Below are 55962 nucleotides of genomic sequence, written 5' to 3'. Positions count from 1 at the left end.
GCGCTTACTGTTCTTCTTTTTACTCAGCGTCTCGTCGCTTATTGCGTGGGCGCAGGAATGTCCCGACTGGGAGGCCGATCACGCCCAGGCTCAGATCGCCACCCTGGCGCAGCAAGTCCACCTCTGGGATGACAGCTATCACCGACTCGGCCAGTCATTGATCAGTGATGAACTCTATGACCAGGCCCGCCAGCGCCTTGCCCAATGGCGCAGTTGTTTCGCCCCCTCCGCGCCGGCCAAGGACAATCCGCTGGCCAGCGCGCGAGGCACCATCGCTCACCCGACGCCACACACCGGCCTGGAAAAACTGCTGGACGACAATGCCGTTCAAACCTGGCTGAGCTCTCGCCAGGACGTGTGGATTCAGCCCAAGGTCGATGGCGTCGCCGTCACCCTGGTTTACCGCAAAGGCCGACTGAGCCGGGTCATCAGTCGTGGCGATGGCCGGCTGGGGCAGGATTGGTCAGCCTCCGCCCGCAGGATTCCCGGGATCGTCCAGCAACTGCCCGAACCCGTAGACCTGTTGTTGCAAGGCGAACTCTATTGGCGACTGAATGACCACGTTCAGGCCGCCAAAGGTGGCCTCGGCGCCCGCAGCAAAGTGGCTGGGCTGATGAACCGCCGTCAGTTGAGCGAAGCCGAAGCCGCCGGAATCGGCCTGTTTGTATGGGCCTGGCCCCACGGTCCCGAGGATTTTCCCAAACGACTGAGCCAGCTTGCGCAATGGGGCTTCACCGACAGTAGGCGCTACAGCCACCCGATCAAGGACTTTACCGAAGCGGCGCACTGGCGCAGCTACTGGCAAAGCCACCCACTGCCCTTTGCCAGCGACGGCGTGGTGTTGCATCAAAGCCAGCGGGCGCCGGCCGAGCGCTGGCGGGTCAGTTCGCCCTATTGGGCGGTTGCCTGGAAATACCCGGTCGTCAAGGCGCTGGCCCATGTGCGCAAGGTACATTTCAAGATTGGTCGCACCGGGCGCATTACCTCCATCCTGGAGTTGGAGCCGGTACTGCTGGATGACCGGAAAATCAGCAGGGTCAGTGTTGGCTCCCTGAAACGCTGGCGGGAACTGGATATTCGCCCGGGCGACCAGGTGTCCATCAGCCTTGCCGGCCAGGTCATTCCGCGTCTTGACCACGTCGTGCTGCGCAGCCAGCCACGGGTCGAGCTGCAGATCCCCCAGGCCAACAACTTTCATCCGCTGAGTTGCTGGAAACTGGCCCCAGGCTGTGAGGAACAATTGCTCGCGCGCCTGACCTGGTTGAGCGGCGCCCAGGGGCTGGCCCTGCCACATATCGGCCGTGAAACCTGGAACACTTTGATTCAGGCCGGTCTAATCGGCGGGCTGCTCGATTGGTTAACCCTGGATGAGGCAGAGCTTGCTAACATTGATGGCTTAGGTGAACGCAGCAGCGCACGTTTACTCGACAGCTTGCGCAGCGCCCGGCAGCGACCGTTCGCGCAATGGCTGATGGCCCTGGGAGTACCGCCCACGGCCCGCAACAATCTACAAGGCGGCTGGCAAACCCTGGCCGCCAAAGACACTCAAGCCTGGCTGGCCGAAGACGGCATAGGCCCGGGCCGCGCGGCGCAACTGAGCGCTTTTTTTCGCGACCCGCAGGTGCTGGCCTTGGGTGAAACATTACGGGCTGCCGGGATAGATGGTTTTTGACCTCTGCCCCACAGCATTAACCGGTGCCGGCAGAATTCATCCTGCCCACCTGATTGCGACCTTGTTTGCCTTGGAGTCTTTATGAAGTTTCTCGCACCTTTTGCCCTGTTGACCGTCGCAACCTTTATGGCCACACCACTACTGGCGGCCGACGAAGTCCCGCAACTCACCGGCTGCGCCGCCAAGCGCCAGGCCATCAGCACCCAGATCGAACAAGCCAAGGCCCACGGCAACAGCGAGCAGCAAGCCGGCCTGGAAAAAGCCTTGAGTGAAGTCACTGCCAATTGCACCGACGCCTCCTTGAAAAAGGAGCGCGAAAACAAGGTGCTCGACGCCAAGCACGAGGTCAGCCGCCGTCAGGCCGACCTCGACAAGGCGATGAAAAAAGGTGATTCCGACAAGATCAACAAGCGCAAGGACAAGCTGGCCCAGTCACGCAAGGACCTGCAGGAAGCCCTGGACGAACTGGACAAGTAAGACGCCTCAGTGATCGCGGAACTGTTTATGGCACGCAGTGCAGGCATCTTCGACTTTCTGCACGGCCGGTCCCAGGTTGCTGGCCTTGTAGGGCTGGACCTGGCTGGCGATCACCAATTCACCGGTGGCCGCTTCAAGGTTGCGGGCCATCTCCTGGAAGCGTGCCTGTTGCTGCCACACGTCGTCCTTGGCGCTGGTGTGGTCTTCCTCACGCACGCTCGGGAAATGTTTCCACGGTTCATGGGACAACGCATCAAGCTTGACCGCGCCTTCGGCAAATTTGGCGCCGTCGAACGGAAGGCGTCCACGCAGCATGCCGCCCAGGTCTTCGCCGGTCTTGAGCATCTGCTTGAAAATGGCCTTGCGCTGGCCAAGGGGCGAATTCGGATCAACTCCGCCGCAGGCGGACAGCGTCAGGCAGGCCAGCAATACAACGGTCAGTCTTTTAAAAGTCATGATGGCTCAAGGTCACGGGAAACGGCGGCCAGTATCCTCGCCCCGCCCGTAAAGACCAATACCCCTATTAATAATAAGGGTTGTTCGAGCGCCTACCCGCGCGGGCAATCGCTTCAGGAATTTTGTGTATGAATACCCGCTTTAAACCCTGGTGCCGCCGCTTGGCGTGGGCCCTGCCAATGATCGCGTTGCTGGCCGGTTGCGACACCGGCAAGGACGAGAAAGCCAAACCCCACGCCATCGCCACCTACGTCGGCGCGACCTGGGAAAACCTGCCGGCCGTGTCGGACACTGACCTGCAAGCCGGCTTTGAATCCTGGCGCAGTGCCTGTCAACGACTCAAGGCTGACCCGGTGTGGGGCACGACGTGCGCGGCATCGGCCACTGTGCCGTCGACGGCAGTAGCGATTCGCGACTTCCTCAAGGCCAACCTTGATGTCTACGGCCTGCGTTCGGCCGACAACAGCCCCAACGGCCTGATCACCGGCTACTACGAACCGGTTTACCCCGGCAGCCTGACCGAAACCGCCACCGCCCATGTGCCGGTGTTCGGCGTGCCGGATGACCTGATCATCGTCAACCTGGAAAGCATCTACCCGGAGCTCAAGGGCAAACGCCTGCGCGGCCGCCTGGAAGGTCGGGTACTCAAACCCTATGACGACGCCAGCGCCATCAACCAGCAAGGCTCAACCGCCAAGCCCATCGCCTGGCTGACCAATCCGATGGACCTGCAATTCCTGCAGATTCAGGGTTCGGGCCGCATCCAACTGGCCGATGGCCGCCAATTGCGCGTCGGTTACGGCGACCAGAACGGCTACCCGTACCGCCCCATCGGCCGCTGGCTGGTGGAGCAAGGCGAACTGAAAAAAGAAGACGTGACCATGGGCGCCATCGCGGCCTGGGCCAAGGCGCATCCGCAGCGTATTCCTGAATTGCTGGCAAGCAACCCCAGCTACGTGTTCTTCAGCGCCCGCCCCGACAGCAACGAAGGCCCCCGCGGTTCGCTGAACGTGCCGCTGACTGCGGGTTATAGCGTCGCGGTGGATCGCAAGGTGATTCCCCTGGGCAGCCTGTTATGGCTATCGACTACGCGACCGGACGGCGCACCGATTGCCCGCCCGGTGGCCGCGCAGGATACCGGTGGTGCAATTACCGGCGAAGTGCGGGCCGACCTGTTCTGGGGAACCGGTGAGGCTGCTGGTGAGTTGGCGGGCAACATGAAGCAGCAGGGCCAGATCTGGATGCTGTGGCCCAAAGGCGCAGCGCTGCCGAAAGTGCCCGATGCGCCGACAGGCACCTGAAGAACACCACGGTCTATGTGGGAGCGGGCTTGTGTGGGAGCGGACTTGCTCGCTCCCACATTTGAACAGTGTCAGGCTTCAGATCGAGACAAAGAAGAAACTCGCAATCAACGCCATCCCCACCGCCCATACCACCGACCGCAGAATCGCCCAGTCCGCCAGGTAGCAGATGATGTAAAGCAGCCGGCTGGTAATAAACAGCACCGCCAATACGTTGATCGTCACCAGCGACGCAGCGCCGGCCAAATGGGCAATGATCACCGCCGCCGCGAAGGCCGGGGTCACTTCAAAGCTGTTGAGTTGCGCACTGTGGGCACGCTTGGCGAACCCCTCGAGGGTTTCCAGGAAAGCTCGGGGGTCATGGTTCTGCCGGGGCCCGAACTTGCCACCGCTGAACTTGGCCACGCCCGTGCACAGATACGGCAGAAAAATAGCGATCAACACACACCAGAAAGCGACTGTCATAACCCATTCCTTTTTTAGTTTTGTCCGACGGTTAGAGTTTCATCACGAACATGCCGATCAGCACCAACCCACAGGCTATGAGCCGTGGGCGGCCGAAAGGTTCTTTCAGGTAACGCATGCCGAACAGCACCACCAGAATCACGCTGACTTCCCGCAACGCAGCAGCCTCGGCAATCGAGCCCAACTGCATGGCCCAAAGCACCAGAGCGTAGCTCAACAACACGCATAACCCGACGCTCAGCCCCAGTCGCCACTGCGTGCGCCAGAACAGCCCGAACGCCGCCCGTTTGCGCACCATCGCCAGCAACGGAAACGGCCACGCACTGATCAGCGTCAGCCACACCAGGTAGTCCAGCGGGTGTGACCAGCGCCGCAGCGCCTGCCCATCCAGAAAGGTGTAGCAGCCAATACACAGGCCGATCAACGCCACCACCGGCAGCATCGACCAAGGCAACCGGTCGCCACCGCCGCCCTGCCACAATAGGCACAGCATGCCGAACGGAATCAGCAGAATGCCAAGGATCTGCTGGGTACTGAGCACCTCACCGGCAAACACCAACGTCAACGCCAGCACCACCAGAGGCGACAAGCCACGCATCAGCGGGTACACCAACCCCAGGTCACCGACGCGATAGGCCTGGATCAGCAGGTAGCGGTAGAGCAATTCAAACAGTGCCGAGGCGATGATCCACGGCCAGATCTCCAGCGGTGGAAACGATACAAACCCCACCGCCAGTACCACAAACAACAACGCTACCGTGTCCATGCACGCGACGACCAACAGGCGCTCGCCACTGAATTTGATCAAGGTGTTCCACGTCGCATGCAACAACGCCGCTACCAGTACCAGAGCTGTTGCAATCACAGTGACTCCCCAGTCAGAAAAAGCAGATTTGATTCGCCATATTTCAGCACCTGTTTATACTAAAGCCGACCACGCCGCACTCAGTTGCGCAAAGACCTAGACCAATAAATTTCTGCTGCTGCCCAATCCTCACCGACTCGGGCCTCGGCATGCGTATGCCTGATCAGAGCGTCACGATTACCGACAGGAGATCCTCGCATGCCGCTCGCCTTGCTTGCACTGGCCGTTGCCGCCTTTGGCATCGGTACCACCGAGTTTGTCATCATGGGCTTGCTGCCCGATGTCGCCCGCGACCTGTCCGTGAGCATTCCAAACGCCGGCCTGCTGATCACCGGCTACGCCCTGGGCGTGGTGTTCGGCGCACCGATCCTGGCGATCGGCACTGCCAACATGCCGCGCAAGGCCACGCTGCTGGGCATGACCGTGATGTTCATCCTCGGCAATGTGCTGTGCGCCCTGGCGCCGAACTACGCGACGCTGATGGCCGCCCGGGTGGTTACCGCGCTGTGTCATGGGGCGTTCTTCGGCATCGGGTCGGTGGTGGCCGCCGGCCTGGTGGCGCCGAACAAGCGGGCGCAGGCGATTGCGATGATGTTCACCGGCCTGACCCTGGCCAACGTGCTCGGCGTACCGCTGGGCACCGCGCTGGGCCAATACGCCGGCTGGCGCTCGACGTTCTGGGCGGTATCGGTGATCGGCGTGATTGCCGCCGTAGCCCAATGGCTGTGGTTGCCCAAGCACATCGTGATGGACAAGGCCAACCTCGCCAGCGAGTTCAAGGTGCTGACCAAACCCAACGTGCTGCTGGCCCTGGGCATGAGTGCCCTGGCGTCCACCAGTCTGTTCAGCGTCTTCACCTATATCGCACCGATCCTGCAGGACATCACTGGCGTCAGCCCCCACGGCATCACCCTGATGTTGCTGTTGTTCGGCGTCGGCCTTACGGCGGGCAGCATGCTTGGCGGTCGCCTGGCCGACAGCCGCCTGCTGCCTTCGCTGGTAGGCATGGCCCTGGCGGTGGTGCTGATACTCGCGGTGTTCACCCAAACCAGCCACTCGGTGATTCCGGCCGCGATTACCTTGCTGCTGTGGGGCGTGTTCGCCTTTGCCCTGTGCCCGATCCTGCAACTGCTGATCATCGACCAGGCCCACGAAGCGCCCAACCTGGGCTCGACCCTGAACCAAAGCGCCTTCAACCTGGGCAACGCGGCCGGCGCCTGGATCGGCGGGATGGTGGTGGCCAGCGGTGCCGACCTGTCGGACTTACCGTGGACCGGCGCACTGCTCGGCTGCCTGACAGTGCTGACGGCACTTTTCTTCATCTACCTGCAACGTCGCAGTACAACTGCGGTCAACGTACCCAACTGATAAATGTGTTCTGTGTGGGAGCTGTCCAGCCCCACAGTTGATCTCCACTCACTCCTCCATCCAAGGACCCCGGATGCTTGAACTTGTCGCTGCGTTTATTTGCCTGACCACCCTGCTCACTTACGTGAACTACCGCTTCATCGGCCTGCCGCCCACCATCGGTGTGATGGTAACGGCGCTGATGTTTTCCCTGCTGCTACAAGGCTTGAGCTTTATCGGCTACCCCGGCCTTGAAGAGCGCATCCAGCAGTTGATCGGCCAGATCGACTTCGGCGACTTGCTGATGAACTGGATGCTCTCGTTCCTGCTGTTCGCCGGCGCCTTGCACGTAAATCTGAGCGACCTGCGCAGCTACCGCTGGCCGATCGGCCTGCTCGCCACCTTCGGCGTATTGATCGCCACCGTGGTGATCGGCAGCCTGGCCTTCTACATCTTTGCCCTGTTCGGCTGGCATGTGAGCTTCCTGTACTGCCTGCTGTTCGGTGCGCTGATTTCTCCCACCGACCCGATTGCCGTACTCGGTGTGCTGCGGACCGCCAACGCGTCGAAACCACTGAAGACCACCATCGTCGGCGAATCGCTGTTCAACGACGGCACGGCGGTGGTGGTGTTCACCGTGTTGCTGGGCATCGCGCAACTGGGTGAAACGCCTACGGTCGGCGCGACGGCCATGCTGTTTGCCCATGAGGCGATCGGTGGCGTGGTGTTCGGCGGGCTGATCGGCTACATCGTGTACCTGATGATCAAGAGCATCGAGCAGTACCAGATCGAAGTAATGCTCACCCTCGCCCTGGTGATCGGCGGTTCGGCGATGGCCACCGAGCTGCACGTCTCGGCACCGATTGCGATGGTGGTCGCCGGGCTGATCATCGGCAACCTTGGCCGCAAGCTGGCAATGAACGACATGACCCGCCGCTACCTGGACGGTTTCTGGGAACTGCTCGATGACATGCTCAACGCCCTGCTGTTCGCGCTGATCGGCATGGAGCTTTTGCTGTTGCCGTTCAACTGGCTGCACGTGTTGGCGGCAAGTTTGCTGGCGGTGGCGATCCTGTTGTCACGCCTGCTGACGGTGGCCCCGGCGATCCTGCTGCTGCGGCGCTGGCGCACAGTGCCCCGCGGCACTATCCGCATCCTCACCTGGGGCGGCCTGCGCGGCGGGGTTTCCGTGGCCCTGGCCCTGGCCCTGCCGCTGGGCCCGGAGCGCGACTTGCTGCTGAGCATCACCTACATCGTGGTGCTGTCGTCGATCCTGTTGCAGGGCTTGAGCATCGGCAAGCTGGTCAAGCATGTGACCAAGGATGAGCCAGCGCCTGCTGCGGTGCCGGAGACTCACTGATCCTTTTTGATCTGCTGCGGATGCCTCGGGTCCGCAGCAGCCTTGCCCGGCAAGCTGCTTTCACTGCGAATCTGCGCATGGCTGATCAGCGCAAAGATAAAGCTGCCGCCGATGATATTGCCCGCCAATGTCGGCCCGGCGAACACCAGCCAGAAGTCTTTCCACGGCAGCTCGCCGGCAAATACCAGGTACGACACTTCCGCCGAGCCCACCACGATGTGGGTGAAGTCTCCCAGTGCCATCAGGTAGGTGATCAGGATGATGATCCAGATCTTGGCACTCTCCATGGACGGGATCATCCAGACCATGGTGGCGATCATCCAGCCCGACACGATGCCCTTGGCGAACATCTGGTAGGCGTCGTTTTCCATGACCTTGCGCCCGATTTCCAGGAAGGCCAGGTCGGTCTTGGTGTCAAAGATCGGCAAGTGCAGCATCACGTACGCCACCAGCAAGGTGCCGCACAGGTTGCCCACCAGCACCACGGCCCATAAGCGCAGCAGGCGTGCGAAATTCTTCAGCGTGGGTTTGCTCATCACCGGCAACACCGCGGTCAGGGTGTTTTCGGTGAATAACTGCTGACGGGCGAGGATCACGGCAAGAAAGCCGGCGCAGTAACCAAAACTGGCGATCACCTTGAACTCTTCGCCATCCGGCAGGCGCGAGTTGAGCAAGCCCATGCCCATCAGCGACAGGCCCATGGTCAGGCCGGCGGCCAGCGCCGACCACCACAACGCGGCGACGTTGCGCTCCAGTTCCTGATCGCCTTGAGTGCGGATGATCTCATGCAGAACCGCCGCGCGAGGCGGCTGGTTCTTGTCGACGTCGTGCTGCTCTTCCTGCGACAGATTGGGGGTCTTGCCGTCTTCTTGCGTGGCCATGGTGATACCTGAACGGGGGGCGATATTCAGGTACGACCTATGGTTGATCAAGAGCGTTCACTGGCCCTGCGCAGGATTACTCGCCGAGGCCTTCCGACTGGAACTGATCCTTCACGTACTTGATCTCGGTACGGCCATGGGGCGCCGGCAGACCGTCTTCACCCAGGTTCACGAAGACCATTTTTTCCACGGTAAGGATGCTCTTGCGGGTGATCTTGTTACGCACTTCGCAGGTCAGGGTGATGGAGGTACGACCGAACTCGGTGGCGGTGATGCCCAGCTCGATGATGTCGCCCTGGCGCGAGGCGCTGACGAAGTTGATTTCAGAGATGTACTTGGTCACCACCCGTTGGTTGCCCAGTTGGACAATCGCGTAGATGGCCGCTTCTTCGTCGATCCAGCGCAGCAGGCTGCCACCGAACAGGGTGCCGTTGGGGTTGAGGTCTTCGGGTTTTACCCATTTGCGGGTGTGGAAGTTCATGTTCACTCCAAAGCGTGTTGCGAAATGATGGGCAATATCATGGCAGAGGCCGGGCCCAAGCTCTATGAGCCATTGCCTATCAACCCCATGAGCGATCTTCATGCCGCCGACAGAAAGGCTTTAGAAGTCAGGCGCGGGCGGCTATAATCGCCTCCGCTTCAAAACGGTCATCTTCGATTGATACCGTTCTCCCGCCACCTGTCCGAGGGGCGCTGCAGCAGGCTCGACCTGTCAGGCTCGGATGGGGCGTTGTCCGGCCTGGTTAGCCAGCTGGATACTAAACGCACAACGGCGCCCATTCGCACACTACGAATGGAGGCTCTTCATGAGCGCTGTAATCACGCCTGCAGGTTTTACCGACTACAAAGTCGCCGACATGTCCCTCGCTGCCTGGGGCCGTCGCGAAACTTTTATCGCCGAATCCGAAATGCCAGCCCTGATGGGCCTGCGTCGCAAGTACGCCGCTGAGCAGCCGCTCAAGGGCGCGAAGATTCTCGGCTGCATCCACATGACCATTCAGACTGCCGTGCTGATCGAAACCCTGGTTGCCCTGGGTGCCGAAGTACGTTGGTCGTCCTGCAACATTTTCTCGACTCAAGACCAGGCCGCTGCCGCTATCGCTGCTGCCGGTATCGCCGTGTTCGCCTGGAAAGGCGAGACCGAAGAAGAGTACGAGTGGTGCCTGGAGCAAACCATCCTCAAGGATGGCAAGCCATGGGACGCCAACATGATCCTCGACGACGGCGGCGACCTGACCGAGTTGCTGCACAAGAAGTACCCGCAGATCCTCGACCGCGTCCACGGCGTGACCGAAGAGACCACCACCGGCGTCCACCGCCTGCTGGACATGCTGGCCAAGGGCGAGCTGAAAATCCCGGCCATCAACGTCAACGACTCGGTGACCAAGAGCAAGAACGACAACAAGTACGGCTGCCGTCATAGCCTGAACGATGCGATCAAGCGCGGCACCGACCACCTGTTGTCCGGCAAGCAAGCGCTGGTGATTGGCTACGGTGACGTGGGCAAGGGTTCGTCCCAGTCCCTGCGTCAGGAAGGCATGATCGTTAAAGTCTCCGAAGTTGACCCGATCTGCGCCATGCAAGCCTGCATGGACGGTTTCGAAGTGGTTTCGCCGTTCATCAACGGCCAGAACGACGGCACCGAAGCGAGCATCGACAAAGCGCTGCTGGGCAAGATCGACCTGATCGTGACCACCACCGGCAACGTGAACGTGTGCGATGCAAACATGCTCAAGGCCCTGAAAAAGCGCGCCGTGGTGTGCAACATCGGTCACTTCGACAACGAAATCGACACCGCTTTCATGCGCAAGAACTGGGCATGGGAAGAAGTGAAGCCACAGGTACACAAGGTTCACCGTACCGGTGCGGGTGATTTCGACCCACAGAACGATGACTACCTGATCCTGCTGGCCGAAGGCCGTCTGGTCAACCTGGGCAACGCCACTGGCCACCCAAGCCGCATCATGGATGGCTCGTTCGCCAACCAGGTACTGGCCCAGATCTTCCTGTTCGGCCAGAAATACGCCGACCTGTCGCCCGCCCAGAAAGCCGAGCGCCTGACCGTGGAAGTACTGCCGAAGAAACTCGACGAAGAAGTGGCCCTGGAAATGGTCCGCGGCTTCGGCGGCGTAGTGACCCAACTGACCAAGACCCAGGCCGACTACATCGGCGTGACGGTCGAAGGCCCGTTCAAGCCGCACGCTTACCGCTACTAAGTCCTACTGTAGGCACCGGCTTAAGTGGGAGCTGGCTTGCCTGCGATAGCATCACCTCGGTGTGACTGACGCACCGAGGTGCCTGCATCGCGGGCAAGCCCGTCTCCCACACAAGCCCGCTTCCACATTGACGGTGTACACCTTCTGGCTTTATGAGTTTCCATAGGTATGACCATGTCCCAAGACCGTCGCTACAGCTTCGAGTTCTTCCCGACCAAGACCGATGCTGGGCATGAAAAACTGATGGCGACTGCCAAGCAGTTGGCCAGCTTCAACCCCGATTTCTTCTCCTGCACCTACGGTGCCGGTGGCTCCACCCGCGATCGCACGATCAACACCGTGCTGCAGCTGGAAAGCGAAGTCAAAGTCCCAGCGGCTCCGCACTTGTCCTGCGTGGGTGACAGCAAGGCCGACCTGCGCAGCCTGCTGACCCAATACAAGCAAGCCGGCATCAAGCGCATCGTCGCCCTGCGCGGTGACCTGCCGTCCGGCATGGGCATGGCCAGCGGCGAGCTGCGCTACGCCAATGACCTGGTGAGCTTCATCCGTGAAGAAACCGGCGATCACTTCCATATCGAAGTGGCCGCTTACCCGGAGATGCACCCTCAGGCGCGCAATTTCGAAGACGATCTGCAGAACTTCGTGCGCAAGGCCAACGCCGGCGCCAACAGCGCGATCACCCAGTACTTCTTCAACGCAGAAAGCTACTTCTACTTCGTTGAACGTGTACAGGCGATGGGTGTAAATATCCCGATCGTGCCGGGTATCATGCCGATCACCAACTACAGCAAACTGGCGCGCTTCTCTGACGCCTGCGGCGCTGAAATCCCACGCTGGATTCGCAAACAACTGGAAGCCTACGGCGACGACGTCAAGAGCATCCAGGCGTTCGGTGAGCAGGTCATCAGCGAGATGTGTGAACAATTGTTGCAAGGTGGCGCGCCAGGGTTGCACTTCTATACCCTGAACCAGGCTGAGCCTAGCCTCGCTGTCTGGAACAACCTGAAGCTGCCACGCTAAGGTCTGTTCCGAAATGCAAAGGCCCTCATAATGAGGGCCTTTGCCGTTCTAAACGCCCACGGAATCCTGCAGTCCATGAATAAAACCGCCCCGACGTCCCGCCCGCAACTGGTCTACCTGGTATTCGGCGCAGAGACTTACCATCAGGAAGCGGTATTCAGCATCGCCAGCGCCCTGGCTTTCCTGCGAGATACGCCGGATGCCGGCATCGACATCCAGGTCTTCAGCGACAACCCCGAGCCCTATCGCCTGCTGCCGGTACGGGTACGCCCGCTGGACGAAGCCACGCGCAAACGCTGGAGCGAGCCCCATGGCTACCACTTCCGCACCAAGCACGTGGTGCTGCGGCAAGTGTTGCAAGAATCGGAAGTGGCGCTGCTGATCGACACCGACACGTTTTTCCACCATTCGCCCCTGGCGCTGTTTGAACGCGTGCAGCCCGGCACCCTGCTGTGCAACGCCTTCTACACCAAGTACGGCGACAACCACGAAAGCATTCTGTACAGCGCCTTGTACCAGCGCCTGCTGGACATGGGCGTGGCCGACGACGACATGATGACCCTCAACTCCGGGGTCATGGGCCTGACGCAGCAGGACGCGCACATCCTCGACCGTTCGATCGAGTTGATGGACGAACTGTTTCCCCATGCCCAGGGCGCCTACACCCTGGAAGAGTTCTGCCTGTCGATCGCCGCCTATCGCACCCTCAATGTGCGCGAATGCCCAGACCTGATCCACCACTACTGGAGCCGCAAGCAGCTGTTCCGCGCCAAGGTCAAGGCGTGGATCACCAAGCACGGGGCTAACCCCACCAGCGCCACGGCCTTGGACGATACCCGCCAGGTCTCCGCTCACCTGCCCCGCCCGCCGCGCCTGCAACGGCTGATGTACAAGCTGATCACCCTGGCATTGCCCAAGCACCAGCAGCAGTTCATCCGGGAAATTCTCTACGGTTGCTATGAACATGAGAACGAATTCGACCAGGCGTGTGGCCCGGTTTGGTGGGACAAGGCCCGACAAAATCAGGAAGAGCGCCAGGGTCGACCCGTAGATGCCCACCTGCTGGAGCACTGGTTTGCCAATCCCGTGGTGCGGCTGATTCTCGGTGAGCGGCGCGAGGCGATCTACGAACACTTGATCAAATCTCCGGGCAAGTAAAACCTGCAGGTGCCCGCAGATCGCTGTGCCAGAGCTTCTCTTTAGCCCGCCACAGTCGTAATCTCAGGGCATGCCTGTCACTTTCCGGTTGTTGACTGCTGTTCTTTTCGCTTGCCTGAGCCTCGGCGCCCATGGCGAGAAATTGCGTATTGTCACCGAGCCCTGGGCGCCTTACGTGTATGACGACCACGGCACCATGCGCGGGCTCGACTACGAGACCACGGTGATTGTGTTCCAGCGCCTGGGCATCGACGTGGATTGGCAATTCTTGCCCTGGAAGCGCTGCCTGGCGATGCTCGACCAGGGCCAGGCCGATGGCGCGCTGGATATTTTCCACAGCCACGAACGCGATGCGGTGCTGCTGTACCCCAGCGAGCCGCTGTCCGAGGTGGAGTTCGTGCTGTTCTATGCCAACGAGCGCCCGCATCCCTTCCAGTCCTTCGAAGACCTGCGCGGCCTGACCATCGGCACTTCACCGGGCTACCTCTATGGCGCCGAATTCAGCGAGTCCACCCTGTTCAAGCAGGAACCGGCCGCCAGCCACGAGGCCAACTTCGGCAAGCTGGCTCTTGGCCGGATCGACCTGGTCATCACGGACCGCCGGGTCGGCCAGCATGTGCTCAAGGCCCTCGGACTTGAGCACCAGATCACCCAGGCGCCCCAGGTGGTCAGCAGCCAGCCACAGTTCCTGGCCGTGCGCCGGGGTGCCGGCATGGACTTGCTGGTGCAACGCTTTGCCGCCGAACTCAAACGCTTCAAGCAAGAGCCGGCCTACGCGGCCTTGAGCGCCAAATATGCCGGTGCGAGCCTCCAAACCAGCGCATCAGCCCTGCCTGCAAGCACCGTTGAGCAGCAGGAAAGCAGCGCGAAGTGATTGCTCTGTTATACTCCGGCCTTTCCGCCAGGCTTACGCCCGGACGCTTCGGTCTTGCAAAAGGCACCCGACCCCGCTACAGCGCAGCTTTCAAGCCCGCGCGAGCCGTCTGAGTGCCTGCCAGCCCCAGCAGGACCGGACGGGATTGCGTTCATCTAAACGCCATTCACGCCAGGCAAGACTATCCCTCTGGGCCAAGCCCTAACTAAAACAGGATTACTCATGTCCTTTGCTTCCCTCGGTCTCTCCGAGGCTTTAGTCCGCGCCATCGAGGCAGCGGGCTATACCGAGCCTACTCCGGTGCAACAGCGGGCCATTCCCGCCGTGTTGCAAGGCCGCGACCTGATGGTTGCGGCTCAGACAGGTACTGGTAAAACCGGCGGCTTCGCCCTTCCGATCCTGGAGCGGTTGTTCCCCAACGGTCACCCGGACAAATCCCAGCGTCACGGCCCGCGCCAACCGCGCGTACTGGTCCTGACCCCTACCCGCGAACTCGCCGCCCAAGTGCATGACAGCTTCAAGCTGTATGCCCGCGACTTGAAGTTCGTCAGCGCCTGCATCTTCGGCGGCGTCGGCATGAACCCACAGGTTCAGGCCATGTCCCGTGGTGTCGACGTACTGGTTGCCTGCCCGGGTCGTTTGCTCGACCTGTGCGGCCAAGGCAGCGTCGATTTGTCCCACGTGGAAATCCTCGTGCTGGACGAAGCCGACCGCATGCTCGACATGGGCTTTGTCCATGACGTGAAAAAGGTCCTCGCGCGCCTGCCGGCCAAACGCCAGAACCTGCTGTTCTCGGCCACGTTCTCCAACGACATCACCGCTTTGGCGGGCAAGTTGTTGCACAACCCGGAGCGCATTGAAGTCACACCGCCGAACACCACGGTCGAGCGTATCGAGCAGCGCGTATTCCGCCTGCCGGCCGCTCACAAGCGTTCGCTGCTGGCCCACCTGATCACCGCCGGCGCGTGGGAACAGGTGTTGGTCTTCACCCGCACCAAGCACGGCGCCAACCGCCTGGCCGAGTACCTGGACAAGCACGGCCTCACCGCCGTCGCGATCCACGGCAACAAGAGCCAGAACGCCCGCACCAAAGCCCTGGCCGACTTCAAGGCCGGTGAAGTGCGCATCCTGGTCGCCACCGACATCGCCGCTCGCGGCCTGGACATCGACCAACTGCCCCACGTGGTCAACTTCGAGCTGCCAAACGTCGACGAAGACTACGTGCACCGTATCGGCCGTACCGGCCGGGCCGGTCGTTCGGGCGAGGCCATTTCCCTGGTTGCACCGGACGAAGAAAAGCTGCTGAAAAGCATCGAGCGCATGACCAAGCAGAAAATCGCCGATGGCGACCTGATGGGCTTCGACTCCAGCGCCGTTGAGGCTGAGAAGCCTGAAGTGCGCGAGCGTCCGGACGTGCGTAACCCGCGCAACAACCCACGCGGTCCGAAGGGCGATGGCCCGAACGGCGGCGGCGGCGGTGGCGGTCGTAAAGACAAGGGCAAGGACAAGGGCGGCAAGGACAAGGCTGCGACCAATGGCCGTGGCGAACGCCCGGCCCGTGAGCAAAAGCCCCGTGAAGGCACCCCGGCCCGCGAACAGCGCCAGCCGAGCCAACCGCCACGTGCTGCTGCCGACCGTGCTCCGGACGAGTTCCTGGACGACGACGTAGACAACTTCGGTAACCGCGTTGACTACGTGCCCCAGGCCAAGCCGGCCCAAGGTCGCGGTCGTCGTCCGGGCGCTCCCGCCCAGGGCGCAGGCGCAGGTTCTGCACCACGCACCGGCGGCCAGCCACAAGGTCGCCAGAACGGTCCGCGCAGCAGCAACGGCGCCACCACCGGCACCCCGCCGGCCAAGCGCAGCGGCCCGCGCAACGGTGCACCCCGTGACGGCCAGGCCCGTCGCGAAGAGTCGCGCAACCGTCGCCCGGCCCGTGATGATCAACCTCGTCTGTCGGAGCCAGCGGTGCAAAACCCGCGCGGCGGCCCGGCACCGAAGATCATCCACAAAGAGTCGAAAAGCGATCGCACGCTGACACCTGAGCAGTTGGATCAACTGCCGGGCCGTCCACGTGGTGAAAAACCGGCGTTGCTGACCCGCAACCGCTGAGTTTTCAAAGCGCCATAAAAAATGCCCCGGATCGCGAGATCCGGGGCATTTTTGTGTGGCCGGCGAAAATTTACTTCGCTTTCACACCTTCAAAGGTCACATACAGCTCAACCGTGTTGGACGCTGGGCCCAGGTCCATCTGCTTGCCGAAGTCCTGGCGATTGAAGGAGGTAGTACCTTCAAAGCCGGCACGGTAGCCGCCCCATGGATCCTTGCCTTCACCCAGGAAGGTCGCCTTGACGACGATCGGCTTGGTCACGCCGTGAAAGGTCAGGTCGCCGGTCACGTCAGCAGTGACTTGGCCAGCAGCGTTCTTACCAGTGGTCTTGACGCTGGTGGAGACGAACTTGGCGTCGGCAAACTTGCCAACGTCCAGGAAGTCTTTGCTGGCGATGTGCTTGTCACGTTCGGCGTGGTTGGTGAACACGCTGGCGGTGCGGACGTTGAACTCAATCTTGCTGTCTTCAGGCTTGGCAGCATCGAAGCTGAATTTGCCGTCCAGGTCCTTGAAGGTACCGGTGATGAAGCTGTAGCCCAAGTGGCTGATCTTGAAGTCAACGAAGGCGTGCTGGCCTTCCTTGTCGACAACGTAGTCAGCTGCCATCGCCTGACCGGCAGTCAGCAGGGCGGAACCGATGGCCAGAGCGGCGAGAGTCTTTTTCAACATGCTTTCTATTCCTTGTGAGTCGAGGTTGAACATCAGGCTTTGCGCCCCAGCATACGAACCAGGGTCACATCACGATCAATGAAATGGTGTTTCAGCGCGGCCACGCCATGCAGGCCGGCGAACACCACCAATACCCAGGCCAGGTACAAATGCACCACGCCTGCAGTGTCTGCCTGGTCCGGTAGCCCGGAAACCAGTGCAGGAATCTCAAACAGGCCAAACACCGGGATCCCGACACCGTCTGCGGTGGAAATCAGGTAACCGGCAATCATCACGGCAAACAGCCCGAGATACAGGAATGCGTGGCCAAACGCAGCCCCCAGACGCGTCATGCGGCTATAGCTGGCAAGCGGTGGTGGCGGCGGGCTGACCAGGCGCCAGACGATCCGCACGAGCATGATGGCGAACAGCGTGATGCCAATGCTTTTGTGCAGGTCCGGGGCGTCTTTGCGCCAGGTGCTGTAGTAGTCGAGACCGACCATCCACAGGCCCAATGCGAACAGACCGAACACCACCAGGGCCACGCCCCAGTGCAAAACGATGCTGACCCAGCCATAGCGGGCCGGTGAATTACGTAGTTGCATGTCCCAAATCCCGTAAGAGCTGTGGCAAGACTATCGATTTACCTATCGAATTAAAGCGGAAAATTTCGCTTTGAAATATCGAGAAATACGATCAAGAGCGTATGCAGAGTAAGTTAACAAGAGATTAAGGACTATCCAGAAGAAACGTGACGGACTGTCCTGCGTTTACCACCAATTTACGCTTCAAACCCGCAATGGGTTGTGACACACGTCTGCATTGCATAGGCTTGCGCGATTGTTTCGCCCGCGCACGTCGCGAGCCGCTTCGAGGAGAATGAACATGGGTTTGAATAATCAGTGGATGCAACGCGACCTTGCAGTGCTTTGGCATCCCTGCACCCAGATGAAAGACCACCAGCAACTGCCGTTGATCCCGATCAAGCGTGGCGAAGGCGTCTGGCTGGAAGACTTCGAAGGCAAACGCTACCTCGACGCCGTCAGCTCCTGGTGGGTCAACGTGTTTGGCCACGCCAACCCGCGCATCAACCAGCGCATCAAGGACCAGGTGGACCAGCTGGAGCACGTGATCCTCGCCGGGTTCAGCCACCAGCCGGTGATCGAACTGTCCGAGCGCCTGGTGAAGATGACCCCCGAAGGCCTGACGCGCTGCTTCTACGCCGACAACGGTTCGTCGTGCATCGAAGTCGCGCTGAAGATGAGCTTTCACTATTGGCTCAACCGTGGCCTGCCGAACAAGAAGCGCTTTGTCACCCTGACCAACAGCTATCACGGCGAAACCATCGCCGCGATGTCGGTAGGCGATGTGCCGCTGTTCACCGAAACCTACAAGGCCTTGCTGCTGGACACCATCAAGGTGCCGAGCCCGGACTGCTACCTGCGCCCCGAAGGCATGAGCTGGGAAGAACACTCCCGGAACATGTTCCTGGCCATGGAACAGACCCTCGCCGAACACCACGACACCGTGGCCGCCGTGATCGTCGAACCGCTGATCCAGGGCGCCGGCGGCATGCGCATGTACCACCCGGTGTACCTCAAGCTGCTGCGTGAAGCCTGCGACCGCTATGGCGTGCACCTGATCCACGACGAAATCGCCGTGGGCTTTGGCCGCACCGGCACGATGTTCGCCTGTGAACAGGCCGGCATCCGCCCGGACTTCCTGTGCCTGTCCAAGGCCCTGACCGGCGGCTACCTGCCATTGGCGGCGGTGATCACCACCGACGATGTGTACGACGCCTTCTACGACGACTACCCGACCCTGCGCGCCTTCCTGCATTCCCACAGCTACACCGGCAACCCGCTGGCCTGTGCGGCGGCCCTGGCAACCCTGGATATCTTCGAAGAAGACAACGTCATCGAAAACAACAAGGCCCTTGCCCAGCGCATGGCAACCGCCACCGCGCACCTGGTGGATCATCCCCATGTCTCGGAAGTGCGCCAGACCGGCATGGTGCTGGCCATCGAGATGGTGCAGGACAAGGCCACCAAGACCGCCTACCCGTGGCAGGAACGCCGTGGCCTGAAGGTATTCGAGCATGCCCTGGAACGTGGCGCGTTGCTGCGGCCGTTGGGCAGCGTGGTGTATTTCCTGCCACCGTATGTGATCACCCCGGAGCAGATCGACTTCCTGGCTGAAGTGGCCAGCGAAGGGATTGATATCGCCACCAACAGCAAGGTCAGCGTGGCGGTGCCCAAGGATTTCCACCCGGGGTTTCGTGATCCGGGCTGATTGAGTTCACTTGATTAATCGGGTGCACGGGCTGCCGCGATCGCGAGCAAGCTCGGCTCCCACAGGTTTTGTATTTCTTCCGAGAACAGAAATGAGACTGTCCCGCTTTTTTGTCGACGCCCCCCTGAGCCTTGGCGACCACGAGCTGCCGGAGGCCCAGGCGCATTACATCAGCCGCGTCTTGCGTATGAACGAAGGCGACGCCGTGCAACTGTTCGACGGCTCCGGCCAGGAGTTTCGCGCCAGCTTGCTGGAAGTCGGTAAAAAACGCGTGGTGGTGCAGGTCACCGAAACCTTCGCCGGGCAGGTCGAATCGCCCTTGCAGATTCACCTCGGCCAGGGCCTGTCCCGTGGCGAGCGGATGGACTGGGCGATCCAGAAAGCCACCGAGCTTGGGGTGAATGAAATCACCCCGATCTTCAGCGACCGCTGCGAAGTGCGCCTCAAGGACGAACGTGCCGACAAACGCCTGCAGCACTGGCGGCAGGTGGCGATCAGCGCGTGCGAGCAATGCGGTCGCTCGCGGGTGCCGGTGATTCACCCACCGCTGTTGCTGGCAGATTGGTTGAAGCAGGCGGAGGCGGATTTGAAGTTGGTGCTGCACCCGGTAGCCGAGCCGCTGGTGAGCCACGCCAAGCCTGGGAGCCTGGCCTTCCTGATCGGGCCGGAGGGTGGATTGACTGATGGGGAAGTCGAGACGGCACAAGGTGCGGGTTTTCATTCTGCACGCCTGGGCCCACGGGTACTGCGTACCGAAACCGCGCCGGTCGTGGCGCTGGCCGTAGCCCAACAACTCTGGGGCGACTTCTAAACCCTGCCTTGCAAACCCAATCAAATGTGGGAGCTGGCTTGCCTGCTCCCACATTTTGATCGGGTTTCCACTCCACTACTCCACCGGGTCACTCACAGGCGTCGCAATAATCGCCTTCAACTCACTGGTCATCGGGAATTCCAGGTTCAGGCCCTTGGGCGGAATCGGCTGCTCAAACCAGCGCTGGTAAATCCCGTTGATCTCCCCCGAGCTGTACAGCCCGGCCAGGGTCTCGTTGACCACCGCGAGAAACTGCGGGTCGTCCTTGCGCACCATGCAGCTGTAGATTTCCCGCGACTGCTCTTCCCCCACCACCACCCACTTGTGCGGGTCCTTGGCCTTGGCGCGCTCGCCGTAGAGCAATGCGTCGTCCATGTAGAACGCCGCCGCCCGGCCCGATTGCAGCATCTGGAAGGCTTCGCCATGGTCCTTGGCGCTGATCACCGACATGTTCAGTTTGTGATCAACGTTGTAGCTCTTGAGAAACCGCTCGTTGGTGGTACCGGCGGTGGTTACCACGTTCTTGCCTTGCAGGTCGGCGAAGCTTTTGATGCCGCTGTCGTTGGCGGTCAGCAACTGGCCCTTCACGTAGATAAACCCGTAGGAAAACGCCACCTGCTTCTGCCGCTCGGCCGTCACACCGGTGGAACCGCATTCCAGGTCCACGGTGCCGTTTTGCACCAGGGCTATGCGGGTCTGGGAAGTCACCAGGTTGTACTTCACGTTGAGCTTCGGCACGCCGGTTTTCTGCTGGATGCGCTCGACGATCTTGTTCGCCAGCTCCACCGAATAGCCCATGGGCTTGCCGCTGTGATCCCCCACATAGGAAAACGGCACCGAGGCATCGCGGTAGCCGAGGGTGATGCTCTTGGCGTTGGCGATCTTGCTCAGCGTGCCGTCCAAGGGGGCCTCAGTGGCATGGGCCTGAGCCCCCAATAACAGCCCCAGGGTGCAGCCGATCAACGTGATTTTTTGCATTGTTATTCTCCGTTGGTGGTTAAAGGTTCAGGTACGGCGCACCGCAATGACACTGATCTCGACCAGCACGTCCGGTCGCGCCAACTGTGCCTGCAACGTGGTACGCGTCGGTGCCTGCCCCGGCGACAACCAGGCGGACCAGACTTCATTCATCAGCGCAAAACCCTCCTGAATATTGTTCAGGTAGATGGTCGCATTCAGCAGATGATCCTTGTCGCTGCCGGCCTCCGCCAGCAGCGCATCAATCTTGGCCAACACTTCCTCGGTCTGGGTCGTCACATCGCGCCCTTCCCCCGGCACCTGGCCGGACAAAAACACCAGGTCCTGAAACACCACGGCGCCAGACAGGCGACTGTTGCTGTTGATTCGGGTGATGGTCATCTAAACATCCTCAAGCGGCACGGGGCGCGAAGCCCTGCATATCAATGGAAGTGGTGTGCCGGCCAATCAACTCGGCCAGCACCTGGCCGCTGCCGCAAGCCAGGGTAAACCCAAGGGCGCCGTGGCCGAGGTTAAGCCACAGGTTGCTATAAGCGCTGGCGCCAATCAGCGGCACACCCGTAGGCGTCGCCGGGCGCATGCCGGCCCATTCGACCGCGTGCTGGTAATCACCGGCCAGCGGGAACGTCTCAAGTGCCTGACGTTTAATCAGCGCCAGGCGCTTGGGTTCAAGGCGGGTGTCGAAGCCGACGATATCCACCATCGCCGCGACCCGCAGTTGCTCACCGATGCGCGCGTAGACGACCTTGCGGTCGTAGTCGGTGATGCTGATGTTCGGTGCCTGATGCTGCGCGCCAATCGGCACGCTCAGGCTGTAGCCCTTGAGGGGATAGAGCGGCAGCGACATGCCGGGCAAGGCCAGCTCGGGGCTGCGGTGCCCGGCGGCGAGCACCAGGTGCTGCAAGGGCAGCCGCTCACTGCCCATTTCGATAGCCTGCACGGCGCCTGCGCTGTGACGAATCGCCGTCACCTTGCGCCCCAACAGGAACGTGCAACGCCCCGACGCTTCAAGGCGCGCCGCCAACTGTTGGCAGAACGCATGGCAGTCACCGACTTCTTCATTGGGCGTATAAATACCGCCGGCAAAACTGGCACCGTCCAGGGTCGGTTCCAGCCGGGCGCAGTCCGCCGCCGAGAGCACTTGTTGCTGCAACGGGTCGGTCACTTTATTCAGCGCGCGCTCATAGCTGTCGAGGCTGCGAAAGGTCACCAGCTTGCCATTGCGCCGCCAGTGGAAATCCCCCAACTGGTCCTCTTCACGCCAGCGTTGCAGGGTGTCCTGGCTCAGGGACGCCAGGCGCAGTAGATGGCCCGCATTGCGCTGGTTCACCGAGCCACGGCAGGCTCCCAGGAACGACGCCATCCAGCGCCACTGCGCCGGGTCCATGCGCGGGCGCAGCTTCAGCGGCGAGTCACCGCGCAGCATCCAGCCGATGGCTTGCAGCGGCACGCCCTTGTCGGCCAACGGCGCGACATAGCGGTAGGACAGCTGCCCGCCGTTGGCGAAACTGGTCTCGCTGCCCAGGGTTTCCCGAGCCTCGACCACAGTCACCTGCATACCGGCACGCACCATGGCGTAGGCACTCGCCAGGCCGATAACCCCACCACCGATGATGCAAACCTGCTGAGCCATGTGCGTCCCTTAACCGTGCGATGTCAGGCTTGAAGGTTAGAGGCAGGTGACAGCGGCGGGACAATGAATAAAGATGGGTCACCCATAAACAAAGGTTATGGACTGCTCATGCGCTTGCGTCATATCGAAATCTTCCAAGCCATCCGCCAGACCGGCTCCATCAGCGCCGCCGCCCAGCTGCTGCATGTCTCGCAGCCAGCGGTGAGCAAGGTGCTGCAGCATGCCGAGTTGCAGCTGGGGTTCCCGCTGTTCCTGCGCATACGTGGCAAGTTGCAGCCGACGCCGGAAGCATTGGCGCTGGAGCGGGAAGTCGACAAGGTGACCGAAAGCCTGCAAGGCGTGCGGCGCCTGGCGCAGAACCTGCGGCGTGAGCCGGGCCAGAGCCTGCGTATCGGCGCCACACCGGCGCTGGCCCTGTCGTTGCTGCCGCCGGCCATCCGCGAATGGACCCAACGCTACCCGGACATTGCCTGCGAGCTGTCCAGCGCCCACAGCCGCGAGCTGGTGCAAAACCTGTTGATGCGTGAGGTCGACGTGGCACTGACCCTGCAACCGCCCGATCACCCGGGCCTGACCGCCCAGGCCCTGGCCCACGGCGTGCTGGTGGCACTGGCGCCGAAGGCTTACTGGAAAGAAAACGAGTTGGGCAAACCCCTGCCGCTGATGGCCCTCGCAGGAGCACCGTTGATTGGCCTGTCCAGCGCCGACCCGTTGTCGGCGAAGCTGGACAGCTACCTGGAAGCGGTCGATCCACCGCCACGGGTCAGCATTGCAGTGCAGACCTATTCCCTGGCCAGGGCCATGGTCGAGTCCGGCGCCGGGCTGGCCGTCATCGATCCGTTCACCGCCCTCGGCGCGTCACCGGCCACCACCTCCATTCGCCCGTTGGCGCCGCCGCTGCCAATCACCTTGTACGCCCTGACCCGCGCCGACGAACCGCCGCCACATATGCTGGCGAGCCTGCTGGAGATCTTCGGCAGCCGGGCCCAGGAGCAATTGGACCGGCTATAACACGTACCCCATGATCGCCACGAAATGCAGCAGGCTGCCGCCGATCACGAACAAATGCCAGATCCCGTGGGAGTGCCGCAAGCGGTCCTCCAGGGCAAAGAAAATAATGCCCACGGTGTACAACACCCCACCCGACGCCAGCCAGGCAAAACCCGTGGGGCCCAGCGCGGCAATCAGCGGCTTGACCGCCACCAGCACGATCCAGCCCATCACCGCATAGATCACGATCGACAGGATCCGCGCCTCGGAGCGTGGCTTGATCTCCTGCAGGATGCCGATCACCGCCAGCCCCCACACAATCCCGAACAACGTCCAGCCCCACGGCCCGCGCAGCGTCACCAGGCAAAACGGCGTGTAGCTGCCGGCGATCAGCAGGTAGATCGAAAAGTGATCGACCTTCTGCATGATCGCTTTCTTGCGCCCGCGCACGCTGTGGTAAACGGTGGACGCGCTGTACAACACCAGCAATGTGAAACCGTAGATCGCTACGCTGACAATCTTCCAGGGGTTGCCGTCCATACTGGCCACCACCAACATCCATACCGCACCCACAAAAGCCGCAACCGCCCCGAGCAAGTGGCTCCAGGCGTTGAATCGTTCCCCGTGATACATGTGTCACTCACCTCGAATAACGGTTATCACCCAGACCATTCTGACGTCACCCATCCAATATCAGGTAACAACCTTTCTTCATTTGCCCAAATACACGAGCCGATGGATGATTCGCTTCATCCTGTGGGAGCTGGCTTGCCTGCGATAGCGGTGTATCAGCAGCAGATACATGTCTGACCCACCGCTATCGCAGGCAAGCCAGCTCCCACATAAAACCCCTCATCGGTAACGCCCATGCCCGACCTTGAACCTGCCCAGCCCCACCCGAGTCTGTGGCAGTTGTTTTACAACTTCGCCATGGTCGGCCTGTTTGGCTTCGGCGGCGTGATGCCCTGGGCGCGGCAGATGATGGTCGACCGCAGGCAGTGGGTCAGCGAACAAGGCTTCAACGAGCTGCTGACCACCGGCCAATTTTTCCCCGGGCCGAATATCGCCAACGTCGGCATCATCTACGGCCGGCGCCTCCACGGCTTGCCGGGTGCGGTTGTGACCGTGGTCGGCTTGTATCTGTTCCCCTCGCTGATCACCGTGCTGGCCGGCTTCGCCTATGCCAAATGGTGGAGCCATGACGTGGTGCAGCAGATCTTCGGCGCGGTCATGCCAATCGCCACCGGGCTGATGCTCGGTACCACCTTGCGCCTGCTCAAGGCCATGCCGCGGACCCTGGCCAACTACAGCGCGTTCGTCCTGACCTTCGTGTTGATGGCGGTGCTGGTGTTGCCGTTGTGGATGGTCTTGTTGATCTGCATTCCCAGCTCCCTGGCCTTGAGTTTCATGGGCAAGCAAAAGGTGGCCGGCTGATGCAGAGCGTGCTGTTTCACCTGATGATCCAATGCGCGCTGTGGTCGCTGATGGCGATTGGCGGCAACACCGTGGCCCTGAGCGATATCCACCGCTACACCGTCACCGACATGAACTGGATCACCGACGCGCAGTTCGTCGCCTTCTTCGCCTTGTCCCAGGCCTTGCCGGGGCCCAATGGCATGTTCCTGGTATTTATCGGCCAACAAGCCGCCGGGTTGCCGGGCGCGCTGGTGGCGCTGACCGCCAAGCTGGTGCCCTGCTCGGTGCTCACCTACTTCGGCGCCGGCTGGCTGGAAAAACACACCGAGACGCCGTGGGTGCAGCGGGTCAAAGGCAGCCTGTTGCCGATCTCCATCGGGCTGATCCTGGCCGCCAGCTACATCCTGATGAACAGCCTGGAAAACAATGCCACCAGCCTGGTGCTGACCTTGGCCAGCGCCGCCGTGGTGTATTACACAAGGCTCAACGCAATCTGGCTGATCATCCTCGGCGTGGTGTTGGGCCTGTGCAGCGCATGGCTGGGAGTGAACTGGTTTTAGGGGCACAATCGACGGCATTCGAACAAGAGTCACGCCCATGCTGATCGACGAAGAGTTCACCCTCAAAAAGCTGGAAATCTTCCTGGCGTTCATGCGCACCGGCAACCTGGCGCGGGCGGCGGCTGAATTGCAGACCAGCAACGTCAGCGTGCACCGGGCGATCCACTCCCTGGAAAACGCCCTGCGCTGCCCGCTGTTCAAACACGAAGGCCGCAACCTCACACCGCTGGAAAGCGCCTATGTGCTGGAAGAGCGTGCGCAGAAGCTGGTGCAGGATGTGGTGGACAGTGTGCGGGTGACCCGCGAGGCCGCCGGCTTTTCCGCCGAGCGCTTCAAGCTGGGCTCGCTGTATTCGCTGACGGTGAAGACCGTGCCGCAGTTGATCATGGGGCTGAAGATCCGCCGCAGCGAACTCAACATCGACCTGATCCTCGGCTCCAATTTCGACTTGCTCTACAAGTTGAAAAACATGGAAGTCGACGCGATCCTGATCTCCCTCGACGAGCACGCCAACGATCCCGACTGCGAGCAGATCGCCCTGTTCTCCGACGATATTTTCCTCGCCACCCCGGCCGATTCACCCTTCGACCGCGAACAGGAAATCGACCTGGCGGATGTGCGCGACGCCACCTTCATTACCCTCACCCAGGGCTTCGCCACCCACCAGGACGGCAACCGCGTGTTCAAGCAGGCAGGGTTCGAGCCGAAGGTGGCGATGCAGGTCAACGACATCTTTACCCTGCTGAGCATGGTCAGCTCGGGTGTGGGCTATGCGCTGCTGCCGGGGCGGATAGCGGCGGTGTACGAGAACCGGGTCAAGCTGATTCCCCTGCAACCGCGCTACCGTTTGCAGCAGCACATTGGCGTGGTGTTTCTGAAAGCCAAGGAGCGCGACCCGAACTTGCTCGCGCTGTTGGCAGAGTGCCGGATGTATGCGAACCGCCAGACTTGAGACCGCTATCGCAGGCAAGCCAGCTCCCACATTTGACCGAGTACTCCCAGACAACCCAGTCAAATGTGGGAGCCGAGCTTGCCCGCGATGAGGCCAGCCCATTCAACCCAGCGTTTGGATCTAGCCAACAATCCCGCGCACGATGAAGTAGAGCACCGACGGCCCCAGCAAGCACCCAAGCCCGGTGTGAAAGGTGGCGGTCAACGCGCCATACGGCACCAACCGACGATCCGTCGCTGCCAGTCCTGCCGTCACACCGCTCACGGTACCGGCCAGGCCGCCAAACACCATCGCCGAGCGCGGATTATCCAGGCCCATCCAGCGTGCCGCCATGGGCGTGCCCACCATCACCAGGATCGCCTTGATCAACCCAGTCGCAATGGACAGCGCCACCACATCCGAGCTTGCACCCAACGCCGCCCCGGTCACCGGCCCAACGATGTAAGTCACCGCGCCCGCACCAATGGTGGTCATGCTGATCGCATCGCGATAACCAAACGCCCAGGCGATACTCGCGCCCACAATAAACGGCAACACCGTACCCAGCAGCAAGGCAATCGCACCAATCAAACCGGCCTTGCGCGCCTCGGTGGCCTGCACTTCAAACGCCGTGGCCACGATGGCAAAGTCCCGCAGCATGGCCCCGCCCATCAAGCCGATCCCGGAAAACAGCGCCACATCCGCCAAGCCTTTCTGCCCACCGGTCAAGGTGCCGCCCACCCAGGCCAGCACCAGCCCGATCACAATCGCGATGGCAGAGCCGTGGATGCGTCCGAAGGTCAGGCGCTTGGACAGCACCACCGAAATCCACATCACCACGCCGACAAATGCAAAGGCGGTGACCAAGCCGTTATTTGCCAGGCCTTTCTCGATGAGTTCCCACATATCAGCGACCTCCCGCGACAGGTGCAGCCGCGATCAGCGGCTCTTCATCGGGCAGCGGTTCGCCTTTGTGCGTACGGCTGATCAAGGCAATCGTGCAACCGCACACCACCACCGAACCAATCGCCGCCAGCACCGCCACCGGGCCGCCGTGCAGCGCGGTCACGACGTTTTGCTGGGCCGCCATCGCCACCACCACCGGGATGTACATGGCGCCCCAGAAGCCGACACCCATCTCGCATTCCTTGGTCATGCCGCCGTGCTTGTGCATCCACAGCCGCGCGCAGATCAGCAGGATCATTGCGATGCCCACCCCGCCCACGTTGGATTTCACGCCCAGCAACACGCCGAGCATGTCTCCCAGAATCACGCCTGCCAACATGCAGATCGCCAGCAACGCCACACCGTAAATAATCATGATGGTTGTCCTCAAAGTGCTTCATCGAAATTGTTGTTTTTGTGCTTCGAAAGCCTTGGGTGGAGCTTTATCGGTGGTGGGCGCCCTCCTCTCGCAGCAAGGCCTGCAAGGTGTCCAGGCGGGCACCTTCGAAGGCGATGACGGTGCCTTGCTCGAACACCCGCCGCGCGAGGCCCGTGAGCACGGCGCCGGGCGGCAGTTCGAGATGCAGGCGCACGCCACGCTCATAGGCGCTTTGCACGGTGCCGCGCCAATCGACGATGCGGCACATGTTAAAGGCGAGGTCGTCGCGCAGGTGTTCGGTGTTGTGGATCGGCCGGGCGCGGGTGCTGCTCAAGTAGGTAATGCTCGGCGTTTTCAGCGTCACTTCAGCGAAGGCTTGGGCCAGTGTTTCGGCAGGTTTTTCCAGCAGCGCACAATGGGACGGCACGCTGACGGCCAAGCGTTTGGCGACGCCGTTGCCGCGGACCAGATTGGCGACTGCTTTCATTGCCCCGTCGCTGCCCGCGATAACCGTCTGGTTATCGGCATTGATATTGGCCAGGTACACCGGGGTTTGTGTGCTGTGGACCTGGGCGAGCAAGGCTTCGACGGTGGACAGGTCCGGGCCGATAAGCGCGGTCATGCCGTAGCCGTGGGGATACGCGTGTTGCATCAATTCGCCGCGCAGGCTGACGAGTTTCAACGCGTCGGCAAAGTCCAGGGAGCCGGCAATTACAGCTGCCGGATAGGCGCCGATGGACAGGCCGGCTACGTAATCGGGGGTGTGTTCCAGCAAGCGCGCACTGGCGACACCGGCAATCAAAAGGCAGAGCTGCACGGCACGGGTCGAGGCCAGCGCTTCGGCAGAATCGAGTTTCAGCACGTCTTCATTCAAGGCAGCACTGGCTTCGTCCAGCACCGCGCGCGGCAGTTGCTGGAGCATGCCGGGACGCTGGGCGCCCTGCCCCGGGAATGCCAGGAGGCTACTCATGCCACGGCCTGCCACGGGTCGACCACCAACTGCGCGCCGCTGGCATTTTTCAGCAGCACGCGACGTGAACCACCGGCCCACTCGCGCAACGCGACGGCGCCAAACGGCGTTTGCAGTTGCAGGTCCACGGCGCACACCGCTGTATCCAGTATCGCCAGCAAGTCTTCGGCATCGCCGCGATCAAGTCGCTCGGGCGTGCGCAAAATCAAATCCAGATCACTCTTGGCGTGCAGCGCTTCGATGCCGCTGGCCAGTTCGAAACCGGCACTGCCGGTGACGCCCCAGTCCTCCTTCGCCAACACCGGACGCAATTGAGCGAGGGCCTGCAACGTCGGTAAATCCCGTGGCGAAATCACGTCCCGCAGGTCTTCCGGCACCACGCGTCGCCGCACGGCGGCCATCGGCATCACGGCGGCGAAGCGCTGCTCGCGCAAGCGTCCACGCACACCCACCGGCACATAGCCCGGCGGCGCGATGGCACGCCGCACCACCACCGGATGCCCAGCGGCCAATGCATCCAGCACCCAGGCCGGTGCATCAGCGGGGGCATGCACCGGGGTCATGCCCCAGAGCAAGTCGTGGGCGTTCACCATTGCTCCCGCAGCAGTTGACGCACATGGCTGGAGGCCGCGCGATTGGTGGCGCCCAGGCGGCTGCTCAGGTCACGGCCGCCTGCCTGCACATCCTTGATCGCCTGCACCAGGCAATCGCTGACACGCGCCACATCTTCGGTGGTGGGCCGCTCAATCTGGCTGACAGATAATGTCTCCCAGAGCAGGCCGAGGCTGGCATAACTGTCGATGTCATAGGCCATCGGCGGCACGCTGGCGGCCAAGGCTTCCAGCTCTTCGACACTGCGCAGGGTTACCCGCGCCGCCGAGGCTTTGCCCATGGCATGCACCATCACGCCGGGATCGCGCAGGGCAATCAGGCGGTTGGCCTGGTAACCATGGGCGAGGAAGGCGCCGGACATCGCCTTGCCCACCAGCAGCGCGATCACCGGGTGACCGGCCAATCGAGCGCGAGCGTAGCTGTCGGCAGCGGCGGCGAGGGCTTGATGGATGCCCAGAGCCTCTTCGCGACGACCGTAGGCCTGGCTCGGCACATCGACGATGGCAATCAGCGGACGCTTGTCGCCGGTGTCGATTGCTTCATCAACCGCCTTGGCCAAGCCCCAGCCTTCCAGCAAACCGACCTCACCGTTGCGAGCGCGAGGAAAGCGGTTTTGCGCATCGGTGACCACCGCGATAAAGCGCACTGGCTGATCACCGAGCACACCGTCGGCGACTTTCAGCGAGTTCGGCAAACCACTCACCGGCGTTGCATCGCCGCTCAATGCGTTGAACCACTGCAAACCTCTCATGAGCGTTCTCCCTGATACAGATCGCGAACCGTCGCCGGGTCGATTTGCGGTTCGGCGTTCAGTGCAGCCAGGCGTTCCAGATAGTGTTCGACCTGACGGCTGCGCTGTTTTTCCGGCAAGCCCTGTTGCAGCAGTTCAGTGATTTTCTGCTGAATCTGCGCCACGTCGTCGGCCACATACCGGTCGGCCAAGCCGCTGTTAAAGCGTTGTTCGCCGCCGGTCAGGCTCCAGATGAAAGGCCGGTCACGGGAGTCGTATTCCTCTAGCCCGGCCTCCTGCTCGATCACCTGCGGGCCGTTCAGGCCAAGGCGCGCCTCACGGGTCACCAGCAGATAACTGCACAGGCCAGCCGCGATGGACATGCCGCCGAAGCAACCGACGCTGCCCGCCACCACGCCGATCACCGGCTGGTATTGGCGCAGGTCGACAATCGCCGCGTGGATATCGGCAATCGCGGCCAGGCCCAGGTTGGCTTCCTGCAAGCGCACGCCGCCGGTTTCCAACAGCAGGATGGCGCGCGTCGGGATGCCGTTGCGGTTGTCTTCAGCGGCCAGCTCCAGGGCACCGGCCATCTTTGCGCCGCCGACTTCACCGAGGCTGCCGCCCTGAAAATTGCCTTCGATAGCGGCGATGACCACCGGCAAGCCGGCGATGCTGCCCTTGGCGATCACCACGCCGTCATCTGCCTGAGGCACCACACCCTGGCGACTCAGCCATGGCGACATGACGCGCTGGAACGGATCGATCAGTTCGCGATAGCTGCCTGCATCAAGCAAGGCCTTGGCCCGCTGCCGGGCGCCGAGTTCGACGAAGCTGTGTTTGTTGAGCAAGTCAGTCATGACCGATCTCCTCGAAGCCTTGCTCCAGGCGCAAGCGCACCACGCCGGGTGTGGCGCCGAAGTCGTGGATATCGATATTCAGTGCGGGGGGCGTCTGCTCCTGGAAAATCCGTTCAAACAGATGCTGCCAACGTAGCTGCGCACCGTTCACCGAGGTCTGCACCTGAATCGTCAGGGTGCCGGCGGTGCCCGGTTCCAGCAGCACTTCCAAATCGCCGGAGCCGACGCAACCCACTAGCGCGCGGCCCTTGGCGGGCTGCCCGGCGGGGAATTCAAAGGATAAGGTTTCCATCACAGCGCTCCGTCGAGGCGGTCGATAAACAGGCAGGCGGCCAACAGGTCGGCGGCGCCACCGGGGGAGGCATTCAGCGCCAGCAGTTGCTGGTCCAGCTCGTGCAGTTGGCGGCGGCCGGCGAGGCTTGCACTGCCACCGGCGTCCAGCACCGCTTGGGCGCCTTGTTGCATGGCCTGCAAGCCTTCAGGGCCGGCGCGGTAGAGCACGCAGGTGTCGGCCAGGTCCGTCATGATCGCCAGCAACGCATCGAGGCGCGCGTTCTGTTCGCCGTGTTGTTGCAGGCGGCTTTTTTTCAGCTGTGGCAGGCCGCGCTGTAGCACTGACGGGAAGCCCAGTTGCGCTTCTTCACGGGCCCCCCGTGCGCCGTAGCGTTGTGCGACCTGGGCACCGTGGCTCAGCGGTTGAGGTGCGTAGCGATCGTTGAGCAAGGCCAGGCGGGCGGCGCGCAACGTCACCGCGCTGGCAGTGCAGGATTCGGGTTGCAGTGCGGCGGCAGCGACTAACAGGCCGAGGGCCCAGATCGCACCCCGATGGGTATTCACGCCGCTGGTGGTGACGAGCATCGCCTGTTCGCCTTCGCGACCGATCCGCCCGAGGGCTTCACGCAAGGGCAAACCCACTTCGCCAAATTCGATAGCGGCCTCGGCCATTTCCTTGAACCCCGGCCACAGCGACAGCGCCGAGGCGTGCATCAAGCCGAGGTGCAAATCGGTATGGGCGCCATTGCCGCGACGGTCCACCAGGGCAGGTTTCGGCGACAGGTCGGCTTCATCAATCAAGGCGTCAACGGCCATATCAGCCAGGCGTTCGGCCAGCGTCAGATCGTGCAGTTTGAGTGCGTGCATTTACCAGCTCCTGAACTTGGCGGGCGGGTTGTACAAGCCACCGGACCACTCCACCAGATCGGCCACGCTCTTGGCGGCCAGCAACTCGCGGGTGGCGTCGGTGCGGCGGATGCCGAGGTCTTCGGGCAGCGCGATCAGGCCTTCGCGGCGCATGCGCGCGGTGTCCTTGGGGTTGTGGCGCATGCCGATGGCGGTTACACCGGCGACGGCGGCGATCATCGCCTGGCGCTCTTCCAGGGAACGGGCCTTGTACAGATAGGCGATGCCTTCTTCGGTGAGCAGGTGGGTGACGTCATCGCCGTAGATCATGATCGGCGCCAGGGGCATGCCGCTTTTTCGTGCGACTTCCACTGCATCGAGGGTTTCAACGAAGGTCGGTTTGCCGCCTTCCTGGAAGGTCTCGACCATCTGCACCACGAGTTTTTTGCCGCGTTCGAGCAAGGCTTCCGGGGCATCGTCGTGGCGCATGTCGAGCCAGGCGGGCGTGCCATGGCGGCGACCGCGCGGGTCGTGGCCCATGTTCGGTGCGCCGCCAAAACCGGCGAGGCGGCCACGGGTGACGGTGGAGGAATGCCCGTCGCCATCGACCTGCAGGGTGGCGCCGATAAACAGGTCCACCGCGTATTGGCCGGCCAGTTGGCAGAACATTCGGTTGGAACGCAGCGAGCCGTCGCGGCCGGTGAAGAACACATCCGGCCGGGCGGCGATGTAGTTTTCCATGCCCAGTTCGGTGCCGAAGCAATGCACGCTTTCCACCCAGCCGCTTTCGATAGCCGGGATCAAGGTTGGGTGCGGGTTGAGCGTCCAGTTGCGGCAGATCTTGCCCTTCAGGCCCAGGGATTCACCGTAGGTTGGCAGGATCAATTCGATTGCGGCGGTGTTGAAACCGATACCGTGGTTCAGCGACTGAACGTTGTGTTTTTCGTAGATTCCACGGATCGCCATCATCGCCATCAACACATGCACCGGCTTGATGTGCCGTGGGTCGCGGGTGAACAGCGGTTCAATGTAGAAAGGCTTGTCGGCGACCACCACGAAATCGACCCAACTTGCCGGAATATCAACGCGCGGCAGGTCGGTGACGTCATCCACCAACTGGTTGACCTGGACGATCACGATGCCATCGCTGAAGGCGGCCGGCTCAATCAGCGCGGGAGTGTCTTCGGTGCTGGGGCCGGTGTAGATATTGCCGGCGCGGTCGGCCATGAAACCGGCGGAGAGCACGACGTTGGGGATCAGGTCCACCACCAACCGCGCGTAGAGTTCGATGTAAGTGTGGATCGCGCCGATTTCCAGCAGGCCGTCTTCCAGCAACTGGCTGATGCGCAGGGATTGAGTGCCAGCGAAAGAGAAATCCAGCTTGCGGGCGATGCCCTTTTCAAACAGATCCAGGTGCTCGGAGCGGCCGACACTGGGCATGATCATGTGCAGGTCGTGGAGCTTGGCGGGGTCGGTCTTGGCCAGGGAGCGGGAGAGGAAATCGGCCTGCTTCTGGTTGTTGCCTTCCAGCACCACACGGTCGCCGGGGAGGATCAGGGCTTCCAGGGCTTCGACAATGCGCTCGCTGGGGAGCACGGCGCCATCGGCGAAGGATCGCACCAGTGCGAGGCGGCGCTGCTTCTCATCGCGCCGCCGCGTCCAGCGCGAGTCGGGGGAAGTTGTTGTTGTCATGGTCGCTCCACGGGATTTGCTGTCGTGGGCTGTACCTTAGGAGGGTATTGGGGGGGCATCAATCAAGCTGCGCGGTGAACCGTTACGATTGGAGTAATGGTTTGCCAGCAAACGCTGAGGCTCCGGCTAAGCGCAGTTCAAATGTGGGAGCGGGCTTGCTCGCGAATGCGGTGGGTCAGTTGATAAATCTGGTACTGACACACCGTATTCGCGAGCAAGCCCGCTCCCACATTTGCTCAGCGCTGTTCGGGAGAACGTGCGCAGAAGTCCCAAAAGGGGAACGATCAGTCCCTTTTTGGGACCGATCCCACTTCGTCACATCGCCGCTGGGCTCACCTGCTCCAACGCCTGATCAACCAGTAACTGCCCCAGCTCACTCATCTGCTGAATGGCCAGCAGCACGCCGCGCTGGGAGCCTTCCAATTCGAAGGCCAGGTTGGAGGTCAACGCGTTGAGTGAGGCAAAGGTTTCAGAAGCGTTGGCCAGCAGGGCTTCGGTGGATTGAGAGGGAGAGACGGCAAAGAGTGACGATGACGCAGGAGTCGGAAAGTAATGATCCATGGCACGCTCGGCGGCGGCCTGGAGTTTGCGGTGTTCGATTTCGGTGTTATGCGGCGGATTGGGGGTAGGTTTGAACATGATGAAACTCCTAAACAGATGAGTAAGGAGCGCCACCGTTCGCTTGCACGCGAATGAGGGTGGCGACCGTGCGCAGGTGTGCAAGACCGGGCCTGTTTAGGACACCCAGCAGGTCCGAAGACCTCCTGCGCGCAGCCGCCATAAAGCAGCGAGCACAAAAAACGCCCGTTGAATGGCTGGGCGTTTGTACGCCTAAACAGTTTCGTCGGACTTGCACGTCCGTGTCACCGTTTTTTGCGATGACGGACGAAGACTAGGCGCGATCACAGGGCACAACAAGTTCATGCACAGCGCGAGAGGTTGCAGGAAAAATCCGACTGTAAAGCGCACGCCGATTGCTCCTACAAACTTTTCGGGTTGTTGCTCGGAACCCGTCTCTTTAGCCTTCATGGCTAAATCAGATAGCCGCAGGACACAACCGAATGGGTATGCATAATCCTCCCCACCCTGGCGAAATCCTGCTTGAGGACGTGATCCCGGCCTTGGGCATCACCATTACTGAAATGGCACGGCGCCTTGGCTTCGCCAGAGAAACATTCTCTAGAATCCTCCACGGACACGCGCCAATCAGCCCGGATCTTGCGGTAAGGCTTGAACGGGCAGGTATCAGCAAAGCTCGGTTGTGGCTTTCGATGCAAAGTGCCTATGACCTGTGGCAGGCAGAGCATCGAGATCAACCGAAAATCGAACGGTTTGCACGGATTGACTGACGGTTACACTCAGGCCAACCCCGCCTCCACCAACAACGCCTCCAACCCCATCAAGTCCGGCACCCGGGCCACATGCTCCCCCACCTGCACCGCCGCCAGTTCCAGCGGGCACAACGGCACGTCCACATAACTCAGCTGGCTATCGAGCTTGTACGAACGCGGAATCCCCTGGATCACCAACGCAATAAACTTCAACGTCGGCCGTCCGCCCAAGGTATTCAGCACCACAATCCGTGCCCGCTCCCCGACCACGCCCGACTCACCACACGCGGCCTCAAAGCTGATCAACGGCAACTGCCGATCCCGCCAGGTAACCTGCCGCAAATACCACGGCGGCGCGTCGCTGGCCGGTTCGCCGCGCTGGAAGTCGATCAGCTCGGCCACGGCGACGTTGGGCAGCAACAGGTAGCGATCCGCCAATGGCAGCAGCAAGCCGGTGAGTTGCGTAGCGCGGTGATCAAGCACGGGACTTGCTCCAATAAGCGATGCTTTCCAGCAACACCGACTCTTGATAAGGCTTGCCGAGGTAGTCGTTGACGCCAATCGCCATGGCCCGGTCGCGATGCTTTTGCCCGGTGCGGGAAGTGATCATGATGATGGGCATGCGCATCAGCCGTGGGTCGTCGCGCACCTGGATCGCCACTTCGAAGCCGTCCATGCGCGGCATTTCAATGTCGAGCAGCATCAGGTCCGGCGTGTGTTCTTCCAGCACGGCCATGGCATCGATGCCGTCCTTGGCGGTGAGCACGTTCATGCCGTTGCGCTCCAGCAGGCGGCTGGTGACTTTGCGTACGGTGACCGAGTCGTCCACCACCAGCACCAGCAACGGGCGCTTTTTCAGGGGGTCGTTGAGGATCAACGGTGCATCGGCTGCCTGGGCCGGCAACGCCGGGGGCCGTGCGCGGATATGCGCCAGCAGGTCGATGATCAGCACCACGCGGCCATCGCCAAGGATGGTTGCGCCCGACAGGCCCTTCACCCCGGCAAATTGCGGCCCCAGGCCCTTGACCACGATCTCCCGGGTGCCGGCCATCGCATCTACCTGCACCGCCACGCGCCGCTCGTTGCACTGCACCAGCAACACCGGCAGCGGCTGGTATTGGCCGAGCAGGTTCGGACGGCCGACGGTGTGCAGCAGGTCGCCAAGGTAGAACAGCTCGTAGCGCTGACCGGCGTATTCGTAACGCGGCGGATTCAGCTGATAGTGCCCTTCCAGCTCATGGGGCATGACCCGCACCAAGCCTTCGATGGTGTTCAGCGGGATCGCGTATTGATCATCTGCACACTGCACCATTAACGCCTGGTTGACCGACACGGTGAACGGCAGGCGAATGCGAAAGTGCACGCCCTCTCCCGGCGTCGAGTCGATGACCATCGAGCCGCCCAGCTGGCGCACTTCCTCATGCACCACGTCCATGCCCACGCCACGCCCGGAAATCTGGGTGATTTTTTCGGCAGTGGAAAACCCCGGTTGCAGGATGAACTGCAACACGTCGCGGTCGCTGATTTCCAGGTTGGGGTCGAGCAAACCGCGCTTGATCGCCTTGCGCCGCACGGCTTCAAGCGGCACGCCGGCGCCGTCGTCGCGCATGTCGAAAACGATGTCGCCGCCTTCGTGGGTCAGGTCCAGGGTGATCCGGCCTTTCTCGGGCTTGCCCGCCAGCAACCGCGCATCGCGGGATTCCAGGCCATGGTCGACGGCGTTGCGCAGCATATGCTCGAGCGGCGCAACCATGCGTTCCAGCACGTTGCGGTCCATCTCGCCTTCGGCGTTGCCGACGATGAATTCCACATCCTTGCCCAGCTCTCCAGCCACTTGCCGCACGATGCGCTTGAGCCGTGGCAGCATGCGCTCGAAGGGCACCATGCGCGTGCGCATCAGGCCTTCCTGCAGCTCGGTGTTGATGCGCGCCTGTTGCTGCAAAAGGTTGTGGGCGTCCTGGTTGCGACGCTCGAGGGTTTCCTTGAGGTCGAGCAGGTCGGAGGCGGACTCGAACAGGGCCCGGGACAGTTGTTGCAGTTGGGAATGGCGGTCCATTTCCAGCGGGTCGAATTCTTCATAGCCCAGGCGTTCGGCCTCAGCTTGTTGGCGGCTGAGAATGCGGCCCTGGGTTTCGGTGTCGAGCCGGCGCAATTGGTCGCGCATGCGCTCGATGGTGGTTTCCACTTCGTTGAGGGCAATGCGCGCATCGTTGACCTGCTGCTCGATACGCCCACGGAAGATTGAGGTTTCACCGGCCAGGTTGACCAGGTCATCCAGCAAGTCGGCAGAGATCTTCACCATGTCGGCAGCCGGATCGCTGGCCGGCACCGCGTCGGTTTTGGTAGCCGCCAACGCCACCGGTGCGGCCGTCACTTCAGCCGGATGCACCAGGCTTTTGATCCGCTCGATCAGCAGATCCACCGAGCCCACCGGCATACCCGCCGCCACTGCATCGATCATCTGCGCCAGGCGGTCGTGGCAGCCTTGCAGCAACGCGAAGAGTTCCGCCGAGGGCGCCAGCAAACCGGCCGACAAGCCTTCGTAGAGAAACTCCAGCTCATGGGCCAGGTCGCCAATCGGGCCGATCTCGACCATACGCGCGCCACCCTTGAGGGTGTGCAGGTCCCGCAGCAGTGTCTCGACTTCCTGGCGATTTTTCGGCTCGGCCTGCCAGCGCAACAGCGCGGCGCCAGAACTGTCGAGGATGTCAGCGGCTTCTTCGAGAAAGATATCCAGCAGCTCGGGATCACTGCCCGCCGTCTCGACTTCGACGGCTGCGGCGGGCGCCGCTTGTCCGATGCCGTGGCGCAACTCACGCAAATGGCTGATCAGGTCGGAGGAGTCGCTCAACGGTTGCTGATGTTGCAACTGCTCAAGCAGCAGCGCCAGTCGCTCATGACTGGCCATCAACACGTTCGCCAACTCGCTGGAATAGCTGTAGCGACGGTCCACCAAGCCTTCGTAAAGGTTTTCCAACTCAAGGGCCAGGTCGCCCACCGCACCGATTTCAGCCATGCGTGCACCACCCTTGAGGGTGTGCAAATCCCGTTGCAACGACGACAGCGGTGCTGCGTTATCCGGGTCCAGCAGCCAGCGTTTCAGGGACTGGCCGGCGCTGTCGAGAATGTCTACCGCCTCTTCAAGGAAGACCTCGACGATCTCATCGTCTACCGCAAAACCTTGGTCCAGCTTCGCCGTGGCGGCACCCAGTTCGGAGATGCTCAGCGCACGGCTGCCATCGGTTTTGATCAAGCCGGTGGCCGACGGGTCGAGGCCTTCATCCAACAGCTCGCGCAGGGCTCGAACCCGTGCCGGAGCCGCGCTGATTTCCTGGCCGGCAGCCAGTTGGTCGAGCATGTTGATCAGCGCTTCGTGGGCCTGTTCAGCCTCGTGGAAGAAGCGCTCGCTGACCGCCAGGCTGCTTTCTTCCACCGCGCCGTAGAGGTCGAGCAAGGCTTCGCACAACTCATCCATCGGGTGCAGGTCGGCCAGGTGCGCGCCTTCGCCGAGGGTGGTCAGTTCATCCAATAGCGCACTCAGTTCCTGGCGCTCGTCGGGATGCTGCTGCCAGCGACGCAACAGGCTTTCGGCGTCCAGCAGGATGTCCATGCCCTGGGCCAGGAAGTTGGTGATCAACTGCGGGTCGCGCTTGATGCGCAGGCCGGTGTTGGGCGCATTCAGCAGGGCTTCGAGCTGGCTGTTCAGCAGGTTTTGCGTGCGTTCGATCAAGGCTGCTGCGCCGTTGATGGGCGCGTGGGGATCACTGTCCAGCTGGCGCACGCCACGCTGGAACAGCGCCTCGGCCTCCAGCAGCAATTCGATCTCATCCAGGTCCAGCGGCAGGCGATGGGCCTTGTATTCGCGGGTCAGGTGATCCAGCGGGCGCGCCAGTTCGGCGATGGGCAACACGCCGGCCATATAGGCGCTGCCCTTGAGGGTATGCAGCGCCCGTTGCAATTCATCACTGACTTGCAGCGGCAGGTGCTCGGTGGCCTGTTGCAGGAAATGGTTGAGGCTGTCGAGGTGGCTCTGGGCTTCGTTGCGGAAGATTTCCAGCAACTGCGGGTCCAGGGCGACCGGGTCTGTGGCCGAGGGTCCGACACCGCTGGCCAAGGCATGGGCGCGTGCCGCCAGTTCGTCTACGTCGTCGCGCTGGCGCTGGGCATCGTCGGCAAAATCGGTGATCAGCTCAGGCAGCAATTCCAACACATCGTCGAGCACCGCTTGCACATCCGGGCCCGGTGCGACGCTGCGCTCCAGCACGCGGTTGAGCAGGTTTTCCATCGCCCAGGCCAGCTCCGCCAACACCAGGGCGCGCACCATGCGACCACTGCCTTTCAGGGTGTGGAAGGCGCGGCGCATTTCGCTCAGGGTGGCCTTGTCTGCCAGGCTCGCAGTGCCGGCGGGTACGTAGCGATGCAGCACGTCGAGGACTTCGGCGGTTTCTTCGAGGAAGACTTCCCGCAGTTCATCATCGATGGCTTCTTCACCGGCGGGCGGTGGCAACAGGCTGCCGGGACGCTGGAGTGCTGGCGGGTTGAGGCGTGAAGTGGGGCTGGCCAACGCATCGGCGAGGAACGGGGTTTGCTCCGTGGGCGTCTCACCCTGCTCAAGCAGGGCCTGGCGCCACGGTTTCTCGGCCGGCAAATAGCCCAGTGCAGCGAGGCCTTCGGCGGCGACTTCCAGCACCCGTTCCCCAGGGGCGTCGTGGTCCTGCAGCATGCGCTCCAGGTAGTACTCGAGGCTGGTGAGCACATCGGCAAAATGCTCAAGCTGCGCCTCCGAAGGCGCGGCCTCACTGACCATCAGCTGCTCGTTGACGTAATCGTTGCAGCCGCGCATCAGGCTCGCCGCACGGGGCAGCGGAATCATCGCCAGCGCACCGCGCACCTGGGTCAGCAACTCGGGCAGTGACTCCAGGCGCTGACGATCCCAGTGGGCCTCGATGCAGTCGATCACCAGCTCTTTGGCCTGGGTCAGGCACTGGCAGGATTCGCGGATCACCAGGTGATGGATCTGCGTCAGGTCGGTGGTGGGCAGGCGGCTTTCTTCCCGGCGTTCCGGCTCAACCGTGCCGACCATCCCGGCCAACGTCGCCTCGACGTAGAGCAAGGCGCCGGCGACGTCCATCAACACCGCATCGTTGGGCTCGCGCTGCCCTTGGGCCAGGCCGAGCACCACCGCCAATTGGTCGATGATCACTTTGCGCGGCTGGCCGAAACCCAATACCGCCAGGGTATCGGCGATCTGCCGCAAGGGCGCCAGCAAGGCCTCAAGGTCGGAGGCGTGCTGGCGGTCGCTGCGTACGAACAGGTCCAGGCGTTCCTTGACCCGCACCAACTCCTCGCACAACGCGCCGAGCACCGAGCCCATCGCGTCGCGGTCCGGGCCGGCCAGGCGGGCGCGTTCGGCATCCACCACGGCGCTGTCGGGCAGGGCTTCATCGAGGCCATAACGTTCTTTCAAACTTTGCATCCGTGGAGTCGGTCGGGTGACTTTGGCAACGTAGAACAACAGGCTCTTGAGCAACTCATCCGGGGCCGGGGTGTTGATGCCGTTGATACCCTGGATCAGCAGACGCTTGAGTTCCTTGTCGCAGGCTTTGAGCAAACTGCGTAACGCCGGGCTATTGGCAACCACGCCAATGAGCATGCCTTCCACCAGCGCCGAGGTCACCTGCCACAACGGTAACAGCGGCGCACCATGGCACAGGGCTTCGAGACGGGCGAACACCCGCGCCATGTCTTCCAGGTTGCTGGGGCCGTGGTCTTCGCGCAGCAAGCCGACCAACGCCTGTTGCAGCATCTGCCGCCACTGACGCAGCAGCTCGGGGAAATCCTCCGGCGTGCGCTGGGCCAGCGCTTCCTCGGGCAGCGACGGGATCACCAGCAGTTGCGGGGCGAACAGGCTGGTTTCCGAGAGCAGGCTTTCGCCGCGCACGCTGCGCAGGTCGTTTAGCAGCGGCAGCACCACCAGGGGCAGGTCGCGCCGGGCGCTGTGCACGCGGTCGAGGTACAGCGGCAGTTGGCCGAGGCCCTGTTGCAACAGGCGAATGCCTTCGTCGCGCTGGCTGACGCGCGCGCCTTGCAGGGCGAGGGCCAGTTGCTCCATTTCTTCGGCGAACAGGGCTGCGCCGTAAAACTCGACCATCAGCAAACTGCCATGGACCTGATGGATGCATTCCAGGCATTGGCCGATGGCCTCGCTGCTGCCTTCTTCAACATAGGCGTCCAGCGCCGAACGGGCCTGTTTCAGGGTTTCGGCAATTTCGCCCTTGACCCATTCGAGGGCCACGTAGTCGTGCCGATCAACCATAACCGCTCCCGTCTGAATTCATTTGTCGCTTTGTGAATGACGACTCCAAGGACCATGGAGATCGAATGTGGGAGCTGGCTTGCCTGCGATGGCGGTGCATCAGTTTGCATCTTCGGCACTGACACACCGCTATCGCAGGCAAGCCAGCTCCCACAGGGATTCGGTGGTGCCTGACAGATAGCATTTCACTCATCCACCTGCCGTGCCGCCGGCAAGGTGAACCCCGACACCGAGCGCCGCAACTGACTGGCCATTTTTGCCAGGTTGCCGATGCTCTCGGCAGTGGCCGTGGAGCCCGATGAAGTCTGAGTGGTGATCTGTTGAATCACGTTCATCGTCAGGGAAATCTGCCCTGCCGACGACGTCTGCTGCTGCGCCGCGTTGGAGATACTCTGGATCAACGCCGCCAGGGTTTTCGACACGCCTTCGATCTCTTCCAGCGCCACGCCGGCGTCCTGGGCCAGCCGCGCACCGCGCACCACTTCGGTGGTGGTCTGCTCCATGGAAATCACCGCTTCGTTGGTGTCCGTCTGGATCGCCCGCACCAGGGTTTCGATCTGCCGCGTCGCCGCTGAAGAACGCTCGGCCAGGCGCTGTACTTCATCGGCCACCACCGCAAAACCACGCCCGGCGTCACCGGCCATGCTCGCCTGGATCGCCGCGTTGAGGGCGAGGATGTTGGTCTGCTCGGCGATGTCATCGATCAGGCTGACGATGTCGCCAATCTCCTGGGACGATTCCCCCAGGCGCTTGATGCGCTTGGCGGTGTCCTGAATCTGTTCGCGAATGTTGTCCATACCGTGGATGGTGTTGTGCACCACCTCATTGCCTTTGTTGGCAATCTCTACCGAACGCTCGGCCACTGCCGAGGATTCGGCGGCGTTGGCCGACACCTGGTCGATGGACTGGGCCATCTGGTTGATCGCCGTGGAGGCTTCGGCAATCTGCTGCGCCTGATGCTCCGACGCTTGGGCCAGGTGCATCGCGGTGGCCTGGGTGTCCTGCACCGCGCCAGCCACCTGGCCGGCGGTAAGGTTGATCGTGGCCACCAGGTCGCGCAGTTGGTCCACGGAATAGTTGATGGAGTCGGCGATGGTGCCGGTGAAGTCTTCGGTGACCGAGGCGGTGACGGTCAGGTCACCGTCGGCCAGGTCTTCAATCTCGTCCAGCAGGCGCATGATCGCGTTCTGGTTGCGCTCGTTCTTCTCGGCGGTCTCCCGCAACTGGCGGTTGGTCTCGCGGACCATCACCAGGCCGATCAGGATGATCGAGGCCAGCGCCAGTAAGCCCAGCACGTAGCCGCCGATGGTGTCGAAAGTGCGCCCGTCCGCCAGGTTTTCAAAACCGGTGGCCAGGTGCGAGGCTTCGTCCAGCAGGGTTTGCGACAGGTTGAAAATATTGCTCGCCGAGGCGCGCACCTGGAACAGCTGCGGCGAAGTCTCGAGGATTTCATCCACGGAGCCGGAGACGAATTCGAATAGCTCGGAAATCTCCGCCAGCCGGGCGCGGGCGTCGTGATCTTCAACCTGTGTAATACGCAGCCCGGGATTGCCGTTGAGCATGCCGCTGAGCACCACGCCAAAACGGTTGGCATCGCGGCCAAAGGCATCGGCGGCCTGCACGGCGGTTTCGTCGCCCGCCAGCACGGTGTTCACTGCGCCGAGGATGCGTTCGGCCAGCAACGATTGGCGCTGGGCCAACGCCACCTGGCTGGCCGGAGCACCGCGCTGCAGGAGGATGTCGACGACCTTTTCCGACTCCATCTGCAATTGCGGAACGGTTTCCGCCAGGGTCGCGGCCACTTGATGCAGTGACAGCACCGTTTGCTCGCTGGCCAGAATCGCATCGGCGTTTTTCAGCAGCGCTTCCCAGTCGGTCTGCACAGCGCGCATTTCTGCACGCACGGCGGTGGGTGCAGCGGGCAGGCCGGTGGCGGGGTCACCTTTTTTCAGGTAACCCCAGCGCTGGGCAAAATCGTTGCGTGCATCCCCCAGCAGCTTGAACGCAGCAGCCTTGCCGGCGGCGGCCTCGGTGGCGTTCTTGGCGATGCGCTGGGACAGCACCCGCAGCTCACCGGCGTGACCGATGTACTGTTTGTCGTAGGTGGACTGGGTATTGAGGTACGCGAAGTTGGCGAACAGCAGCATGATGAACACGATCAGCGCGATAAACAGCACGATGATCTGCGAGCGGCTGCGGGACGCTTCCTGGGGTTTGGCGGGGGTAACGGTACTCATGCGGCAACATCCATGAAGCCTGGAGCCTGGGCCAGGGCGAAGGGGCTGAAGACCTGCCACAGCTGGTCGCCGTCGAACTGGCCCTGGATAAACGGCGTGTCGCCTGCGGTGCTCGTCGACAATGCGTCTTGTGCGAAATGCTGCATGCCCACCACCTCGTCCACCAACAGGCCGACAAACACGTCCTGATATTCCACCACCAGCACCCGCCGCTGTTTGCGCGCCACCGACAGGTCAAGGCCGAGGAACCCGCCCAAATCCATCACCGGCAGCAAGCGCCCCCGCAGGTTGGCCACGCCCTTGACCCACAGCTTGACCCCCGGCATCAAGGTGCAGCGCGGTTCGTGCAGCACTTCTGCGACCTCACCCATGGGCGCCACGTACCAGTGCTCACCCAGGCGAAACCCGATCCCGCTCCAGCTGTACAGCCGGGTTTCCTGGGACGGCAGGTCGGCGGCCAGCAAGCGGCAGCGGCGGTCGATGTCCAGCAGCAGCTCGAAGGCGGTTTGCGACTCGGTCATGGGAACGTGCCGTCAGCCGGCCAGCACCTTGTTCAGGGTGGCGATCAGGGTTTCTTCGTCCACCGGCTTGGTCAGGTAATCCTTGGCGCCCTGGCGCTCGCCCCAGATCTTGTCGGTTTCCTGATCCTTGGTGGTGATGATGATCACCGGGATGTGCCCGGTTTCAGGGTCTTTGGTCAGCTGCCGGGTGGCCTGGAAGCCATTGAGGCCCGGCATGACGATATCCATCAATACCGCGTCAGGCTTTTCCTGGCGGGCCAGCGCGACGCCGTCGCCGCCGTTCTGGGCCTTGAGGACTTCGTGACCATGCTTTTCGAGCATTTCAGTCAGTTTGTACATTTCAGTCGGCGAGTCGTCGACGATCAGAACACGTGCCATGGTTATCCCCACTTCTATAGTAGACGCCAGCCCTCGTGGGGCCCTCGTCAGTGTGCTTGTTCTACTGCGGCGAAGCCCGGTACATAGGCCTTGATCGCGCTCAGCAGTTCTTCCTTGCTGAAAGGCTTGGTCAAAAACTGATCAGAGCCGACGATGCGCCCCTTGGCTTTGTCGAACAGACCATCCTTGGAAGACAACATGATCACCGGGATCGACTTGAACGCCGGGTTGTTCTTCACCAACGCGCAGGTCTGATAGCCATCCAGGCGCGGCATCATGATGTCGACAAAGATAATGTGCGGGTGATGGTCAACAATCTTGGCCAGGGCATCGAAACCGTCGATGGCCGTGATGACGTCGCACCCTACGTTCTTCAACAGTGTTTCGGCCGTGCGGCGAATCGTTTTCGAATCGTCGATCACCATCACTTTCAAGGCGTTGGAATGCTGTTCCATATCTGCTCTACCATCGCCACAGCGAATAGGTTTTCGGTGTGTACTGCCTGATGTTGCACAGGACGAGCGTCAAAAGCCTCGGAATTCAAGGGCTGATGTGCCATGGCAGCCTTTTTAGCACAGTCTCAGAACGCAATCTATCGGCCGACCCGCGCGGTGGTTTTTCCTTGACCCACAACAGCCGCAGCGCCACTCTGACGCCACTTTTATGCGCCCTTATTTGCTAGAGGAAATCCCCCATGAGCGTTCGCGTCGGCATTGTCATGGACCCTATCGCCAGCATCTCCTATAAAAAGGATAGCTCGCTGGCCATGCTGCTGGCCGCCCAGGCCCGCGGCTGGAGCCTGTTCTATATGGAGCAGCCGGACCTTTACCAGGGCGACGGTGAAGCGCGGGCGCGGATGCGCCCGCTGCAGGTGTTTGCCAACCCTGAGAAGTGGTTCGAACTGCAAGACGAAATCGACAGCCCCCTGAGCGACCTCGACGTGATCCTGATGCGCAAGGATCCGCCGTTCGACATGGAGTTCGTCTACTCCACCTACCTGCTGGAGCAGGCCGAGCGCGCGGGCGTGCTGATCGTCAACAAGCCCCAGAGCCTGCGCGACTGCAATGAAAAGCTGTTCGCCACCTTGTTCCCACAGTGCACACCGCCCACCGTGGTCAGCCGCCGCGCCGATGTGCTGCGTGAATTCGCCGCCAAGCACGGTGATGTGATCCTCAAGCCGCTGGACGGCATGGGCGGCACGTCGATCTTCCGCCATCGTGCGGGCGACCCGAACCTGTCGGTGATCCTGGAAACCCTGACCGCGCTGGGCACCCAGCAGATCATGGGCCAGGCCTATATTCCGGCAATCAAGGACGGCGACAAGCGCATCCTGATGATCGATGGCGAGCCGGTGCCTTATTGCCTGGCACGCATTCCGGCAGCCGGCGAGACCCGTGGCAACCTGGCAGCCGGCGGCCGGGGTGAAGCCCGCCCGCTGACGGACAAGGATCGCTGGATTGCCGCCCAAGTCGGCCCAACCCTGCGCGAAAAGGGCCTACTGTTTGTAGGACTGGACGTAATTGGCGAGAACCTCACCGAAATCAACGTCACCAGTCCGACCTGTATTCGCGAGATCGACAATGCATTTGGCACGAACATCGGCGAAATGCTGATGGCGGCCATTGCCTCCAAGCTACAAGCCAAGTGACATAGAACAGCCGGACACAAACCAACATTGCGTTATCATGCGCCACCTGTGAAACGCGCGATGTTGGTTTTCTTGTCATGACGCTCCCGCCCGATCTGCCCCCCGAACTCTCCCACAGCGGCGTGCGCCCGGCTGATCGGCTCGGATTTACCCTGTTTCTCGCGGCGTTGATTCACCTGGCGTTGATCCTCGGCCTGGGCTTCACCTTTGCCGAACCCAAGCAGATCACCAAGACCCTGGAAATCACCCTCGCCACCTTCAAAAGCGAAAAGAAGCCCGAGAAGGCTGATTTTCTCGCCCAGGACAACCAGCAAGGCAGCGGCACCCTCGACAAGAAGGCCGTGCCCAAGACCACCGAAGTGGCGCCGTTCCAGGACAACAAGGTCAATAAGGTCACGCCACCGCCAGCGCCCAAGTCGGAGGTGAAACAGGCTGCACCCAAGGCCGCTGTCACTACCGTCGCGCCCAAACCGCAAAAAGCGCCCACTCAACGGGAAAAGGCCAAGACCGAACCCACGCCTGCCCCGCCGGCCCCGACGTTTGATAGCTCGCAACTCTCCAGTGAAATTTCCAGCCTGGAAGCCGAACTGGCCCACGAACAACAGCTGTACGCCAAGCGCCCGCGGATCTACCGCCTGAATGCTGCCTCCACCATGCGCGACAAAGGCGCCTGGTATAAGGACGAGTGGCGCAAGAAGGTCGAGCGCATCGGCAACCTGAACTACCCGGACGAAGCCCGCCGCCAGCAGATCTACGGCAATTTGCGACTGCTGGTGTCGATCAACCGCGACGGCACCTTGTACGAAGTGCAGGTGCTGGAGTCCTCCGGCCAACCGCTGCTGGACCAGGCGGCGCAACGCATCGTGCGCCTGGCGGCGCCTTTTGCGCCGTTTACCGGGGACTTGAACGACATCGACCGTCTGGAAATCATTCGCACCTGGCGCTTTGCCAAAGGTGATCGGCTGTCGAGCAATTGACGCTGACGGTGATTTCCTGCGCATCCTCAGCTTGTCAGTTCGCCCCTCCAACGCCACACTAGCGGACATGAAAAATGTCAGCCCGACCTACCTCAAGCACCAATTCCTGATCGCCATGCCCCATATGGCCGACCCGAACTTTGCGCAGACCTTGACCTACATCGTCGAGCACACCGCCAATGGTGCGATGGGGTTGGTGGTCAACCGCCCGCAAGACCTGAACCTGGCCGATATCCTTGAGCAATTGCGCCCGGACATCGACCCACCCGCCAGCTGCCAGCACGTACCGATCTACATCGGCGGGCCAGTGCAGACTGACCGGGGTTTTGTGCTGCACCCCACCGGGCCGAAATTCCAGGCGACCGTGGACCTTGAAGGGCTGTCGCTTTCCACTTCCCAGGATGTGTTGTTCGCCATCGCCGATGGCATCGGGCCTGATCAAAGCGTGATCACCCTGGGCTACGCCGGTTGGGAAGCCGGGCAACTGGAGGCCGAGCTGGCGAGCAATGCCTGGCTGACCTGCCCGTTTGATGCCGACATCCTGTTCAACACCCCCAGCGAACTGCGCCTGGAAGCGGCGGCCGCCAAGCTGCGGATCAACCTCAGCCTGCTGACCAGCCAGGCGGGGCACGCCTGATGGCCTTGCGTCTGATCCTCGGTTTTGACTACGGCACCAAACAGATCGGCGTTGCCGTCGGCCAGGTCATTACCGGCCAGGCCCGCGAGCTGTGCACCTTGAAAGCCCAGAACGGCGTGCCGGACTGGAACCAGGTCGAAGCCCTGATCAAGGAGTGGAAGCCCGATGCCGTCGTGGTCGGCCTGCCCTTGAACATGGACGGCACCCCGAGCGAGATGTGCCTGCGAGCCGAAAAATTCGCCCGACGCCTGAATGGCCGCTACAACCTGCCCTTCTATACCCACGACGAACGCCTGACCACGTTCGAAGCCAAGGGCGAGCGCCGCGATCGTGGCGGGCAGAAAGGCAGCTACCGCGACAACCCGGTGGATGCCATCGCCGCGGCCTTGCTGTTGCAGGGCTGGCTGGATGAAAACACCGCTTTATTTGAATCCTGACTGACGCGGCTTGCCGCGTCTTCTTACGTTTGAGCCCGGACCTTGCAGGCAACCCCCGCCGCGCAAGGCCTTGAAGGAGCCACCATGAGCCTGCCCAATCCCGCCGACCTGATCAGCCAGATGGCGATCCGCCTCAAGGCGCACCTGGAACACCGCGCCATCAGCGAGCCGCGTTTTATCGGCATTCGTACCGGTGGCGTGTGGGTGGCCCAGGCGCTCTTGGAAGAACTGGGCAGCGACTCGCCCCTCGGCACCCTGGACGTGTCCTTCTACCGCGACGACTTCAGCCAGAACGGCCTGCACCCGCAAGTGCGTCCTTCGGCCTTGCCGTTCGAGATCGAAGGCCAGCACCTGGTGCTGATCGATGACGTCCTGATGAGCGGTCGCACCATCCGCGCCGCCATGAACGAGCTGTTCGACTACGGCCGCCCGGCCAGCGTGACGCTGGTCTGCCTGCTGGACCTGGATGCCGGTGAATTGCCGATCAGCCCGGACGTGGTCGGTGCCACCCTGTCCCTGGAAGCCCACCAGCGGGTAAAATTGTCCGGTCCCACGCCGCTCGAACTCGAACTGCAAGACCTTGCCCTTTAAACCGCCTTGTAAAGAGTCCCCGCGATGACGCCTCTAGATGCCAAGCGCCCGCTGCAGCTCAATGCTCAGGGCCAGCTGCAACACTTCCTGTCCCTCGACGGCTTGCCCCGCGAACTGCTCACCGAAATCCTCGACACGGCCGACTCGTTCCTCGAAGTCGGCGGTCGGGCGGTGAAAAAAGTCCCGCTGTTACGCGGCAAGACCATCTGCAACGTGTTCTTCGAGAACTCGACCCGCACCCGCACCACCTTTGAGCTGGCGGCCCAGCGCCTGTCGGCCGACGTGATCACCCTGAACGTGTCCACCTCGTCGGCGAGCAAGGGCGAAACCCTGCTCGACACCCTGCGCAACCTGGAAGCCATGGCCGCCGACATGTTCGTGGTGCGCCACGGCGACTCCGGTGCTGCGCACTTCATCGCCGAGCACGTGTGCCCGAACGTGGCGATCATCAACGGCGGCGACGGCCGTCACGCCCACCCGACCCAAGGCATGCTCGACATGCTGACCATCCGCCGGCACAAGGGCAGCTTTGAAAACCTCTCGGTGGCCATCGTCGGCGACATCCTGCACTCGCGGGTAGCGCGCTCGAACATGCTGGCCCTGAAAGCCCTCGGTTGCCCGGACATCCGCGTGATCGCCCCCAAAACCCTGCTGCCGATCGGCATCGAGCAGTACGGCGTGAAGGTCTACACCGACATGACCGAAGGCCTCAAGGATGTGGACGTGGTGATCATGCTGCGCCTGCAGCGCGAGCGCATGGCGGGAGGCCTGTTGCCGAGCGAAGGCGAGTTCTATCGCCTGTTCGGCCTGACCACCGCGCGCCTGGCCGGCGCCAAGCCGGATGCCATCGTGATGCACCCGGGGCCGATCAACCGAGGGGTGGAGATTGAGTCGGCAGTGGCCGACGGCGCGCAGTCGGTGATTCTTAACCAGGTGACCTACGGCATCGCCGTCCGCATGGCCGTGTTGTCCATGGCCATGAGCGGGCAAACCGCACAACGTCAATTCGAGCAGGAGAACGCCCAGTGAAGCTCAGCATTCTCGGCGCCCGAGTCATCGATCCGGCCAGCGGCATGGATCAAGTCACCGATCTGCACCTGGAAGCCGGCAAGATCATTGCCATCGGCACCGCGCCCGCAGGCTTCAGCGCCAGTGAAACCATCGACGCCAAAGGCCTGATCGCCGCGCCCGGCCTGGTGGACCTGAACGTCGCCCTGCGCGAGCCGGGTTACAGCCGCAAGGGCAACATCACCAGCGAAACCCGTGCCGCCGCCGCCGGTGGCGTCACCAGCCTGTGCTGCCCGCCCCACACCAAGCCGGTGCTGGACACCTCGGCCGTGACCGAGCTGATCCTCGACCGCGCCCGCGAAGCCGGTAACTGCAAAGTGTTCCCCATCGGCGCCCTGAGCAAAGGCCTGGACGGCGAACAGCTGGCCGAGCTGATCGCCTTGCGCGATGCCGGCTGTGTAGCCTTTGGCAATGGTCTGGAGAGCTTTCGCAGCACCCGCACCCTGTGCCGCGCCCTGGAATATGCAGCGACCTTCGACCTGACGGTGATTTTCCACTCCCAGGACCGCGACCTGGCCGAAGGCGGCCTGGCCCACGAAGGCGCCACCGCCAGCTTCCTCGGCCTGCCGGGCATCCCGGAAACCGCCGAGACCGTGGCCCTGGCCCGGGACCTGCTGCTGGTGGAGCAAAGCGGCGTGCGTGCGCACTTCAGCCAGTTGACCAGCGCTCGGGGCGTGGCCCTGATCGCTCAGGCCCAAGCCCGCGGTTTGCCGGTGACGGCGGATGTGGCGTTGTATCAGCTGATTTTGACGGACGAGGCGCTGATCGACTTCTCCAGCCTGTATCACGTGCAGCCACCCCTGCGTACTCGCGCTGACCGTGACGGTTTGCGGGCGGCGGTGAAGTCCGGGGTGGTTTCGGCGATTTCCAGCCATCACCAACCCCACGAGCGTGACGCCAAGCTGGCGCCGTTCGGCGCGACGGAACCGGGTATCAGCAGCGTCGAGCTGTTGCTGCCGCTGGCAATGACATTGGTGGAGGATGGCTTGCTGGACCTGCCGACGCTGCTGGCGCGCCTCAGTGCAGGCCCTGCCGAGGCCCTGCGCCTGCCGGCGGGCAAGTTGGCAGTGGGTTCGGCGGCGGACCTGGTGCTGTTTGATCCGGCCAGCTCCACGATTGCCGGGGAGCACTGGCTGTCCAAGGGTGAGAACTGCCCGTTCATCGGCCATAGCCTGCCGGCGACCGTGCGGTACACCTTGGTGGATGGGCGGATCAGCTACCAGGCCTGAAAACCGATCCAGAGTGGGCACAGTCAGTGTGGGAGCTGGCTTGCCTGCGATGCGGGCACCTCGGTGTATCTGATGCACCGAGGCGATGCTATCGCGGGCAAGCCCGGCTCCCACATTGGCCGTGCCCACATGGGATTTGTGTGAGGCTTAACGACCGCCGTTGCGCTCGGCATTGCGGATCGAAATCTGGGTATTCAACGTCCAGAAGTCATACAACACGCCGATCAGGAACAAGCCCCCAGTCAGCAAGTAAATGATCCCGCTGATCCATTTGCCCTGATACATGCGGTGCAACCCGAACACGCCCAGGAACGCCAACAGGATCCAGGCCACGTTGTATTCAATCGGCCCGGCCGTAAATCGCAGGTCCGCTTCCCGGTCCATTGCCGGAATCAGGAACAAGTCGATCAGCCAGCCAATCCCGAACAAACCGAAGGTGAAAAACCAGATCGTCCCGGTCACCGGCTTGCCGTAATAAAAGCGGTGAGCACCGGTAAAACCGAAAATCCAGAGCAGGTAACCGATCACCTTGCTGTGGGTGTCTTGTTGCGAAACATCCTGTCGATAGGTGTTCATGGAGTACCTCTTTTGCCTCGATAGATAAATTTTTTCATTTTCTTTGTGACTTTTTTACGGGCGCCCGACGCACGGCAAATGGTATCTTCCTTCCCGCAAAGCCTTATGCCACCTGACCTGAGTAGGACAATAGCGGCAATTCGTCGCGTTTTTCCTGAATTTGACCCCAGGGTTCAGTCGACAAACGGCCTTAGAACGACACAAAAAGCTGTTATAAAGTTGCGCGCAAACCAAAAAGAGCCACGCCTAATGCGACCATTTTTCAAGACATGGCTAACCATCTGCCTATTAATGCCACTGGCCGCCCACGCCACCAATCGTGAGCAACGACTTCCCAACGTTAACGGTTTCACCCCTAAAGTTCACGCTACCACCAGCTCCGCCAAATCGGTGAAGCTGACCGTGAAACGCCCGACTCAACTGAGCAAGGCCCATGGTAAAACAGCACCAGGGCTGATGGCCGTCAACACCAAGCAAAGCAGCAACGTCCTCAGCCGCGCCGTCAACGTGCTCGGTACCCCTTATCGTTGGGGCGGCAGCAGCCCAAGTAAAGGGTTCGACTGCAGTGGTTTGGTGAAATATGCGTTTAACGACGTAAAAGCCGTGGATTTGCCGCGCACTTCAAACGCCATGGCCGCCGGCCACGGGCTGAAAGTTGAGCGCAAGGACTTGAAACCGGGTGACCTGCTGTTCTTCAAACTGAAGAGCCGCCAGGTCAACCACGTTGCCATTTACCTGGGCAACGACCGTTTCATCCACGCACCGCGTCGTGGCAAGTCCGTGAGCATCGATACGCTGAAGAAGCCGTTCTGGGACAAGAACTACGTGATTGCCAAGCGTGTCCTGCCTAAAGAGCAGAACAATCTGCGGATTGTGCAGCGCTGATACCCGGCCGACTTGGGAGCGGGCTTGTGTGGGAGCGGGCTTGCTCGCGAATGCGGAGTGTCAGTCGATACATGCTTGACTGATACACCGCATTCGCGAGCAAGCCCGCTCCCACATTAGTTTTTCATCGCCCACGCGACCTCAAATATCCCCAGGCACCCTCGCCTTCTCCCGCGCATGTTCCCGGCTGATCAGCCCCTGGCTGACCAACGCCTTCAAGCTCATGTCAAGCGTCGTCATCCCCAGCGCCCCACCGGTCTGGATCGCCGAATACATCTGCGCCACCTTGTCCTCGCGGATCAGGTTACGGATCGCCGGTGTACCCAGCATGATTTCATGCACCGCCACCCGCCCGCCGCCGACTTTCTTCACCAGCACCTGAGACACCACCGCCTGCAATGACTCCGAGAGCATCGAGCGGACCATGGCCTTTTCCCCTGCCGGAAACACATCCACCACCCGATCCACGCTTTTAGCCGCCGACGTGGTGTGTAACGTGCCGAACACCAGGTGCCCGGTTTCCGCCGCCGTCAACGCGAGCCGAATGGTTTCCAGATCCCGCAATTCGCCCACCAGGATCACATCCGGGTCCTCCCGCAATGCCGAACGCAGGGCGGCCGAGAAGCTATGGGTGTCGCGATGCACTTGCCGCTGGTTGACCAGGGCGTTTTTCGGTTGATGGATGAACTCGATCGGGTCTTCGAGGGTGAGGATGTGCTGGCGACGATGGGTGTTGAGGTAATCGATCATCGCCGCCAGGGTGGTGGACTTGCCAGAACCGGTCGGCCCGGTGACCAGTACCAGCCCCCGAGGCAGGTCCGCGATGCGCCGGAACACCTCGCCCAACCCGAGGCTTTCCAAACTCTGCACCGTTGAGGGAATGGTACGAAACACGGCGCCCATGCCCCGGTGCTGCTGGAACACATTCACCCGAAACCGCGCCACCTCGGGTAACTCGAAGGCAAAATCCGTTTCAAGAGATGTTTCGAAATCCTTTTGCTGATGATTGTTCAGCAAGGGGCTGAGTAACTCCGCGATTTGCGTAGGTTCAAGCACCGGCCAGTCCAGAGGCCAGACTTCGCCATCAACTCGCAACATTGGCGCCAACCCGGCCGACAAATGCAGGTCCGAGGCCCGCCGGCGTACGCCGGCAGCCAGCAGTTCAGTGATATCCATAGGGCTTTCCATTTCCAGTAGAATGCCGCGGACTCCATATCCACGGGCGCAACTTGAATGTCGACCATAGCAGACAACATAAGCCTGGTTTCCGAGCGGATCCGAGCCGCGGCCCAAGCCTCGCAACGCGACGCAGACAGCGTGCACCTGTTGGCCGTGAGCAAGACCAAACCCGCACAAGCCGTGCGCGAAGCCTATGCCGCCGGGCTGCGTGATTTTGGCGAGAACTATCTGCAGGAAGCCCTGGGCAAACAGGCCGAATTAACCGACCTGCCCTTGAGTTGGCACTTCATCGGCCCCATTCAATCGAACAAGACTCGTGCGATCGCCGAGAACTTCGCTTGGGTGCATTCCGTGGACCGCCTGAAAATCGCACAACGCCTGTCCGAGCAACGCCCGGCTGACCTGCCACCGCTGAACATCTGCATCCAGGTCAACGTCAGTGGCGAAGCCAGCAAGTCCGGCTGTACACCCGCCGACCTGCCCGCCCTGGCCGAAGCCATCAGCGCCCTGCCGCGCCTGAAGCTGCGTGGCTTGATGGCGATCCCCGAGCCAACCGACGACCGTGCAGAGCAGGACGCAGCCTTCGCCACCGTACGCGACCTGCAAGCGAGCCTGAACCTGGGGCTCGATACACTTTCCATGGGCATGAGCCATGACCTTGAGTCGGCCATCGCCCAAGGGGCCACCTGGGTGCGGATCGGTACTGCCCTGTTTGGTGCCCGCGACTACGGCCAGCCGTGAAATGGCTGACTTCCATTTGAATAAGGACCTGTCATGAGCAACACGCGTATTGCCTTTATCGGCGCCGGCAACATGGCGGCCAGCCTGATCGGCGGCCTGCGGGCCAAGGGCCTGGAAGCACAACAGATTCGCGCCAGCGACCCGGGCGCCGATACTCGCGCCCGCGTCAGCGCCGAGCACGGCATCGACACCTTCGCCGACAACGCAGAAGCGATTGAAGGCGTGGACGTGGTGGTGCTGGCGGTTAAGCCACAAGCCATGAAAGCCGTGTGCGAAAGCCTGCGCCCAAGCCTCAAGCCCCATCAACTGGTGGTGTCCATCGCCGCCGGCATCACCTGCGCCAGCATGACCCACTGGCTCGGCGCCCAGCCGATTGTGCGTTGCATGCCCAACACCCCGGCGCTGCTGCGCAAGGGCGTGAGCGGCTTGTACGCCACGTCCGAAGTCACTGCCCAACAGCGTGATCAGGCACAGGAGCTGCTATCCGCCGTGGGTATCGCCGTGTGGCTGGAACACGAGCAGCAACTGGACGCTGTCACCGCCGTGTCCGGCAGCGGCCCGGCGTATTTCTTTCTGCTGATCGAGGCCATGACCGCTGCTGGCGTGAAACTCGGCCTGCCACAGGAAGTCGCCGAGCAATTGGCCGAGCAAACCGCACTGGGCGCCGCGCAGATGGCCGTGACCAGTGATGTCGACGCCTCCGAGCTGCGCCGTCGCGTGACCTCGCCGGGCGGTACAACCCAAGCGGCAATCGAATCGTTCCAGGCCGGGGGCTTTGAAGCCCTGGTGGAAAAAGCACTGGGTGCCGCAGCACATCGTTCGGCCGAAATGGCCGAGCAGCTGGGCAAATAGTCGTCCCCCACATAGGAATTAAACATGCTCGGAATCAATGACGCTGCCATTTTCATCATCCAGACCCTGGGCAGCCTGTACCTGCTGATCGTGCTGATGCGTTTTATCCTGCAACTGGTGCGGGCGAACTTCTACAACCCGCTGTGCCAGTTCGTGGTGAAGGCCACGCAACCGCTGCTCAAGCCACTGCGCCGGGTAATCCCGAGCATGTTCGGCCTGGACATGTCCTCGCTGGTGCTGGCGCTGCTGCTGCAGATCCTGCTGTTCGCGGTCATCCTGCTGCTCAACGGCTACCAGGCCACCACGCTGCTGTTGCTGCCGTGGGCATTGATCGGGATTTTCTCGCTGTTTTTGAAGATCATTTTCTGGTCAATGATCATCAGCGTGATCCTGTCGTGGGTCGCCCCGGGCAGCCGCAGCCCTGGCGCAGAGTTGGTGGGGCAGATCACTGAACCGGTGCTGGCACCGTTCCGTCGCCTGATACCGAACCTGGGTGGCCTGGATATCTCGCCGATCTTCGCGTTTATCGCCATTCAGCTGCTGCAAAGCTGGGTGATTCCGCGTCTGGCTTTCTATGCATTCATGCCCAAAGAA

Annotated in this window: 57 protein-coding genes and 1 riboswitch (1 of these 58 running past the window's edge); of the genes, 28 read left to right on the top strand and 29 right to left on the bottom strand. The window is 61.9% G+C overall.

Annotated features, from left to right (window positions below):
- A protein-coding gene (gene ligB / locus K0H47_RS24290) for an NAD-dependent DNA ligase LigB (protein WP_177025651.1) crosses the window boundary here: on the top strand, window positions 1-1672 show its 3' portion. 2 nt of this gene lie to the left of the window's left edge; 1672 of the gene's 1674 nt are visible here — the last part of the coding sequence; the start codon is cut by the window's left edge — 1 of its three bases falls inside, at window position 1; it ends in the stop codon at window positions 1670-1672.
- A gap of 81 nt (window positions 1673-1753) precedes the next feature.
- Window positions 1754-2149: a DUF1090 domain-containing protein gene (locus K0H47_RS24285; protein WP_218263022.1), complete on the top strand. Its 396-nt coding sequence runs from the start codon at window positions 1754-1756 to the stop codon at window positions 2147-2149.
- Window positions 2150-2155: 6 nt separating this feature from the next.
- Here the strand turns inward: K0H47_RS24285 and K0H47_RS24280 are convergent, their stop codons facing one another.
- Entirely contained in the window at window positions 2156-2605 is a 450-nt protein-coding gene (locus K0H47_RS24280) for a cytochrome c (RefSeq protein WP_219273756.1), read from the bottom strand.
- A gap of 128 nt (window positions 2606-2733) precedes the next feature.
- Here K0H47_RS24280 and K0H47_RS24275 point away from each other — a divergent pair, with 128 nt between their 5' ends.
- Window positions 2734-3906, top strand: coding sequence for a murein transglycosylase A (locus K0H47_RS24275; RefSeq protein ID WP_219273755.1), 1173 nt, complete (start codon window positions 2734-2736; stop codon window positions 3904-3906).
- A 78-nt stretch (window positions 3907-3984) separates the two neighbouring features.
- Here K0H47_RS24275 and K0H47_RS24270 read toward each other — a convergent pair whose 3' ends face one another.
- Together K0H47_RS24270 and K0H47_RS24265 are read right to left on the bottom strand one after the other, a co-directional pair.
- Complete coding sequence (locus tag K0H47_RS24270; RefSeq protein WP_017476476.1) at window positions 3985-4371, bottom strand: MAPEG family protein; 387 nt, start codon at window positions 4369-4371, stop codon at window positions 3985-3987.
- Between the two features lie 31 nt (window positions 4372-4402).
- Window positions 4403-5236 (bottom strand): EamA family transporter, encoded by an 834-nt coding sequence (locus K0H47_RS24265; protein WP_219273754.1) that lies wholly within the window; start codon window positions 5234-5236, stop codon window positions 4403-4405.
- 198 nt (window positions 5237-5434) lie between these two features.
- On the opposite strand from K0H47_RS24265, the gene K0H47_RS24260 reads away from it, so the two are divergent.
- A complete protein-coding gene (locus K0H47_RS24260; protein WP_201142285.1) occupies window positions 5435-6604 on the top strand; it encodes an MFS transporter in 1170 nt (389 codons plus the stop codon).
- 73 nt (window positions 6605-6677) lie between these two features.
- The gene (locus K0H47_RS24255; RefSeq protein WP_063026575.1) at window positions 6678-7943 is read left to right on the top strand and encodes a sodium:proton antiporter; all 1266 of its coding nucleotides are present in this window, start codon (window positions 6678-6680) and stop codon (window positions 7941-7943) included.
- Here K0H47_RS24255 and K0H47_RS24250 read toward each other — a convergent pair.
- Window positions 7937-8824 carry a formate/nitrite transporter family protein gene (locus tag K0H47_RS24250; protein ID WP_063026573.1) on the bottom strand — a complete coding sequence of 296 codons (888 nt, stop codon included), beginning with the start codon at window positions 8822-8824 and terminating at the stop codon, window positions 7937-7939. The genes K0H47_RS24255 and K0H47_RS24250 overlap by 7 nt on opposite strands.
- A gap of 76 nt (window positions 8825-8900) precedes the next feature.
- A complete protein-coding gene (locus K0H47_RS24245; protein WP_003216852.1) occupies window positions 8901-9305 on the bottom strand; it encodes an acyl-CoA thioesterase in 405 nt (134 codons plus the stop codon).
- 198 nt (window positions 9306-9503) lie between these two features.
- A riboswitch (S-adenosyl-L-homocysteine riboswitch) is annotated at window positions 9504-9609 on the top strand.
- 21 nt (window positions 9610-9630) lie between these two features.
- Here K0H47_RS24245 and ahcY point away from each other — a divergent pair.
- The 5 genes from ahcY to K0H47_RS24220 all read left to right on the top strand — a co-directional run bounded on the left by ahcY (window position 9631) and on the right by K0H47_RS24220 (window position 16201).
- Entirely contained in the window at window positions 9631-11040 is a 1410-nt protein-coding gene (gene ahcY / locus K0H47_RS24240; RefSeq protein ID WP_063026571.1) for an adenosylhomocysteinase, read from the top strand.
- A 174-nt stretch (window positions 11041-11214) separates the two neighbouring features.
- Window positions 11215-12060: a methylenetetrahydrofolate reductase [NAD(P)H] gene (gene metF, locus K0H47_RS24235; protein ID WP_063033886.1), complete on the top strand. Its 846-nt coding sequence runs from the start codon at window positions 11215-11217 to the stop codon at window positions 12058-12060.
- 75 nt (window positions 12061-12135) lie between these two features.
- Window positions 12136-13218, top strand: a complete 1083-nt coding sequence (locus K0H47_RS24230) for a hypothetical protein (RefSeq protein WP_219273753.1) — start codon at window positions 12136-12138, stop codon at window positions 13216-13218.
- 70 nt (window positions 13219-13288) lie between these two features.
- Window positions 13289-14092 carry an ABC transporter substrate-binding protein gene (locus K0H47_RS24225; protein WP_177025591.1) on the top strand — a complete coding sequence of 268 codons (804 nt, stop codon included), beginning with the start codon at window positions 13289-13291 and terminating at the stop codon, window positions 14090-14092.
- Window positions 14093-14314: 222 nt separating this feature from the next.
- Window positions 14315-16201 carry a DEAD/DEAH box helicase gene (locus K0H47_RS24220; RefSeq protein ID WP_017476487.1) on the top strand — a complete coding sequence of 629 codons (1887 nt, stop codon included), beginning with the start codon at window positions 14315-14317 and terminating at the stop codon, window positions 16199-16201.
- Between the two features lie 70 nt (window positions 16202-16271).
- On the opposite strand, the gene K0H47_RS24215 is transcribed toward K0H47_RS24220, so the two are convergent.
- Both K0H47_RS24215 and K0H47_RS24210 read right to left on the bottom strand, forming a co-directional pair.
- Window positions 16272-16868 (bottom strand): YceI family protein, encoded by a 597-nt coding sequence (locus K0H47_RS24215; RefSeq protein WP_010167625.1) that lies wholly within the window; start codon window positions 16866-16868, stop codon window positions 16272-16274.
- A gap of 32 nt (window positions 16869-16900) precedes the next feature.
- Window positions 16901-17452, bottom strand: coding sequence for a cytochrome b (locus tag K0H47_RS24210; RefSeq protein WP_063026565.1), 552 nt, complete (start codon window positions 17450-17452; stop codon window positions 16901-16903).
- A 280-nt stretch (window positions 17453-17732) separates the two neighbouring features.
- Here K0H47_RS24210 and K0H47_RS24205 point away from each other — a divergent pair, with 280 nt between their 5' ends.
- Window positions 17733-19139 (top strand): adenosylmethionine--8-amino-7-oxononanoate transaminase, encoded by a 1407-nt coding sequence (locus tag K0H47_RS24205; RefSeq protein ID WP_219273752.1) that lies wholly within the window; start codon window positions 17733-17735, stop codon window positions 19137-19139.
- Between the two features lie 91 nt (window positions 19140-19230).
- Complete coding sequence (locus tag K0H47_RS24200) at window positions 19231-19950, top strand: 16S rRNA (uracil(1498)-N(3))-methyltransferase (protein WP_063026561.1); 720 nt, start codon at window positions 19231-19233, stop codon at window positions 19948-19950.
- Window positions 19951-20025: 75 nt separating this feature from the next.
- Here the strand turns inward: K0H47_RS24200 and K0H47_RS24195 are convergent, their stop codons facing one another.
- Genes K0H47_RS24195 through K0H47_RS24185 form a run of 3 tightly spaced genes read right to left on the bottom strand, consistent with a single transcriptional unit; the run spans window position 20026 to window position 22561 of the window.
- Window positions 20026-20928, bottom strand: a complete 903-nt coding sequence (locus K0H47_RS24195) for a transporter substrate-binding domain-containing protein (RefSeq protein WP_063026559.1) — start codon at window positions 20926-20928, stop codon at window positions 20026-20028.
- 27 nt (window positions 20929-20955) lie between these two features.
- A complete protein-coding gene (locus K0H47_RS24190; RefSeq protein ID WP_218263023.1) occupies window positions 20956-21309 on the bottom strand; it encodes a RidA family protein in 354 nt (117 codons plus the stop codon).
- Between the two features lie 10 nt (window positions 21310-21319).
- Window positions 21320-22561, bottom strand: coding sequence for a D-amino acid dehydrogenase (locus K0H47_RS24185; protein ID WP_219273751.1), 1242 nt, complete (start codon window positions 22559-22561; stop codon window positions 21320-21322).
- 108 nt (window positions 22562-22669) lie between these two features.
- Here K0H47_RS24185 and K0H47_RS24180 point away from each other — a divergent pair, with 108 nt between their 5' ends.
- Window positions 22670-23572 (top strand): LysR family transcriptional regulator, encoded by a 903-nt coding sequence (locus K0H47_RS24180; RefSeq protein ID WP_177070866.1) that lies wholly within the window; start codon window positions 22670-22672, stop codon window positions 23570-23572.
- Here the strand turns inward: K0H47_RS24180 and K0H47_RS24175 are convergent.
- A complete protein-coding gene (locus K0H47_RS24175; protein WP_003216828.1) occupies window positions 23567-24184 on the bottom strand; it encodes a hemolysin III family protein in 618 nt (205 codons plus the stop codon). The two genes, K0H47_RS24180 and K0H47_RS24175, sit on opposite strands and share 6 nt — an antisense overlap.
- A gap of 234 nt (window positions 24185-24418) precedes the next feature.
- On the opposite strand from K0H47_RS24175, the gene K0H47_RS24170 reads away from it, so the two are divergent.
- The 3 genes from K0H47_RS24170 to K0H47_RS24160 are packed head-to-tail and all read left to right on the top strand — an operon-like array spanning window position 24419 to window position 26479.
- Window positions 24419-24985 (top strand): chromate transporter, encoded by a 567-nt coding sequence (locus K0H47_RS24170; protein WP_003216826.1) that lies wholly within the window; start codon window positions 24419-24421, stop codon window positions 24983-24985.
- Window positions 24985-25527: a chromate transporter gene (locus K0H47_RS24165; RefSeq protein ID WP_063026551.1), complete on the top strand. Its 543-nt coding sequence runs from the start codon at window positions 24985-24987 to the stop codon at window positions 25525-25527. Before K0H47_RS24170 ends, K0H47_RS24165 begins: the two co-directional genes overlap by 1 nt.
- 37 nt (window positions 25528-25564) lie before the next feature.
- The gene (locus tag K0H47_RS24160; RefSeq protein WP_003216822.1) at window positions 25565-26479 is read left to right on the top strand and encodes a LysR substrate-binding domain-containing protein; all 915 of its coding nucleotides are present in this window, start codon (window positions 25565-25567) and stop codon (window positions 26477-26479) included.
- A 120-nt stretch (window positions 26480-26599) separates the two neighbouring features.
- On the opposite strand, the gene madM is transcribed toward K0H47_RS24160, so the two are convergent.
- The 10 genes from madM to K0H47_RS24110 form a co-directional block, all read right to left on the bottom strand.
- The gene (gene madM / locus K0H47_RS24155) at window positions 26600-27364 is read right to left on the bottom strand and encodes a malonate transporter subunit MadM (RefSeq protein WP_003216820.1); all 765 of its coding nucleotides are present in this window, start codon (window positions 27362-27364) and stop codon (window positions 26600-26602) included.
- A gap of 1 nt (window position 27365) precedes the next feature.
- Window positions 27366-27779, bottom strand: a complete 414-nt coding sequence (gene madL, locus K0H47_RS24150; RefSeq protein ID WP_003216818.1) for a malonate transporter subunit MadL — start codon at window positions 27777-27779, stop codon at window positions 27366-27368.
- 67 nt (window positions 27780-27846) lie between these two features.
- On the bottom strand, window positions 27847-28752 hold the full coding sequence (mdcH, locus tag K0H47_RS24145; protein WP_093204122.1) for a malonate decarboxylase subunit epsilon: 906 nt from the start codon (window positions 28750-28752) through the stop codon (window positions 27847-27849).
- Window positions 28749-29345 carry a malonate decarboxylase holo-ACP synthase gene (locus K0H47_RS24140; RefSeq protein ID WP_093204117.1) on the bottom strand — a complete coding sequence of 199 codons (597 nt, stop codon included), beginning with the start codon at window positions 29343-29345 and terminating at the stop codon, window positions 28749-28751. Before K0H47_RS24140 ends, mdcH begins: the two co-directional genes overlap by 4 nt.
- Window positions 29339-30115, bottom strand: a complete 777-nt coding sequence (mdcE, locus tag K0H47_RS24135; protein WP_063026546.1) for a biotin-independent malonate decarboxylase subunit gamma — start codon at window positions 30113-30115, stop codon at window positions 29339-29341. Before mdcE ends, K0H47_RS24140 begins: the two co-directional genes overlap by 7 nt.
- Window positions 30112-30954, bottom strand: coding sequence for a biotin-independent malonate decarboxylase subunit beta (locus K0H47_RS24130; protein WP_177070869.1), 843 nt, complete (start codon window positions 30952-30954; stop codon window positions 30112-30114). Before K0H47_RS24130 ends, mdcE begins: the two co-directional genes overlap by 4 nt.
- Window positions 30947-31246, bottom strand: a complete 300-nt coding sequence (locus tag K0H47_RS24125) for a malonate decarboxylase subunit delta (protein WP_003216806.1) — start codon at window positions 31244-31246, stop codon at window positions 30947-30949. The genes K0H47_RS24130 and K0H47_RS24125 overlap by 8 nt, the downstream gene beginning before the upstream one ends.
- Window positions 31246-32094, bottom strand: a complete 849-nt coding sequence (locus tag K0H47_RS24120; RefSeq protein ID WP_219273750.1) for a triphosphoribosyl-dephospho-CoA synthase — start codon at window positions 32092-32094, stop codon at window positions 31246-31248. The genes K0H47_RS24125 and K0H47_RS24120 overlap by 1 nt, the downstream gene beginning before the upstream one ends.
- Window positions 32095-33765 (bottom strand): malonate decarboxylase subunit alpha, encoded by a 1671-nt coding sequence (gene mdcA / locus K0H47_RS24115; protein ID WP_076017749.1) that lies wholly within the window; start codon window positions 33763-33765, stop codon window positions 32095-32097.
- Between the two features lie 315 nt (window positions 33766-34080).
- Window positions 34081-34404, bottom strand: coding sequence for a DUF6124 family protein (locus tag K0H47_RS24110; RefSeq protein ID WP_093204104.1), 324 nt, complete (start codon window positions 34402-34404; stop codon window positions 34081-34083).
- Window positions 34405-34826: 422 nt separating this feature from the next.
- Here K0H47_RS24110 and K0H47_RS24105 point away from each other — a divergent pair, with 422 nt between their 5' ends.
- Window positions 34827-35114: a HigA family addiction module antitoxin gene (locus tag K0H47_RS24105; RefSeq protein ID WP_063026533.1), complete on the top strand. Its 288-nt coding sequence runs from the start codon at window positions 34827-34829 to the stop codon at window positions 35112-35114.
- Window positions 35115-35123: 9 nt separating this feature from the next.
- Here the strand turns inward: K0H47_RS24105 and K0H47_RS24100 are convergent, their stop codons facing one another.
- The 6 genes from K0H47_RS24100 to pilG form a co-directional block, all read right to left on the bottom strand.
- Complete coding sequence (locus tag K0H47_RS24100; RefSeq protein ID WP_093204100.1) at window positions 35124-35579, bottom strand: chemotaxis protein CheW; 456 nt, start codon at window positions 35577-35579, stop codon at window positions 35124-35126.
- Entirely contained in the window at window positions 35572-41412 is a 5841-nt protein-coding gene (locus K0H47_RS24095) for an Hpt domain-containing protein (protein ID WP_219273749.1), read from the bottom strand. Before K0H47_RS24095 ends, K0H47_RS24100 begins: the two co-directional genes overlap by 8 nt.
- Window positions 41413-41597: 185 nt before the next feature.
- Window positions 41598-43649 carry a methyl-accepting chemotaxis protein gene (locus K0H47_RS24090; RefSeq protein WP_063026524.1) on the bottom strand — a complete coding sequence of 684 codons (2052 nt, stop codon included), beginning with the start codon at window positions 43647-43649 and terminating at the stop codon, window positions 41598-41600.
- Window positions 43646-44170, bottom strand: coding sequence for a chemotaxis protein CheW (locus tag K0H47_RS24085; RefSeq protein ID WP_219273748.1), 525 nt, complete (start codon window positions 44168-44170; stop codon window positions 43646-43648). Before K0H47_RS24085 ends, K0H47_RS24090 begins: the two co-directional genes overlap by 4 nt.
- Window positions 44171-44182: 12 nt before the next feature.
- Window positions 44183-44548, bottom strand: coding sequence for a twitching motility response regulator PilH (gene pilH / locus K0H47_RS24080; protein ID WP_017476512.1), 366 nt, complete (start codon window positions 44546-44548; stop codon window positions 44183-44185).
- Window positions 44549-44595: 47 nt separating this feature from the next.
- On the bottom strand, window positions 44596-45003 hold the full coding sequence (gene pilG / locus K0H47_RS24075; protein WP_003213736.1) for a twitching motility response regulator PilG: 408 nt from the start codon (window positions 45001-45003) through the stop codon (window positions 44596-44598).
- 239 nt (window positions 45004-45242) lie between these two features.
- Here pilG and gshB point away from each other — a divergent pair, with 239 nt between their 5' ends.
- The 7 genes from gshB to K0H47_RS24040 all read left to right on the top strand — a co-directional run bounded on the left by gshB (window position 45243) and on the right by K0H47_RS24040 (window position 51135).
- Window positions 45243-46196 carry a glutathione synthase gene (gene gshB / locus K0H47_RS24070; RefSeq protein WP_010167673.1) on the top strand — a complete coding sequence of 318 codons (954 nt, stop codon included), beginning with the start codon at window positions 45243-45245 and terminating at the stop codon, window positions 46194-46196.
- Window positions 46197-46273: 77 nt separating this feature from the next.
- Window positions 46274-47173, top strand: coding sequence for an energy transducer TonB (locus tag K0H47_RS24065; RefSeq protein WP_093204085.1), 900 nt, complete (start codon window positions 46274-46276; stop codon window positions 47171-47173).
- A 67-nt stretch (window positions 47174-47240) separates the two neighbouring features.
- Entirely contained in the window at window positions 47241-47810 is a 570-nt protein-coding gene (locus K0H47_RS24060) for a YqgE/AlgH family protein (protein WP_010167675.1), read from the top strand.
- Entirely contained in the window at window positions 47810-48247 is a 438-nt protein-coding gene (gene ruvX, locus K0H47_RS24055) for a Holliday junction resolvase RuvX (protein WP_003213744.1), read from the top strand. Before K0H47_RS24060 ends, ruvX begins: the two co-directional genes overlap by 1 nt.
- 84 nt (window positions 48248-48331) lie before the next feature.
- Entirely contained in the window at window positions 48332-48838 is a 507-nt protein-coding gene (gene pyrR, locus K0H47_RS24050; RefSeq protein ID WP_003213746.1) for a bifunctional pyr operon transcriptional regulator/uracil phosphoribosyltransferase PyrR, read from the top strand.
- Between the two features lie 24 nt (window positions 48839-48862).
- Window positions 48863-49867, top strand: a complete 1005-nt coding sequence (locus K0H47_RS24045) for an aspartate carbamoyltransferase catalytic subunit (protein WP_093204081.1) — start codon at window positions 48863-48865, stop codon at window positions 49865-49867.
- Window positions 49864-51135: a dihydroorotase gene (locus K0H47_RS24040; RefSeq protein WP_219273747.1), complete on the top strand. Its 1272-nt coding sequence runs from the start codon at window positions 49864-49866 to the stop codon at window positions 51133-51135. Before K0H47_RS24045 ends, K0H47_RS24040 begins: the two co-directional genes overlap by 4 nt.
- A 147-nt stretch (window positions 51136-51282) precedes the next feature.
- On the opposite strand, the gene K0H47_RS24035 is transcribed toward K0H47_RS24040, so the two are convergent.
- Window positions 51283-51711, bottom strand: coding sequence for a TM2 domain-containing protein (locus K0H47_RS24035; RefSeq protein WP_003213752.1), 429 nt, complete (start codon window positions 51709-51711; stop codon window positions 51283-51285).
- 249 nt (window positions 51712-51960) lie between these two features.
- Between K0H47_RS24035 and K0H47_RS24030 the strand changes: the two genes are divergently transcribed.
- Window positions 51961-52596: a C40 family peptidase gene (locus K0H47_RS24030; protein WP_032868331.1), complete on the top strand. Its 636-nt coding sequence runs from the start codon at window positions 51961-51963 to the stop codon at window positions 52594-52596.
- Between the two features lie 141 nt (window positions 52597-52737).
- On the opposite strand, the gene K0H47_RS24025 is transcribed toward K0H47_RS24030, so the two are convergent.
- On the bottom strand, window positions 52738-53772 hold the full coding sequence (locus K0H47_RS24025) for a type IV pilus twitching motility protein PilT (protein ID WP_063026516.1): 1035 nt from the start codon (window positions 53770-53772) through the stop codon (window positions 52738-52740).
- Window positions 53773-53829: 57 nt separating this feature from the next.
- Here K0H47_RS24025 and K0H47_RS24020 point away from each other — a divergent pair, with 57 nt between their 5' ends.
- The 3 genes from K0H47_RS24020 to K0H47_RS24010 all read left to right on the top strand — a co-directional run.
- On the top strand, window positions 53830-54516 hold the full coding sequence (locus K0H47_RS24020) for a YggS family pyridoxal phosphate-dependent enzyme (protein WP_063026515.1): 687 nt from the start codon (window positions 53830-53832) through the stop codon (window positions 54514-54516).
- Window positions 54517-54549: 33 nt separating this feature from the next.
- Window positions 54550-55368: a pyrroline-5-carboxylate reductase gene (gene proC / locus K0H47_RS24015; RefSeq protein WP_093204066.1), complete on the top strand. Its 819-nt coding sequence runs from the start codon at window positions 54550-54552 to the stop codon at window positions 55366-55368.
- 24 nt (window positions 55369-55392) lie between these two features.
- Window positions 55393-55962 (top strand): YggT family protein (locus K0H47_RS24010; RefSeq protein ID WP_219273746.1); only part of this gene is annotated, 570 nt, incomplete at its 3' end.

It is taken from the genome of Pseudomonas sp. Xaverov 83, assembly GCF_019352905.1.
GTDB lineage: Bacteria > Pseudomonadota > Gammaproteobacteria > Pseudomonadales > Pseudomonadaceae > Aquipseudomonas > Aquipseudomonas yamanorum.
Note: the sequence above shows the minus strand (reverse complement) of the source record. Positions and strands in the feature narration are given on the sequence as shown.

Coding starts and splice junctions, on each gene's coding strand:
- madM (WP_003216820.1), bottom strand. CDS start 27,364: ATGTGGGAACTCATCGAGAAAGGCCTGGCAAATAACGGCTTGGTCACC.
- K0H47_RS24160 (WP_003216822.1), top strand. CDS start 25,565: ATGCTGATCGACGAAGAGTTCACCCTCAAAAAGCTGGAAATCTTCCTG.
- K0H47_RS24125 (WP_003216806.1), bottom strand. CDS start 31,246: ATGGAAACCTTATCCTTTGAATTCCCCGCCGGGCAGCCCGCCAAGGGC.
- K0H47_RS24030 (WP_032868331.1), top strand. CDS start 51,961: ATGCGACCATTTTTCAAGACATGGCTAACCATCTGCCTATTAATGCCA.
- K0H47_RS24205 (WP_219273752.1), top strand. CDS start 17,733: ATGGGTTTGAATAATCAGTGGATGCAACGCGACCTTGCAGTGCTTTGG.
- K0H47_RS24105 (WP_063026533.1), top strand. CDS start 34,827: ATGGGTATGCATAATCCTCCCCACCCTGGCGAAATCCTGCTTGAGGAC.
- K0H47_RS24060 (WP_010167675.1), top strand. CDS start 47,241: ATGAAAAATGTCAGCCCGACCTACCTCAAGCACCAATTCCTGATCGCC.
- proC (WP_093204066.1), top strand. CDS start 54,550: ATGAGCAACACGCGTATTGCCTTTATCGGCGCCGGCAACATGGCGGCC.
- gshB (WP_010167673.1), top strand. CDS start 45,243: ATGAGCGTTCGCGTCGGCATTGTCATGGACCCTATCGCCAGCATCTCC.
- K0H47_RS24180 (WP_177070866.1), top strand. CDS start 22,670: ATGCGCTTGCGTCATATCGAAATCTTCCAAGCCATCCGCCAGACCGGC.
- K0H47_RS24140 (WP_093204117.1), bottom strand. CDS start 29,345: ATGGTGAACGCCCACGACTTGCTCTGGGGCATGACCCCGGTGCATGCC.
- K0H47_RS24280 (WP_219273756.1), bottom strand. CDS start 2,605: ATGACTTTTAAAAGACTGACCGTTGTATTGCTGGCCTGCCTGACGCTG.
- madL (WP_003216818.1), bottom strand. CDS start 27,779: ATGATTATTTACGGTGTGGCGTTGCTGGCGATCTGCATGTTGGCAGGC.
- K0H47_RS24065 (WP_093204085.1), top strand. CDS start 46,274: ATGACGCTCCCGCCCGATCTGCCCCCCGAACTCTCCCACAGCGGCGTG.
- pyrR (WP_003213746.1), top strand. CDS start 48,332: ATGAGCCTGCCCAATCCCGCCGACCTGATCAGCCAGATGGCGATCCGC.
- K0H47_RS24250 (WP_063026573.1), bottom strand. CDS start 8,824: ATGGCCACGCAAGAAGACGGCAAGACCCCCAATCTGTCGCAGGAAGAG.
- K0H47_RS24245 (WP_003216852.1), bottom strand. CDS start 9,305: ATGAACTTCCACACCCGCAAATGGGTAAAACCCGAAGACCTCAACCCC.
- K0H47_RS24025 (WP_063026516.1), bottom strand. CDS start 53,772: ATGGATATCACTGAACTGCTGGCTGCCGGCGTACGCCGGCGGGCCTCG.
- metF (WP_063033886.1), top strand. CDS start 11,215: ATGTCCCAAGACCGTCGCTACAGCTTCGAGTTCTTCCCGACCAAGACC.
- K0H47_RS24110 (WP_093204104.1), bottom strand. CDS start 34,404: ATGTTCAAACCTACCCCCAATCCGCCGCATAACACCGAAATCGAACAC.
- K0H47_RS24220 (WP_017476487.1), top strand. CDS start 14,315: ATGTCCTTTGCTTCCCTCGGTCTCTCCGAGGCTTTAGTCCGCGCCATC.
- K0H47_RS24215 (WP_010167625.1), bottom strand. CDS start 16,868: ATGTTGAAAAAGACTCTCGCCGCTCTGGCCATCGGTTCCGCCCTGCTG.
- K0H47_RS24085 (WP_219273748.1), bottom strand. CDS start 44,170: ATGACCGAGTCGCAAACCGCCTTCGAGCTGCTGCTGGACATCGACCGC.
- K0H47_RS24020 (WP_063026515.1), top strand. CDS start 53,830: ATGTCGACCATAGCAGACAACATAAGCCTGGTTTCCGAGCGGATCCGA.
- K0H47_RS24165 (WP_063026551.1), top strand. CDS start 24,985: ATGCAGAGCGTGCTGTTTCACCTGATGATCCAATGCGCGCTGTGGTCG.
- K0H47_RS24230 (WP_219273753.1), top strand. CDS start 12,136: ATGAATAAAACCGCCCCGACGTCCCGCCCGCAACTGGTCTACCTGGTA.
- K0H47_RS24130 (WP_177070869.1), bottom strand. CDS start 30,954: ATGACTGACTTGCTCAACAAACACAGCTTCGTCGAACTCGGCGCCCGG.
- pilH (WP_017476512.1), bottom strand. CDS start 44,548: ATGGCACGTGTTCTGATCGTCGACGACTCGCCGACTGAAATGTACAAA.
- ahcY (WP_063026571.1), top strand. CDS start 9,631: ATGAGCGCTGTAATCACGCCTGCAGGTTTTACCGACTACAAAGTCGCC.
- K0H47_RS24285 (WP_218263022.1), top strand. CDS start 1,754: ATGAAGTTTCTCGCACCTTTTGCCCTGTTGACCGTCGCAACCTTTATG.
- K0H47_RS24045 (WP_093204081.1), top strand. CDS start 48,863: ATGACGCCTCTAGATGCCAAGCGCCCGCTGCAGCTCAATGCTCAGGGC.
- mdcH (WP_093204122.1), bottom strand. CDS start 28,752: ATGAGTAGCCTCCTGGCATTCCCGGGGCAGGGCGCCCAGCGTCCCGGC.
- K0H47_RS24255 (WP_063026575.1), top strand. CDS start 6,678: ATGCTTGAACTTGTCGCTGCGTTTATTTGCCTGACCACCCTGCTCACT.
- K0H47_RS24175 (WP_003216828.1), bottom strand. CDS start 24,184: ATGTATCACGGGGAACGATTCAACGCCTGGAGCCACTTGCTCGGGGCG.
- K0H47_RS24210 (WP_063026565.1), bottom strand. CDS start 17,452: ATGCAACTACGTAATTCACCGGCCCGCTATGGCTGGGTCAGCATCGTT.
- K0H47_RS24275 (WP_219273755.1), top strand. CDS start 2,734: ATGAATACCCGCTTTAAACCCTGGTGCCGCCGCTTGGCGTGGGCCCTG.
- K0H47_RS24090 (WP_063026524.1), bottom strand. CDS start 43,649: ATGAGTACCGTTACCCCCGCCAAACCCCAGGAAGCGTCCCGCAGCCGC.
- pilG (WP_003213736.1), bottom strand. CDS start 45,003: ATGGAACAGCATTCCAACGCCTTGAAAGTGATGGTGATCGACGATTCG.
- K0H47_RS24195 (WP_063026559.1), bottom strand. CDS start 20,928: ATGCAAAAAATCACGTTGATCGGCTGCACCCTGGGGCTGTTATTGGGG.
- K0H47_RS24095 (WP_219273749.1), bottom strand. CDS start 41,412: ATGGTTGATCGGCACGACTACGTGGCCCTCGAATGGGTCAAGGGCGAA.
- mdcA (WP_076017749.1), bottom strand. CDS start 33,765: ATGACAACAACAACTTCCCCCGACTCGCGCTGGACGCGGCGGCGCGAT.
- K0H47_RS24190 (WP_218263023.1), bottom strand. CDS start 21,309: ATGACCATCACCCGAATCAACAGCAACAGTCGCCTGTCTGGCGCCGTG.
- K0H47_RS24260 (WP_201142285.1), top strand. CDS start 5,435: ATGCCGCTCGCCTTGCTTGCACTGGCCGTTGCCGCCTTTGGCATCGGT.
- K0H47_RS24120 (WP_219273750.1), bottom strand. CDS start 32,094: ATGCACGCACTCAAACTGCACGATCTGACGCTGGCCGAACGCCTGGCT.
- K0H47_RS24270 (WP_017476476.1), bottom strand. CDS start 4,371: ATGACAGTCGCTTTCTGGTGTGTGTTGATCGCTATTTTTCTGCCGTAT.
- mdcE (WP_063026546.1), bottom strand. CDS start 30,115: ATGAGAGGTTTGCAGTGGTTCAACGCATTGAGCGGCGATGCAACGCCG.
- K0H47_RS24185 (WP_219273751.1), bottom strand. CDS start 22,561: ATGGCTCAGCAGGTTTGCATCATCGGTGGTGGGGTTATCGGCCTGGCG.
- K0H47_RS24035 (WP_003213752.1), bottom strand. CDS start 51,711: ATGAACACCTATCGACAGGATGTTTCGCAACAAGACACCCACAGCAAG.
- K0H47_RS24225 (WP_177025591.1), top strand. CDS start 13,289: ATGCCTGTCACTTTCCGGTTGTTGACTGCTGTTCTTTTCGCTTGCCTG.
- ruvX (WP_003213744.1), top strand. CDS start 47,810: ATGGCCTTGCGTCTGATCCTCGGTTTTGACTACGGCACCAAACAGATC.
- K0H47_RS24170 (WP_003216826.1), top strand. CDS start 24,419: ATGCCCGACCTTGAACCTGCCCAGCCCCACCCGAGTCTGTGGCAGTTG.
- K0H47_RS24200 (WP_063026561.1), top strand. CDS start 19,231: ATGAGACTGTCCCGCTTTTTTGTCGACGCCCCCCTGAGCCTTGGCGAC.